General features: G+C 38.6%; 52 protein-coding genes, 6 tRNA genes, 1 rRNA gene, 3 pseudogenes and 1 other annotated feature. Of the genes and pseudogenes, 52 read left to right on the forward strand and 10 right to left on the reverse strand.

The genetic code is table 11. From position 1 onward, the window contains the following. The 23 genes from rrf to LMB56_RS03600 all read left to right on the forward strand — a co-directional run. A 5S ribosomal RNA gene (rrf, locus tag LMB56_RS03490) occupies positions 1–103 on the forward strand; the annotation flags it as partial. 5 nt (positions 104–108) lie between these two features. Further along, positions 109–181 (forward strand) — tRNA-Asn (locus LMB56_RS03495). Positions 182–227: 46 nt separating this feature from the next. Next, a tRNA-Thr gene (locus tag LMB56_RS03500) sits at positions 228–300 on the forward strand. A gap of 856 nt (positions 301–1,156) precedes the next feature. Next, positions 1,157–1,229 (forward strand) — tRNA-Asn (locus tag LMB56_RS03505). Positions 1,230–1,431: 202 nt separating this feature from the next. Further along, complete coding sequence (locus LMB56_RS03510) at positions 1,432–2,130, forward strand: lipocalin/fatty acid-binding family protein (RefSeq protein ID WP_229283680.1); 699 nt, start codon at positions 1,432–1,434, stop codon at positions 2,128–2,130. Positions 2,131–2,342: 212 nt separating this feature from the next. After that, the gene (locus tag LMB56_RS03515; RefSeq protein WP_003667295.1) at positions 2,343–3,842 is read left to right on the forward strand and encodes a peptide MFS transporter; all 1,500 of its coding nucleotides are present in this window, start codon (positions 2,343–2,345) and stop codon (positions 3,840–3,842) included. A gap of 56 nt (positions 3,843–3,898) precedes the next feature. Next, complete coding sequence (locus tag LMB56_RS03520; protein WP_229283681.1) at positions 3,899–4,729, forward strand: metallophosphoesterase; 831 nt, start codon at positions 3,899–3,901, stop codon at positions 4,727–4,729. A gap of 100 nt (positions 4,730–4,829) precedes the next feature. After that, a tRNA-Tyr gene (locus LMB56_RS03525) sits at positions 4,830–4,912 on the forward strand. A gap of 10 nt (positions 4,913–4,922) precedes the next feature. Further along, a tRNA-Gln gene (locus tag LMB56_RS03530) sits at positions 4,923–4,994 on the forward strand. 93 nt (positions 4,995–5,087) lie between these two features. Further along, entirely contained in the window at positions 5,088–5,732 is a 645-nt protein-coding gene (locus LMB56_RS03535; protein WP_229283682.1) for a hypothetical protein, read from the forward strand. Positions 5,733–5,849: 117 nt separating this feature from the next. Then, entirely contained in the window at positions 5,850–7,250 is a 1,401-nt protein-coding gene (locus LMB56_RS03540; RefSeq protein ID WP_229283683.1) for an MFS transporter, read from the forward strand. Between the two features lie 90 nt (positions 7,251–7,340). Next, complete coding sequence (locus LMB56_RS03545; protein ID WP_229283684.1) at positions 7,341–8,990, forward strand: aspartate-alanine antiporter-like transporter; 1,650 nt, start codon at positions 7,341–7,343, stop codon at positions 8,988–8,990. Between the two features lie 32 nt (positions 8,991–9,022). Beyond that, positions 9,023–9,742, forward strand: coding sequence for an aspartate/glutamate racemase family protein (locus LMB56_RS03550; protein WP_229283685.1), 720 nt, complete (start codon positions 9,023–9,025; stop codon positions 9,740–9,742). 112 nt (positions 9,743–9,854) lie between these two features. Continuing rightward, complete coding sequence (locus LMB56_RS03555) at positions 9,855–10,556, forward strand: GntR family transcriptional regulator (RefSeq protein ID WP_113896796.1); 702 nt, start codon at positions 9,855–9,857, stop codon at positions 10,554–10,556. 61 nt (positions 10,557–10,617) lie between these two features. Next, entirely contained in the window at positions 10,618–12,084 is a 1,467-nt protein-coding gene (locus LMB56_RS03560) for a nicotinate phosphoribosyltransferase (RefSeq protein ID WP_229283686.1), read from the forward strand. A gap of 12 nt (positions 12,085–12,096) precedes the next feature. Further along, on the forward strand, positions 12,097–12,924 hold the full coding sequence (nadE, locus tag LMB56_RS03565; RefSeq protein WP_229283687.1) for an ammonia-dependent NAD(+) synthetase: 828 nt from the start codon (positions 12,097–12,099) through the stop codon (positions 12,922–12,924). A 65-nt stretch (positions 12,925–12,989) separates the two neighbouring features. Next, the gene (locus tag LMB56_RS03570; protein WP_229283688.1) at positions 12,990–15,167 is read left to right on the forward strand and encodes a Tex family protein; all 2,178 of its coding nucleotides are present in this window, start codon (positions 12,990–12,992) and stop codon (positions 15,165–15,167) included. After that, positions 15,160–15,612 (forward strand): SprT family protein, encoded by a 453-nt coding sequence (locus tag LMB56_RS03575; protein WP_229283690.1) that lies wholly within the window; start codon positions 15,160–15,162, stop codon positions 15,610–15,612. Before LMB56_RS03570 ends, LMB56_RS03575 begins: the two co-directional genes overlap by 8 nt. A 57-nt stretch (positions 15,613–15,669) precedes the next feature. Next, positions 15,670–15,755: transfer RNA gene (locus tag LMB56_RS03580), tRNA-Leu, on the forward strand. Positions 15,756–15,923: 168 nt separating this feature from the next. Next, positions 15,924–19,151, forward strand: a complete 3,228-nt coding sequence (gene hsdR / locus LMB56_RS03585; protein WP_229283691.1) for a type I restriction-modification system endonuclease — start codon at positions 15,924–15,926, stop codon at positions 19,149–19,151. A 30-nt stretch (positions 19,152–19,181) separates the two neighbouring features. Continuing rightward, the gene (locus tag LMB56_RS03590; RefSeq protein ID WP_229283714.1) at positions 19,182–20,630 is read left to right on the forward strand and encodes a class I SAM-dependent DNA methyltransferase; all 1,449 of its coding nucleotides are present in this window, start codon (positions 19,182–19,184) and stop codon (positions 20,628–20,630) included. Further along, the gene (locus LMB56_RS03595) at positions 20,620–21,351 is read left to right on the forward strand and encodes a restriction endonuclease subunit S (protein ID WP_229283692.1); all 732 of its coding nucleotides are present in this window, start codon (positions 20,620–20,622) and stop codon (positions 21,349–21,351) included. The genes LMB56_RS03590 and LMB56_RS03595 overlap by 11 nt, the downstream gene beginning before the upstream one ends. 95 nt (positions 21,352–21,446) lie before the next feature. Continuing rightward, positions 21,447–22,121 carry a restriction endonuclease subunit S gene (locus LMB56_RS03600; RefSeq protein ID WP_229283693.1) on the forward strand — a complete coding sequence of 225 codons (675 nt, stop codon included), beginning with the start codon at positions 21,447–21,449 and terminating at the stop codon, positions 22,119–22,121. An 82-nt stretch (positions 22,122–22,203) separates the two neighbouring features. On the opposite strand, the pseudogene tnpA reads toward LMB56_RS03600, so the two are convergent. Further along, positions 22,204–22,449, reverse strand: a pseudogene (gene tnpA / locus LMB56_RS03605) (IS200/IS605 family transposase); the annotation flags it as partial. A gap of 273 nt (positions 22,450–22,722) precedes the next feature. On the opposite strand from tnpA, the gene LMB56_RS03610 reads away from it, so the two are divergent. Together LMB56_RS03610 and LMB56_RS03615 are read left to right on the forward strand one after the other, a co-directional pair. After that, on the forward strand, positions 22,723–24,609 hold the full coding sequence (locus LMB56_RS03610) for a glycoside hydrolase family 2 TIM barrel-domain containing protein (RefSeq protein WP_229283694.1): 1,887 nt from the start codon (positions 22,723–22,725) through the stop codon (positions 24,607–24,609). Continuing rightward, positions 24,593–25,552: a beta-galactosidase small subunit gene (locus LMB56_RS03615; RefSeq protein WP_229283697.1), complete on the forward strand. Its 960-nt coding sequence runs from the start codon at positions 24,593–24,595 to the stop codon at positions 25,550–25,552. The genes LMB56_RS03610 and LMB56_RS03615 overlap by 17 nt, the downstream gene beginning before the upstream one ends. A 94-nt stretch (positions 25,553–25,646) precedes the next feature. Here LMB56_RS03615 and LMB56_RS03620 read toward each other — a convergent pair whose 3' ends face one another. Continuing rightward, on the reverse strand, positions 25,647–27,416 hold the full coding sequence (locus tag LMB56_RS03620; RefSeq protein ID WP_229283700.1) for a 6-pyruvoyl-tetrahydropterin synthase-related protein: 1,770 nt from the start codon (positions 27,414–27,416) through the stop codon (positions 25,647–25,649). A gap of 130 nt (positions 27,417–27,546) precedes the next feature. On the opposite strand from LMB56_RS03620, the gene LMB56_RS03625 reads away from it, so the two are divergent. From LMB56_RS03625 to LMB56_RS03650, 6 genes are all read left to right on the forward strand, one after another. Beyond that, positions 27,547–28,296, forward strand: coding sequence for a 2,3-bisphosphoglycerate-dependent phosphoglycerate mutase (locus tag LMB56_RS03625; RefSeq protein ID WP_003667318.1), 750 nt, complete (start codon positions 27,547–27,549; stop codon positions 28,294–28,296). Further along, the gene (locus tag LMB56_RS03630) at positions 28,271–29,137 is read left to right on the forward strand and encodes an alpha/beta hydrolase (protein ID WP_229283701.1); all 867 of its coding nucleotides are present in this window, start codon (positions 28,271–28,273) and stop codon (positions 29,135–29,137) included. The genes LMB56_RS03625 and LMB56_RS03630 overlap by 26 nt, the downstream gene beginning before the upstream one ends. Before the next feature lie 277 nt (positions 29,138–29,414). Continuing rightward, positions 29,415–30,557 (forward strand): trans-sulfuration enzyme family protein, encoded by a 1,143-nt coding sequence (locus LMB56_RS03635; RefSeq protein WP_229283705.1) that lies wholly within the window; start codon positions 29,415–29,417, stop codon positions 30,555–30,557. Between the two features lie 26 nt (positions 30,558–30,583). Next, positions 30,584–31,285 (forward strand): amino acid ABC transporter permease, encoded by a 702-nt coding sequence (locus tag LMB56_RS03640; RefSeq protein WP_019252233.1) that lies wholly within the window; start codon positions 30,584–30,586, stop codon positions 31,283–31,285. A gap of 5 nt (positions 31,286–31,290) precedes the next feature. Beyond that, entirely contained in the window at positions 31,291–32,040 is a 750-nt protein-coding gene (locus LMB56_RS03645) for an amino acid ABC transporter ATP-binding protein (RefSeq protein ID WP_229283707.1), read from the forward strand. A gap of 15 nt (positions 32,041–32,055) precedes the next feature. After that, positions 32,056–32,847, forward strand: a complete 792-nt coding sequence (locus LMB56_RS03650) for a transporter substrate-binding domain-containing protein (protein WP_219285206.1) — start codon at positions 32,056–32,058, stop codon at positions 32,845–32,847. Between the two features lie 55 nt (positions 32,848–32,902). Here the strand turns inward: LMB56_RS03650 and LMB56_RS10470 are convergent. The 5 genes and pseudogenes from LMB56_RS10470 to LMB56_RS03670 all read right to left on the reverse strand — a co-directional run. Continuing rightward, positions 32,903–33,064: pseudogene (locus LMB56_RS10470) on the reverse strand (EamA family transporter); the annotation flags it as partial. A gap of 12 nt (positions 33,065–33,076) precedes the next feature. Then, a complete protein-coding gene (locus LMB56_RS03655) occupies positions 33,077–33,784 on the reverse strand; it encodes a DMT family transporter (protein WP_324294732.1) in 708 nt (235 codons plus the stop codon). 191 nt (positions 33,785–33,975) lie between these two features. After that, positions 33,976–35,316, reverse strand: coding sequence for a C1 family peptidase (locus LMB56_RS03660; RefSeq protein ID WP_153703220.1), 1,341 nt, complete (start codon positions 35,314–35,316; stop codon positions 33,976–33,978). A 28-nt stretch (positions 35,317–35,344) separates the two neighbouring features. Next, positions 35,345–36,028 carry a ribose-5-phosphate isomerase RpiA gene (gene rpiA, locus LMB56_RS03665; protein ID WP_003666281.1) on the reverse strand — a complete coding sequence of 228 codons (684 nt, stop codon included), beginning with the start codon at positions 36,026–36,028 and terminating at the stop codon, positions 35,345–35,347. An 11-nt stretch (positions 36,029–36,039) separates the two neighbouring features. Further along, a complete protein-coding gene (locus tag LMB56_RS03670; protein WP_229283709.1) occupies positions 36,040–36,336 on the reverse strand; it encodes a GNAT family N-acetyltransferase in 297 nt (98 codons plus the stop codon). 138 nt (positions 36,337–36,474) lie between these two features. Here LMB56_RS03670 and LMB56_RS03675 point away from each other — a divergent pair, with 138 nt between their 5' ends. The 17 genes from LMB56_RS03675 to rplL all read left to right on the forward strand — a co-directional run bounded on the left by LMB56_RS03675 (position 36,475) and on the right by rplL (position 50,276). After that, positions 36,475–37,011 carry a dCTP deaminase/dUTPase family protein gene (locus tag LMB56_RS03675; RefSeq protein WP_035154966.1) on the forward strand — a complete coding sequence of 179 codons (537 nt, stop codon included), beginning with the start codon at positions 36,475–36,477 and terminating at the stop codon, positions 37,009–37,011. A 25-nt stretch (positions 37,012–37,036) separates the two neighbouring features. After that, positions 37,037–38,410, forward strand: coding sequence for a DNA repair protein RadA (gene radA, locus LMB56_RS03680; protein WP_229283712.1), 1,374 nt, complete (start codon positions 37,037–37,039; stop codon positions 38,408–38,410). Between the two features lie 18 nt (positions 38,411–38,428). Further along, complete coding sequence (locus LMB56_RS03685) at positions 38,429–39,580, forward strand: PIN/TRAM domain-containing protein (protein WP_003675937.1); 1,152 nt, start codon at positions 38,429–38,431, stop codon at positions 39,578–39,580. Positions 39,581–39,955: 375 nt separating this feature from the next. Then, entirely contained in the window at positions 39,956–41,368 is a 1,413-nt protein-coding gene (gene cysS / locus LMB56_RS03690; protein ID WP_122480727.1) for a cysteine--tRNA ligase, read from the forward strand. 11 nt (positions 41,369–41,379) lie between these two features. Continuing rightward, the gene (locus tag LMB56_RS03695) at positions 41,380–41,793 is read left to right on the forward strand and encodes a Mini-ribonuclease 3 (protein WP_003667341.1); all 414 of its coding nucleotides are present in this window, start codon (positions 41,380–41,382) and stop codon (positions 41,791–41,793) included. Continuing rightward, the gene (gene rlmB, locus LMB56_RS03700; RefSeq protein WP_003667343.1) at positions 41,783–42,532 is read left to right on the forward strand and encodes a 23S rRNA (guanosine(2251)-2'-O)-methyltransferase RlmB; all 750 of its coding nucleotides are present in this window, start codon (positions 41,783–41,785) and stop codon (positions 42,530–42,532) included. Before LMB56_RS03695 ends, rlmB begins: the two co-directional genes overlap by 11 nt. 65 nt (positions 42,533–42,597) lie before the next feature. After that, on the forward strand, positions 42,598–42,747 hold the full coding sequence (rpmG, locus tag LMB56_RS03705; RefSeq protein WP_003666293.1) for a 50S ribosomal protein L33: 150 nt from the start codon (positions 42,598–42,600) through the stop codon (positions 42,745–42,747). An 11-nt stretch (positions 42,748–42,758) separates the two neighbouring features. Next, the gene (gene secE / locus LMB56_RS03710) at positions 42,759–42,935 is read left to right on the forward strand and encodes a preprotein translocase subunit SecE (protein WP_003666294.1); all 177 of its coding nucleotides are present in this window, start codon (positions 42,759–42,761) and stop codon (positions 42,933–42,935) included. Positions 42,936–43,052: 117 nt separating this feature from the next. Further along, positions 43,053–43,595, forward strand: a complete 543-nt coding sequence (gene nusG / locus LMB56_RS03715) for a transcription termination/antitermination protein NusG (protein ID WP_003666296.1) — start codon at positions 43,053–43,055, stop codon at positions 43,593–43,595. Between the two features lie 139 nt (positions 43,596–43,734). Then, a complete protein-coding gene (gene rplK, locus LMB56_RS03720) occupies positions 43,735–44,160 on the forward strand; it encodes a 50S ribosomal protein L11 (RefSeq protein WP_003666299.1) in 426 nt (141 codons plus the stop codon). A gap of 91 nt (positions 44,161–44,251) precedes the next feature. After that, on the forward strand, positions 44,252–44,944 hold the full coding sequence (gene rplA / locus LMB56_RS03725) for a 50S ribosomal protein L1 (protein WP_003666300.1): 693 nt from the start codon (positions 44,252–44,254) through the stop codon (positions 44,942–44,944). A gap of 175 nt (positions 44,945–45,119) precedes the next feature. Further along, positions 45,120–46,313: an aminotransferase-like domain-containing protein gene (locus tag LMB56_RS03730; protein ID WP_122480728.1), complete on the forward strand. Its 1,194-nt coding sequence runs from the start codon at positions 45,120–45,122 to the stop codon at positions 46,311–46,313. A gap of 256 nt (positions 46,314–46,569) precedes the next feature. After that, complete coding sequence (locus LMB56_RS10390) at positions 46,570–46,704, forward strand: hypothetical protein (RefSeq protein ID WP_003675926.1); 135 nt, start codon at positions 46,570–46,572, stop codon at positions 46,702–46,704. 6 nt (positions 46,705–46,710) lie between these two features. Further along, complete coding sequence (locus LMB56_RS03735; protein WP_122480729.1) at positions 46,711–48,012, forward strand: glycosyltransferase; 1,302 nt, start codon at positions 46,711–46,713, stop codon at positions 48,010–48,012. Between the two features lie 16 nt (positions 48,013–48,028). After that, entirely contained in the window at positions 48,029–49,150 is a 1,122-nt protein-coding gene (gene wecB / locus LMB56_RS03740; RefSeq protein WP_122480730.1) for a non-hydrolyzing UDP-N-acetylglucosamine 2-epimerase, read from the forward strand. Positions 49,151–49,196: 46 nt separating this feature from the next. After that, positions 49,197–49,315: a sequence feature (ribosomal protein L10 leader region), on the forward strand. A gap of 32 nt (positions 49,316–49,347) precedes the next feature. After that, entirely contained in the window at positions 49,348–49,848 is a 501-nt protein-coding gene (gene rplJ / locus LMB56_RS03745) for a 50S ribosomal protein L10 (RefSeq protein WP_003666309.1), read from the forward strand. Between the two features lie 62 nt (positions 49,849–49,910). After that, complete coding sequence (gene rplL / locus LMB56_RS03750) at positions 49,911–50,276, forward strand: 50S ribosomal protein L7/L12 (RefSeq protein ID WP_003666310.1); 366 nt, start codon at positions 49,911–49,913, stop codon at positions 50,274–50,276. 185 nt (positions 50,277–50,461) lie between these two features. On the opposite strand, the gene LMB56_RS03755 is transcribed toward rplL, so the two are convergent. The 3 genes from LMB56_RS03755 to mscL all read right to left on the reverse strand — a co-directional run bounded on the left by LMB56_RS03755 (position 50,462) and on the right by mscL (position 51,610). Beyond that, positions 50,462–50,746 carry a hypothetical protein gene (locus tag LMB56_RS03755; protein ID WP_035154984.1) on the reverse strand — a complete coding sequence of 95 codons (285 nt, stop codon included), beginning with the start codon at positions 50,744–50,746 and terminating at the stop codon, positions 50,462–50,464. Between the two features lie 128 nt (positions 50,747–50,874). After that, positions 50,875–51,105 carry a hypothetical protein gene (locus LMB56_RS03760; protein ID WP_122480731.1) on the reverse strand — a complete coding sequence of 77 codons (231 nt, stop codon included), beginning with the start codon at positions 51,103–51,105 and terminating at the stop codon, positions 50,875–50,877. Between the two features lie 133 nt (positions 51,106–51,238). Further along, on the reverse strand, positions 51,239–51,610 hold the full coding sequence (gene mscL / locus LMB56_RS03765) for a large-conductance mechanosensitive channel protein MscL (protein WP_019253639.1): 372 nt from the start codon (positions 51,608–51,610) through the stop codon (positions 51,239–51,241). Between the two features lie 189 nt (positions 51,611–51,799). Here mscL and LMB56_RS03770 point away from each other — a divergent pair, with 189 nt between their 5' ends. The 4 genes and pseudogenes from LMB56_RS03770 to LMB56_RS03785 form a co-directional block, all read left to right on the forward strand. Then, on the forward strand, positions 51,800–52,132 hold the full coding sequence (locus LMB56_RS03770; protein ID WP_122480732.1) for a PadR family transcriptional regulator: 333 nt from the start codon (positions 51,800–51,802) through the stop codon (positions 52,130–52,132). After that, a complete protein-coding gene (locus LMB56_RS03775; RefSeq protein WP_122480733.1) occupies positions 52,125–52,736 on the forward strand; it encodes a DUF1700 domain-containing protein in 612 nt (203 codons plus the stop codon). Before LMB56_RS03770 ends, LMB56_RS03775 begins: the two co-directional genes overlap by 8 nt. Then, the gene (locus LMB56_RS03780) at positions 52,737–53,492 is read left to right on the forward strand and encodes a DUF4097 family beta strand repeat-containing protein (RefSeq protein WP_122480734.1); all 756 of its coding nucleotides are present in this window, start codon (positions 52,737–52,739) and stop codon (positions 53,490–53,492) included. A 203-nt stretch (positions 53,493–53,695) separates the two neighbouring features. Then, positions 53,696–55,216 (forward strand): annotated as a pseudogene (locus LMB56_RS03785) (IS1182 family transposase); the annotation flags it as partial. Positions 55,217–55,292 lie beyond the last annotated feature (76 nt).

A 55,292-nucleotide genomic window follows, 5' to 3' on the forward strand; every position in this document is an offset into this window, starting at 1 on the left:
CTTGAAGGATACACCTGTTCCCATGCCGAACACAGAAGTTAAGCTTCAACACGCCGAAAGTAGTTGGGGGATCGCTCCCTGCGAGGATAGGACGTTGCCATGCGTTATTCCGGCATAGCTCAGTTGGTAGAGCACCTGACTGTTAATCAGGTTGTCGTCAGTTCGAGTCTGACTGCCGGAGTCGATGAAGATGTTGACTACCTTCGGTTAGTTAACATCTTTTTTTTGCCAACTTAGCTCAGCTGGTAGAGCATCTCCCTCGTAAAGAGAAGGTCGGAGGTTCGACTCCTCTAGTTGGCATTATAAAGAGTTTATGACCAATTAGAAGTCTACAGATTAAGCTGATAAAGTTTATTATGTGGGCTTTTTTGTATGCTTAAGAAGTTAAGTGAATTGTTCCGAAGTTTTATGAATTATTATTCTAAACACAATTTTAACCACACAAAAATAATACACATTTAGAGAAGGTTCTGACCATTGATATATCAACATTTTGGTTTTAAATTGTGTGATAGTGGAAAACTCCATGTTCATTTACTGATATTGATTAATGCAGTAAAAGCAAATGATAAAACCGTACTAACAAGTCACTTTTTTGTATATCGAACAGGGAAAATGATCTAATTCCGTTAATGAAGCCAGCCCACGTAAAGATGCTAAGACGATAATTACGCGATCAAGTTAGGAAGTACAACAAAAACAGTGAATTCAATTACAAAAATAAGAAAAAGAGAGCGAAAAACAATCAGTCTAATAATGAGCGTTATCAAGTAAAAAACAAAAAGATGATTTGCTATTTGGTTTCAAGAAGCTCTAATATTATTTTACTCAAATACTCTGTTTTAGATGTACCAAGAGCAGTTGCCAATCTTAAAAGGGTAGTTGAATTAACATCATCTGAACCACCACGCTCAAGGCGAGAAATAAAATTATATGATTATATACTAGAGTTGCTAAGCGGATCGAGCTAAAAGCGCATGCGATTCATTGAAACTTAATTTCAGTTAAAAAATCAGCACTTACCTTTCATGTTATTCTTTTATGATTAAGTAGAGCAGAAAATGAACAAACTCCTACTTGAAAATATTTCTAGACAAATTTTAAATTAGCTTGACGGGTATAAGGAGATAATATATAATTATATCCGTTGAGTTATTCCGGCATAGCTCAGTTGGTAGAGCACCTGACTGTTAATCAGGTTGTCGTCAGTTCGAGTCTGACTGCCGGAGTTGATCGAGATGTTAGCTGTTTGGCTAGCATCTTTTTTTATACCTTCTAAATATCTTTTTAATAATCTTAATTGCATATTTACGGTTTTTGACAATGAATTATTAATTTTTATATCAAAAAAATTGTAGATGTTTTAACATGAGAATATACTAAAACTGTAACTAGTTTCATATGTAGTTTAGGAGAATGGAGGTATTTATAATGCGATTTAGTAAAGCGATCCTTGTTGCAACAAGCATAATTGCAATTGGGCTATGTACAAGTGGCTGTAGTAGTTCTAGCACGAGTTCCAACAGTAGCAAGAGCAGTGCCCAAGTCTCATCAGCCAAAAAAGAGGAGTCACATATTGTGGGCTCATATCGTGATGATGCCGATGGAGCTGCTATTACCCTTAATTCAGATGGAACTGGGACATATGTAATGGCAAATCCGACGCAGGCTGATATTCATGATCAATTAACCTGGAAAAAGGAAAAGAATAATTACATTATTAACTTAAATGATAGTAATTATGATACACCGATTGATGCGCGGCTAAATGAAGATAATTTGAGCCTTGTAGGTAACGATGAGTGGCCTAATCAGTCATTTAAACGAGTTCACGGTGACTTTGACGTTGATAATTTCTTAAAAGAACAACATGCGAAAACCAGCAGTTCTACAACTAAGGATACTCATTCTAAGGAATCATCGACTCATGCCCGTGCAGCACTTAAGAAATGGGCGAGTGACCACCACAAAGACACTAACAAGATTGATAATTTGAAGGCTACGACTGACCTATCTGAGCCAGATGAGGGTTGGGCCTTTGTTGACGATAATGGAACTGAATATGCCATTGTTCGAAATGGAAAAGTTTACCCACGTCCGGTTATTGATGGAGATACTTCATCTAATTAATAATCTTAGCGACAAACTTAATAAAATAAACAATTATAACTCATACATGCGGTTGCGTTCTCATCAAAAACTTATTTTTCAATTGACGATGTTTTGAAACACGTTTATAATAGTACTATTCTGAATTTTATTGTTAAAGTTTTTTAATGTTTAGAATACGTATTCAATTAACATTGTGTTAATTGAAAAGTGAAATTATTTGGAGGAATTGTATGAGTAAACAAAAGAATTTGGATACCTCCTTCTTTGGACAACCGCGTGGATTGTCGACATTGTTCTTCACTGAAATGTGGGAACGGTTTAGTTACTACGGAATGCGGGCTATCCTTCTATTCTATATGTACTACGCTGTTACCAAGGGTGGTTTGGGCATGGACCAAGCTACCGCAGCATCAATTATGTCAATTTATGGTTCATTAGTTTACCTGGCCAGTGTTGTCGGAGGATGGTTATCTGACCGTGTATGGGGATCGCGGCGAACGGTCTTCATCGGTGGTGTCCTTATTATGTTTGGACATATCGCTCTGTCATTGCCATTTGGTGTGTCAGCACTTTATGTATCAATCGCTTTGATTGTTATTGGTACCGGGTTATTAAAGCCAAATGTTTCAGAAATGGTTGGGGGCTTATACAGTCCTGAAGATCGTCGTCGAGACTCTGGTTTTAGTATGTTTGTCTTCGGGATTAACTTAGGGGCCGCTGTTGCTCCTTGGGCTGTTCCTTGGGCTGCTAATGGTTTTGGCCTAAACCTTTTCCATGGTGAAATGAACTTCCACGCTGGTTTCTCACTAGCTGCTATCGGAATGTTCTTTGGGTTAGTACAATATGTAGTTGACGGTCGGAAGTATCTTTCAAAAGATAGCTTGTATCCTGATGATCCGATCGATAAGGAAAGTTTACGTCCAGTAATTATTTGGTCAATTGTTGGTGTTGTTGCATTAGTGATCATTCTTGGATTGCTTGCGGCAATGGGTCAATTAAACATCAATAATATCATTACGATCATTACGGTTATTGCTATTGCTTTACCAATCTACTACTTTGTAATGATGTTGAATTCCAAGAAGGTTACAAAAGATGAAAAGTCACGGGTTGTTGCTTACATTCCACTTTTCATTGCTGCTGCTATCTTCTGGGCAATTGAAGAATCAGGTTCAGTTGTTTTAGCCCTCTTTGCTGAACAACGGACTGTTTTACACATTGGTGGCTGGCACTTTGCTGCTGCTAACTTCCAGACATTGAACCCATTATTCATTATGATCCTAACACCATTCTTCGTTGCACTTTGGGATCACTGGAAAAAACAACCAAGTGCTCCTGGTAAGTTTGCTGCTGGTTTAGTAATTGCAGGTCTTTCATATGTTTGGATGGCACTTCCAGCAATGATTCACGGTACAACCGCCGGACGGGTTAGCCCATTCTGGTTAGTTGGTTCATGGTTCATCGTTGAAATCGCCGAAATGTTGATTTCACCAATTGGTCTTTCAGTAACTACTAAACTTGCACCAAAAGCATTTAAGTCTCAAATGATGAGTATGTGGTTCTTGGCGGATGCTGCTGGACAAGCGGTTAACGCTCAAGTTGTTAAGTACTACTCATCAGCTACAGAAGTTCCATACTTCTTAATTATCGGGGCAGTAAGTATCGTCTTCGGATTGATCCTTTGCTTATTCGTTAAGAAGATTCATGGCTTAATGGATGGTGTAGACTAAAAATTATATTAAGAGATCGAGAATAATTCTTGGTCTCTTTTTTTATGAGGTGAGTTATGAAAATCACAGTAAGTAGTGACCTTCATTTAGATTTAAATCATGCAGATGTTGCAGAATTTATTACTCAACAGGCGCATTATTTAACCCGTCAAGAAATTGACCATTACTTTTTTGCGGGGGATGCCTTTAATGACTTTAAGCAAACCAGCGCTTATTTTGCGGAACTACAATCGCAATTACCTACCACAAAGGTCCATTATCTCGCCGGTAACCACGATATGTTAAAAGGAGTCACTTATGAGCAATTAGAAAATTTAGATGATGATCTATATTTTCATAACCGATTTATCGATATTCCCCAAACAAACTGGCGGATTATCGGTAACAATGGTTGGTATGATTATTCGTTTTCAACGTATGAAAATAATGTAGAAGAGGTCGCAAAATGGAAGCGGGCATATTGGGTAGATCGTCCAATTGTACAGTCAATGAATGATCCAGAACGAATGGCGATCGTTTTATACCAAGTTGAAGAAGCCCTAAAACAGGCTCACAATCAACAAAAACAGGTTATCTTTATGACCCACTTCGCACCAATTAGAGAAGCTCTCCCGCATCCACTTATTGAGTCTGCACGGCGACAACGGATGTGGGAGATGACGACAGCGATGTTGGGCAGTAAACACTTAGGAGCGTTACTAGCTAGATTCCTGGAAGTAAAAGCAGTTTTCTATGGGCATCTTCATTATGCTCAACCATTAATTACCGTTGGAAATATTGAATACCGTAATCAAGCAGTTGGCGTAAGACGCAAAAATAGTGAGGACTGGAAGGGGGAAAGCCTATTAGATCAATGGATTAGCCACCTTTATACTAAAAAAATCTAGTTTTTTCAAAAAAATAAGAAAAAACACTTGCAATGAGGTTGGAAATTAGGTATTATAATAAACGTTGATTGATACGAAATATTTAATCAAGCAACTTCTTGGAGGAGTAGCGAAGTCTGGTTAAACGCGACGGTCTGTAAAACCGTTCCTTCGGGTTCGGCGGTTCGAATCCACCCTCCTCCATCTTTATTATTGGGCTATAGCCAAGCGGTAAGGCAACGGTTTTTGGTACCGTCATGCGCTGGTTCGAATCCAGCTAGCCCAACTGTTATTGAAAGGCTAAGAAAAACATCTGTTTTTCTTAGCCTTTTCTAGTTCAAGATTTTATTGAGTTATATAAAAAAAGGAATGACAGCTAATGCCTAAACAAGGTCATTTTGCAAAAAGCATGCGAATTAAACAAATAAATGATTTTAAAGTGAAACGCAATGCGACTGGTGCGACCATTGATGATGAACAGTTAACAGATTTCCTAGTGGTTCGCTTTGCTTTAACAGCTAAGAAGAGGGTTCAATCTGGGGCTCGAGAAACTGCTCAACGGTTCTTAATTGAAATTGGTGATTCTTTACAAGAAAATGATGGGGATTTACAAGCGATCATTCCAAATTTACTAGTGAGTCTTAATGCCCGGGTACCTTGGGAATTCTATCCAGAAATTTTGGAAGAGTGGGATTTACTTCAAAAGTTTTTACAAAAAGAACTTCCAGCAGTCCCGTTAGAAAAACGGCTACGAATTAAGCACTCAATCACAACACAGGAAATGGAGACGTTAATTGCAAAGTTATTGGCTAGAAAGATTACTGCAATTACGTTTATTAATCAGCCAGGAGTTGATCAAAATAAGAAAGATCAGATGGCGACAATGATGCTAACGACGATCTATCATGATCAAACGATTGAATGGGCTAAAGTGCGGTTGTTACTGGCGCCATTTAAATTTGAAATTGCCCCTGACCTAGATGAAGAAACAAAAGACTGGTTAAAGAAACTAGCAGAAAAATAATAACGTTGACTTTCGTTCTGCTTCCTTGGTAGAATTAAATCGTTATTGTAGAGCTGTGGTGGAGTTTTTATCACCGTGGCTCTTTTTATTTTGATTTAAAGGAGGAAGCGGAAAGCAATGGCAGAAAAAAACTATTCACGGATTTATCTCGCAATTGGTTCCCTTGCATTACTAACGTTTATCGGAATTTTGAATGAAACATCGATGAACGTCACATATCCAGAACTATCTGCTCAGTTTAATGTATCACTCGATGTTATTCAGTGGATTACAACTGGCTATTTATTGATGGTAACAATTACAATGGGGACTACTGCCTATCTATTGCGCCAGTATCAAGCACGTTGGTTGCACTTATTTGCAGTATCATTTTTCATTATTGGTGACTTGATGTGTGCTTTGACTGGTAATTTTCCTATTTTGTTAACGGGGAGATTGATTCAAGCAATGGCAACTGGGTTAGCAACCCCAATCATGTTCCATTTAATTTTTACGGAGATTCCGCGTGAAAGAATTGGCATGATGACCGGAATGGCTGCAATGGTTATTTCGTTTGCACCAGCACTGGGACCAACATATGGTGGGGTCGTTTCAGAAATGCTGTCATGGCGGATGATCTTTTGGATTTTACTACCAATTGTTTTGATTAGTCTTGTATGTGGTCAGCTTTTTATTCGTAATAAACCGCTTGGAAATGATAAAGCATTTAGTTATGGAAGCTTAATTACACTGGCAATTGCCCTTATTAGTATCATTAGTGCAGTTTCTTCAATTGGGAAACAAGGATTCGGAAAACAGTTTTGGCTTTTATTATTGGTAGCAATTGTTTTCTTTAGCGCCTTTATCTATATCAATAATCACGGTAAATCAGAATTGTTTGACTTAAAGGTGTTTAAGGTTGTCCCATTACGGCTATCAACTGTCACTTATTTTAATTTACAGTTTATTAATATTGGGATTTCGCTTGTTATTCCTATTTACGTTCAATATGTTTTGCACTCTTCGGCAATTGTAGCGGGTCTTATTTTATTTCCCGGGTCATTAATCGGTGCTTTTATCTCGCCATTTGCTGGAACTTTGGCTGATCGTTATGGTTTTGCTACGCCAGTTATTTCCGGGGGAATTCTTTTGGTTATTGGGACAAGCTGCTTCAGTGTTTTCCAATGTCATTTAACGCCATTATTAATAACAATCTTCTTCGTTATTTTACGAATTGGGTTTAACTTTGCCTTTTCTAATACGATTTCCAATGCTTCAATGTTGGTTCAACCGCAAAACGCCCCCGATGTAAACTCAATCTTTAATATGGTCCAGCAATTTGCCGGCTCACTGGGGACTAGTCTTCTGGCCTCCACAATTGCTTTATTCCAAATGGGCAACAGCGGTTCATTGATGGGACGTACGTATGCCGGAGGACGATTTGATTTTATCTTATTAGGCGTTTTGGCAGTTATTACTTTATTAACAATGGTTACTAATTATCGCATGCAACAAAAGAAGGAAAGTGTTTCTCAATAAGTGGTTGAATTAGCCTGACAAGAATGTAATAATGTGGCTTGATTAATACAAGTTATTACAGGTTTTTGAAGAAAGTGACTATAAGTTAAAATGATACATTCTATCGTTCACTTTATGGTGAGCAATCAGGTTTTTACGCTGTTTATTTGTCTTGCAATTGGCTTCTTGATTGGAAACTATAAAATTGCGGGTAAATTTAATATTGGGGCAACGGTGGGAACGTTAATTGTGACCTTAATCGTGGGGCAGATTGGGAGTTTCCCCCGGGATGAAATGTTGGGAACGATTTTCTTTGGCGCCTTCATGTTCTCTGTTGGTTATCGGATCGGGCCCCAGTTATTAGTTAGTTTGAAATTATTTGGAGTTCGTATTTTAATCGCTAGTATTTTCTGGATGGTTGTTGCGTTCTTAGTTGGGTGGAGTCTCTTTTCTGCCTTTAAGATTGGCCCGGGGATCGCTGCTGGAGTTATTTCCGGGGCCCTCACCCAGTCAGCTACCGTGGCCAGTTCGTTGCAAACGATTGGATCATTGCCAGTTAGTCAAAGCGTTAGGGCAACTTATGAGGCGCAGCTCCCGGTTGCTTATGCTTTAACATACGTTTTTGGGACATTAGGGGTAATTATCTTTTTACGTGACCTAGCACCTAAAATTTTGGGGATTTCAATTGCTGAACAGGGTCCTAAAATGGCTGAACATTATCACTTTCATGCTAAAAACCCGAACCCAACGTGGCGACGAACATATCGCATTGCAGATGATTCACCGCTTGTCGGCAAAACGCTTGAGGAATTTAATCGACGGTCTAATTACCGGATTATTGGGTTAGCTGCTTTTCATGATGGCAAAATGACTGACCACCTTGAATATCAATTGCAGGCTGGCGACTTGCTAACTGTTATTGGTTACGCCGTTCATTTCGATCGGTTAATGCGAGTGCCAGGTTTAACAGAAGTATTGACGCCAACCAATGCGCCGCGTGAACGAGCTTTTGTTCTGGGGAAAAACTTTAAACCAGGTGAATTAGCCCTTCTGCGTCAACACGGGGTTTTTGTGAACATTCAAGATCCAATCAGTGGAAACCAACAATTGATTAACCAGTTGCGACCAGGGGATGTGATTTCATTGACTGGGAATACATCACGAACCAAAGCAATCTTAAAAAAGATGGGACGCTGGAAAGCTGCAGATACAGCGATGAATTATTCTTTATTCTCTTTAGGAATCGGTTGTGCTTCCCTTTTAGGAATTATCGGGCTAAAATTAAATAGTATTCCGTTGCAACTAGGGAATGGAACGGCGGCTTTGATCATGGGACTAATCCTGAGTTCATGGATTGAGCGTCACCGTGACCGTAAATCAATCCCTGTAACGGTAACCAGCTTTCTTCAGAGTTTTGGACTAACGCTTTTTGTGGGGACAGTTGGTTTACAATCAGCTCAAGCATTTACAAGTGCAATTAAGTCGTTAGGTATCGGGGTCTTATTTATTGGGGCGATGATTTCAATAATGCCACATTTGCTAACGCTGTTCTTTGGACGCTATGTATTGAAAATGGAACCTCTTGCTTTAATTGGAGCAATGACAGGTTCGGGAACGATCGCAGCGGCAATGAATGAGATTTCGCAAAAAGCAGGTCCGGAAGGTGGCGCATATTATGCGGCTGCCTTTACTCCGGCGTTTGTAGTTGGTAATATTGGAATTACATTACTAGGGCCGATTTTTGTGGCGCTACTATCATAATTTATCGCTTAGAAAGGGCGTGCAAAATTATAATGCAACAATTTTTTACAATTTTAGGTGGAATGGGGACACTGGCAACAGAGAGTTATGTACGTCTGTTAGATAAAAGAACGCCAATTCATCGTGATCAAGATTACTTAAACTATTTAGTTGTTAACCATGCAACCGTTCCTGATCGTACTACATGGATTCTCGACCATAGTCAACCAGATCCTAATGAAGCCCTGATTGAAGATATTAAACAGCAAAGTCTTTTGAATCCTGCATTTTTTGTCTTAATTTGTAATACAGCCCATTACTCTTTTGATAAGTTACAGGCAGCAACTGAGATTCCGATTCTCAATATGCTGCAAGAAACGGTTAACGAGATCAAGAAGATTAAGCCGGATGCAAAGCGAGTTGGCCTATTAGCCACTAAGGGAACTTTGGCAGCTAACCTATATGATCCTTATATTGAGAAGGCTGGGTATGAACTTATCAAGCCAACTCCTGAGATTGCCGATATGACAGAAGACTTGATTTACCATGATATCAAAGAGGCTGGTCATTCCGATGGCAAGAAGTATCATGAGCTAGTACGGAAAATGATTGAAGAACAAGGAGCAGATGTAGTAGTTTTGGGTTGTACTGAATTATCTTTTGCAGAAGAGATGAACCCTGAAACTAAGTACCCTGTTGCCGATTCACAATCAATTATTGTTGATCGCTCCCTTGAACGCGCATTGAAACTACGACAAAATAATAAAAATTAATATTAGAGACCGGGGGAAGAAATTAATTTCAACGGTCTCTAATTTTTAGATGGTGTAAAATATATATACATGCGCAATGTTTAGCAAACAATGGCGTAAGGAGGAAAGAAAAATGAGTTCACCTGTTTATATTCAAATTCACAATCAGTTAAGACAAAACATTGAAGATGGTGAGTGGAAAGTTGGCGATAAAATTCCCGCTGAACGCGAACTCGCTAATGATTTTGGCGTCAGTCGAATGACTTTGCGGCAAGCAATTCAAGCATTAGTTGATGAAGGAATTCTTGAGCGAAGAGTTGGCTCTGGAACTTTTGTCGCTAATCGCAAAGTTCAAGAAAAGATGTCAGGAATAACGAGCTTTACTGAATTAATGCATGCGACCGGGAAGAAAGCTGCCAGTAAGACAATTTCTTACCACTTGACGATCCCTTCGCAAACAGAGGTTGAAAAGCTAAAATTAGCCCCCGATGAACAGGTTTTACGAATGGAACGGGTTCGTTATGGAAATGATGTGCCGATTTGTTATGAAATTGCAACCGTTCCTGCTAACCTCGTTCAAAAATTTAGTAAGGAAGAAGTCACCACGTCTTTTTATCGGACGCTAGAAAAAAAGGCGAACCTTTATCCTGGTCATGCAACTCAGCATATTTCAGCAACGAAGGCGACAGAAAAGATTGCTAACTACTTGCAGATTAAGCGTGGGGATGCTCTCTTGCGAATGACCCAACTATCTTACTTGCAAGATGGTCGTCCTTTTGAATATGTCCACACTCAATATGTTGGATCACGGTTTGAATTTGTCTTTGAAAAGTAATCAAGACGAATCCATGTTACAATACTGATTAACGATATTACTTTTGAGAGGAATTATACTAATGAAATTTGATTATCCGGATGATAGCCTTACCCTTCATACTGATGCATATGAATTGAGTATGATGCAGACCTACTGGAAAAAAGGAATGGGTAACCGCCGTGCTGTCTTTGAGGCCTTCTTCCGTAAAATGCCATTTAATAATGGGTACGCTGTTTTTGCCGGGTTAGATCACATTATTCGCTATGTAAAGCAATTGCGTTTTACTGATAGCGACATTGAATACTTAAAGTCTACGAATCAATTTGATGATGACTTTTTAGAATATTTACGTAACTTTAAATTTACGGGATCAATCAGCAGCTTTGAAGAAGGAGATCTGGTATTTAACCATGAGCCTATTATTCAGATTGATGCGCCGATTATTGAAGGTCAATTGATTGAAACAGCAATTTTGAATATTCTTAATTATCAGATTATGATTGCGACAAAGGCTTCACGGATTAAGTCGATTGTCGGTAACCAAACTGTAATGGAATTTGGTTCACGCCGGGCACAGGAACTGGATGCGGCTTTGTGGGGAACGCGAGCAGCATATATTGGTGGCTTTGATGCTACAAGTAACGTCCGTGCAGGTAAATTATTTGGTATCCCGATTTCAGGAACCCATGCCCATGCCCTTGTGCAGGTATACATGAATGATTATGACGCATTTAAAGCATATGCAGAAACGCATCATGATTGTGTCTTTCTTGTGGATACTTTTGATACCTTAAAGAGTGGGGTTCCTAACGCAATTAAGGTCGCTAAGGAATTTGGCGATAAAATTAACTTTATCGGTGTCCGCATTGACAGTGGTGATATGGCCTACCTATCTAAAAAAGTACGCAAAATGTTGGATGATGCTGGTTTCCCAGACGCAAAAATCATCGCATCTAATGGCTTAGATGAAAAGACAATTCAAAACTTGCAAATGCAAGGAGCGAAGATTGATACATGGGGAATCGGGACTAAGCTAATTACTGCCTATGACCAACCAACTTTAGGGGCCGTATACAAATTAGTCGCTATTGAAGATGAAGATGGTCAACTTGTTGATACGATTAAGATCTCTAATAATGTTGGTAAAATGTCAACTCCCGGCAAAAAACAAGTATGGCGGATTAACGATCGTGCAGACGGCAAGAGTGAAGGGGATTATATTACATTAGTTGATGAGGATCCTCGTAATGAAAAGTCACTCAATATGTTCAATCCTAACTTCCCACTCCAGCAAAAAGACGTGGAGGATTTTACTGCCCGGCCAATGCTAAAGCCAATCTGGCAAGATGGTAAGTATGTTTATGATGAACCGACCTTAGAGGAGAGTCGTCAACACCGTTTCGATAGCTTAAATGCTTTATGGGATGAATATAAACGCGATTTAAACCCAGAAGTATACCCAGTCGATTTATCACAGAAATGCTATGATAATAAACTTAAATTAATTCACCAAGTTCATGAATATGTTAAATCATTGAATAAGTAGAGGTAATCTGTAGTGCGAAAGTATCAAGAAGAAATAATTAATGCATTAGGCGTTAACTCGCAAATTGATCCCCAAGCAGAAGTAACTAAACGTGTTCAGTTCATCTGTGATTTTCTCCAAACCACTAAGATGAAGGCCTTAGTATTAGGAATTTCTGGTGGCCAAGATTCAAGTTTGGCAGGGCGGCTTTCACAATTGGCAGTCGAAAAGCTGCGGGAAGAGACTGGCGACAATGAATACCAATTTATCGCAGTTCGGTTGCCATATGGTGAGCAAGCTGATGAATCAGATGCAATGTTTGCGATTAATGACTTTATTAAACCTGACAAAATAATGCGGGTTAATATTAAGGCGGCTACTGATGTGATGGTGGCATCCTTAAACGAAGCAGGCACGCCAATTAGCGATTTTAATAAGGGAAACATTAAAGCCCGGGAACGAATGATTGTTCAATATGCTATTGGTGGAGAAAACAAAGGAGCTGTAGTGGGAACAGACCATGCCGCTGAAGCAGTAACTGGTTTTTACACTAAGTTTGGGGATGGCGGTGCCGATATTGCGCCACTTTCTGGATTGGATAAACGACAAGGAAAGGCCTTATTACAATACTTAGGAGCACCAGCAAAACTTTATGATAAAACACCAACCGCAGACTTGGAAGAAGATAAACCAATGCGTCCCGATGAAGAAGCGCTTGGTGTTCGCTATGATGAAATCGACGACTACTTAGAAGGTCGTGAAGTTTCGCCAGCAGCTGCTGGAAAAATTGAAGGCTGGTATCGTCGAACTCAACATAAGCGCCACTTGCCGATTGCTCCATATGATACTTGGTGGAAGTAAATTGATAATAAAATGGGAGGCTGGGAATCAACTCAGTCTCTTTACTAGTTTTAAGGAGAATGATAATGGAAGAGGAAACACTTCAACTTGTTAGTAAACAATTACCGGATATTCGCTCTCAACAAATTAAAGCGGCCCTCGGATTAATGGATGAAGGAAATACGATTCCTTTTATTGCCCGTTACCGTAAAGAAATGACGGGCACGCTTGATGAAGTTCAATTACAAGCGATCCGGGATGAATATCACCGGGTAACGACATTACGGGAACGTCAAGCAACAGTTATCAATAAAATTAAAGAACTCGGTAAGCTAACACCGGCGCTCGAAAAGCAAATTAACAGTGCAACCGAATTGCAAGAAGTAGAAGACCTTTACTTGCCATATAAGCAAAAGCGGCAGACGAAGGCCCAACAAGCTCGTGAACATGGCTTGGCACCGTTAGCAAATTGGCTGCTATCTTATCCCGATGATGATTTAAGTGCAAAGGCGCAAGAGTTTATTAACGATGATGTTCCTGATGCTGAGAGTGCATTAACAGGCGCACATGAAATTTTGGCTGAAGCAATTAGTGAAATGGCCACGGTACGAAGCTGGTTGCGAAATTATACTGCCCAACATGGTCAATTAGAGACAAGCGTAAAACGTGGTGGCGAAGAAAAGGATGAACTAGGGACTTACAAGCAGTATTATGAGTTCACTAGTCCAGTTCAAAAATTAAATTCTTATCAAATCTTAGCCTTTAATCGCGGAGAAAAAGAAGGAATTATTAACGTCAAAATCACTTTAGATGAAGAACCGGTGATGAATTACCTTCGTTTCCGTTTGATTAAAACTAACAAGAAAAATGATGCGACTGCCTTTATTGAGGAAGCTTACAAGGATGCCTACAAGCGTTTCTTGGGTCCTGCAATTGAACGGGAACTGCGGCGACAATTAACAGAGGGCGCTGATGAACAGGCAATCAAGGTCTTTGGTGAGAATCTCTATCATTTATTGATGCAAGCACCAATTAAGGGAAAAGTTGTGTTAGGATTTGACCCTGCTTACCGAACTGGTTGTAAGTTGGCGGTCCTTGATGAGAATGGGAAATTTTTAACTAAGGCAGTTATTTACCCCCACAAACCGGCACCAGAAAAGCAACGTGCGACAGCAGAAAGTGAGTTTATTGACTTACTAGAAAAGTACCACGTTGAAATGATTGCGATTGGTAACGGGACAGCTAGCCGGGAATCAGAACAATTTGTGGCGGAAGCTCTTAAAAAGATTAAACGGCCAATCTATTATGTCATCGTAAATGAAGCCGGTGCCTCTGTTTACTCTGCAAGTAAGGAAGCGCGTGATGAATTTCCTGACTTGCATGTTGAACAGCGAAGTGCAATTAGCATCGGTCGTCGTTTGCAAGACCCACTTGCCGAATTAGTCAAGATTGATCCACAAGCGGTTGGGGTTGGGCAATACCAGCATGATTTGCCGAAGAAAGAATTAAGCGGGGAACTGGAAACAATTGTTGAACGGGCGGTAAACCGGGTTGGAGTTAACCTCAATACAGCTAGTTACCAATTGTTGACGCGGATTTCCGGGCTTAATAAAACGATTGCTAAAAACATCGTTACTTATCGAGATGAAAATGGACGTTACACGAACCGGACACAGTTAAAGAAAGTGCCACGGTTAGGACCAAAAGCTTATCAACAATCTGTTGGTTTCTTACGGATTATTGGTGGCGAAAATCCATTAGATAATACCGATGTCCACCCAGAAAGTTACCAGGTGGCGGAAAAGATTATTCAAGCGGCAGGGATTAATGTCGACGAGTTGGGAACGCCAAGTGCTGATGATAAGTTAAAGAAAATTGATGTTAAGCAGTTTACGGATGATCAAGTCGGGACTGAAACCGTTACTGATATTATTTCTTCCTTGCAAAAGCCAGGCCGTGACCTGCGTGATTCAATGCCTGCGCCACTATTACGCCATGATGTAATGACGATTGAAGACCTTAAGCCGGGGATGAAACTTCAAGGAACTGTCCGGAACGTTGTCGACTTTGGAGCCTTTGTTGATATCGGTGTCAAACATGATGGGTTAGTTCATGTTTCAAAGATGAGTAAGCAGTTCATTCGTGATCCGCGGGCAATGGTAGCCGTTGGTGATATTGTGGACGTGTGGATTGATGATGTCGACTTGAAGCGTCAGCGGATTCAATTAACGATGCTTGAACCGGAGACAGTCACAAATGACTAATGCTGAATTACAACAATTGACTGAACAGTGGTCAAAAGAATACTTTGGGCGGGAATTTACGCACAAAGTATTTTTTAATAAGCGGTTAAAGACAACCGGTGGCCGTTATCATTTAAGTGACCATCATATTGATATCAACCCGTTAATGTATACTGAGTTTGATCTTCATAATCTGCGCCAAGTGGTTCTTCATGAATTGTGTCATTATCATTTACATCTGCTAGCGATGGATTATCATCATCGCAGTAGGGAATTTAAGACTTTACTAGCACAGGTGGGAGGATCAAGATATGCGCCACCGACTAGTAAAAGAAAGATAAATTCCAAGAAAAAATGGCATTATATATGTACCGGTTGTGGTGTTGAAATCGCGCGACAACGGCGTTTTAACACCCAAAGATACATTTGTCGACGATGTGGTCACAAATTTATTTTAAAAAATTGAAAAAAGTTGTTGCCAACGAATAGGTATCTTGCTATAATAATATTCGTTGGTTGATATGCGGCCGTGGCGGAACTGGCAGACGCGTAAGATTAAGGATCTTATGGTCGATTATGACCGTGGAGGTTCAAGTCCTCTCGGCCGCACTACTTAAAAGGCACTGAGTAATATTTGCTCAGTGTCTTTTTGTTGTGTATAAAGATGATTTCTGACTTTGAAGAGATAAAGCAACTATAGTAAGGCGTTCTATTTCTGCTGTATAATTATTACATACGAAAGAGAAAATAAAATGCTTTAATAGGGGAATGAAAAAGATGGAAACTAATTTTGAAAATTACCCTTCTAAATATGCAGAAATGGGGAAATCAGGTCAACAAGCAGAAAGTATCTTGTATCAAGCTCCAAGGAATGCTGTACAAGGATTTCGTGTACTTGTTGAAACAATAACTAAAGAAGCACTTCACTTAGACGGCTATGGTAATGGTGGTTACGATGAGCGTCAAGTTGATAGAATCGAAATGATGCGGCTCCATCCAGATGATTATCCTGTAAAGGTCGTTCAGGCAATGGATCGAGTACGTAGAGTAGGTAATAAAGCTAGTCATGATGCTAAGCTAGATATTGATACTGAAGAAGCACTTCAAGTTGACCAAGATACTTACATTATTTCTGACTGGTTTTTAGGAACCTACACTCAAGCTGATGAAAAAGATTACATTAAGCCCCAGAATAATACTCAAAATATTGAAGAACTGAAGAAACAATTAGATGATCAAAAATTAAAAATTCAACAGTTACAGCAGGTAAATAATAAAAATAAGATTTCACTTACGGTTGAACAGAAAGTTGAAAGACGGAAAAAGAGTCGCCAATTTGCCATTCAACATCCTCTTAACGAAGCCGAAACGCGTGAACTTATTGATCAGCAGCTGCGCGATGCGGGATGGGAAGCAGATACTAATAAGATCCGTTACAGTAATACCAAACCCGAAAACGGAAAAAATAAAGCAATCGCGGAATGGGAGTTTCCAAATGGCGACCGTGCCGATTATGCACTTTTTATTGGTAAAGAAGCAGTGGGAGTTGTGGAAGCTAAAAAATATGAGGATGATGTTTACAGTTCATTAGATCAAGCTGTTGATTATTCTAAGGAATTCGTATTTACTGATAAGGTAGCTGAACCAATTCGTAACTATGAAGTTTATAAACCATATAATGTACCATTTATTTTTAGTACAAATGGGCGTCCTTATTTAAAGCAACTAGAACAAAAATCAGGAATTTGGTTCTGGGATGCACGAAATCCTGAACACGCTCGACGCCCATTGGAATCTTGGCTTACTCCTGATGATTTAAAACTTAAATTAAGCGCACCACTTGAGAAAGATTCAGATCAAGCATTAAAAGATGATAATGATTTTCCAGAACTAGCTAATCGTGATTATCAACAAGACGCCATCAAAGCTGTAGAAAATGCTATCGGAGAAGGCAAGACAAGAATTCTTCTTGCAATGGCAACTGGTACAGGTAAAACCAGAACCGCCATTTCATTAATGTACCGCTTAATAAAGAATAAACGTGCACGGAGAATCCTATACTTGGTTGACCGGCAATCATTAGCTACCCAAACTGCTAACTCTTTAAAGGATAATAAAGTTGGTTCTCAACCTGTATCGAGTATTTATGATGTTAAAGAATTTACAGACAAAATACCTGCACCAACTACTAGAATTCAAATTTCAACAGTACAAGGAATGGTACAACGTTTATTTAATAGTATAGATAATGAAAACAAACCATCCCCTGGTATGTATGACATTATTATCGTTGATGAAGCTCACCGTGGTTATGGTGAAGATCGTGAAATGTCGAATGATGAAATGAAGTTTTATGATCAGGCTGATTACATTAGCCAGTACAGAAGGGTAATAGATTACTTCGATGCAACTGCAATTGGTATGACAGCTACACCAGCAATCCAAACTGTCCGAATATTCGGCGATCCTGTATACTCTTATAGTTATCAACAAGCAGTTATTGATGGTTATTTGATGGATCATAATGCACCTTATATCATTAAAACTAAACTTTCGAATGAGGGAATTAAGTTTAATAAAGGTCAGGAAGTTGATTCTTATAATTATGATATGGACAAGCATGAGAAGTATCGAATGCCTGAAGATATTAATTTTGATGTAGAAGCATTTAATAAGAAAGTCATTACTGAACCCTTTAATCGTGCAGTTTGCCAAGAACTTGTAAATCGTTTAGATCCTAATGAGCCATCTTTAGGAAAAACCTTAATCTTTGCGGCTACTGATGATCATGCTGATATGATAGTTCGTCTATTAAAAGAAGAATTTGAAAAAAGCGGTAATCCAGTTAGTGATAATGCAATAATGAAAATTACTGGTAAAGATCGTCACCGCGATATTCATATTAAGCAGTTTAAGAACGAACAATATCCTAATATCGTCGTAACTGTTGACCTATTAACAACCGGGATTGATGTCCCATCCATCTGTAATATTGTATTTTTGCGGCGGGTGAAGTCTCGGATATTATACGAACAAATGCTAGGTCGGGCGACGCGAAAATTTGAAGGTATTGATGCGTTTAATATTTTTGATCCAATTGGTCAATATGACAGTATGGAGAAATATACCGATATGAACTCGGTCATCAATGAGAAAAATGTTCAGCGCAAAGTAGAGGAATATTACTCCTTAGCATTAAAGGCTCCTACAGAGGATTCACTTAAAGAGTATCGTAAACAGCTAGTTGCAAAGTTACAAAGAAAGATTCAGCGGTTAGATGATAAGCAAACTGATGAATTGGAGACAGCTATTCAAGAAAAAGACCTGTCTGCCTGGGCACGGAGCTTAGAAAATGCGACTCAAAATAAATTACAATCTGAATCAAGAAAGATTAAGACTATCAGTGAGTTCAGATTAAAGCCACGAACTGCTTTAATTTCTAATCAGAAAGATGAAGTTGTTTCGGTTGATCGTGGATATGGTAATAATAATGAAAAGCCAGCTGATTATTTAGAATCATTTAATCGCTTCATCAAGTCTTCACGAAATGAGATTCCAGCAATAGATATATTAATTAATCGTCCAAGTGATCTCAGCCTCCAAGATTTACGTCAAATTCAGAGTATTCTTAGTTCACATGGTTTTAAGGAGAACGACTTACAATCAGCATGGCGGACAACTAATAAGATAAATGTTGCAGCAAGTATCATTAGTTTTATTCGTCAAGCAGCCTTAGGTACTCCATTGGAATCCGAAAGCGCAATTGTTGATCGTGCAATGGCTAAGGTATATGGAATGGCAGACTGGACAACCGTTCAAATGAAGTGGTTGAAGCGGATTGAAGAACAATTAAAACAAAACCATATTCTTGGGCCGAATGCTTCAAAAGCGTTCAATGATATTGAGGTCTTCAAGGAGCATGGGGGATATAAGCAAATGAAACGCGTCTTTGGTAATCAGACTGATGAAATCATTAGTTTGATTAATCAGAATTTATATGCGTAATTGAGAAAGGAAAATTGATTACTTATGGCAATGTCTAATCAAGAAATTGTACAACAATTATGGAAAGAGTGTGATATATTACGTGATGATGGGGTTACATACCAAGATTATGTAACTGAATTAACCTATATCTTGTTCTTAAAGATGAGTAAGGAACAGGATGAAGAAAGGGAAATTCCAGAAAAGTATCGTTGGGATAACTTACTTCGATATGAAGGCTTAGATTTAATGAACTTCTATCGCCAACTATTACTTGATCTTGGTAATCCGCAAAAAACGAAGAGTACGCGAATTAATGCAATTTATGACAATGCATCGACAAGTATCGATGAGCCGGCCAATCTTGAAAAAATTATCCATGATATTGATGGGTTAGATTGGTTTTCTGCGCGTCAAGAGGGATTAGGGGCTCTCTATGAAGGGTTATTAGAGAAAAACGCCAATGAAACCAAGTCTGGTGCTGGTCAATATTTCACGCCTCGTCCTCTTATCAATATGATGGTAAGAATAACAAAGCCACAAATTGGTGAACGGCTAAATGACCCTGCAGCAGGTACCTTTGGTTTTATGGTTGCGGCCAATGATTATCTAAGTGATCAGACAGATGAATTTTTTGATTTAAGTCAGGCTGATCGTAAATTTGAAAAAGAAGGGGCATTTTCCGGAATGGAACTGGTGCCTAATACCCACCGATTAGCATTGATGAATCAATATTTACATGGAATGGATGGTCGCTTGGACCAAGGGGATTCATTATCTGCTGCTGGTAAATGGATGAAGAATTTTGATGTTATCTTGACTAATCCACCGTTCGGAACAAAGAAAGGTGGAGAGCGAGCAACTCGTGATGACTTGACTTATGAAACATCTAATAAGCAGTTAAACTTCTTACAAATTATCTATAATTCCTTAAAAAAGAATGGTAAGGCAAGAGCAGCTGTGGTTGTCCCAGATAACGTTTTATTTGCTGATGGTGCTGGCGAAGAAATTCGGAAAGACTTACTTAATAAATGTAATGTGCATACCATTCTTAGATTACCTACTGGTATTTTCTATGCTCAGGGTGTTCAAACCAATGTTTTATTCTTTAATCGTGGGATTGATGACTCAGATAATACTAAAGAAACTTGGATCTATGATATGCGTCATCAAATGCGTTCATTCGGTAAGCGTAGTCCCCTTAATGAGAAGGACTTTGCAGAATTTGAAAAGTTATTCTCTGTAGATGATCTTAGCAAGCGAGAAGAAACATGGAGTAAGGATGAGAATCCAAATGGTAGATGGCGTAAATTTACAATTGATGAGATTGAAAAGCGTCCTAATACCAGTTTAGATATTACTTGGATGAGTGAAGAAGAAGACCATGATGAGCGCTCATTACAGGAAATCCTTAGTGAAATGAATAATAAGTCAATGGCAATTAGTGAAGCCATTGCGGAACTCAATAAGGCATTAGAAGGGATCGACGATGAAGACTAATACTTTAGATTTTGATGCGCAGGCTTTAAGAGAAAAAATCCTAGATTTAGCGATGCGAGGTAAACTTGTACCGCAAGATCCTAATGATGAGCCAGCAAGCGTATTGCTAGAAAAAATCAAGGCAGAAAAAGAACAGCTTATTAAAATAAAGAAGATTAAGAAGAGCAAGCCACTCCCTGAAATTACTGATGATGAGAAGCCATTCGAGATTCCTGATAGTTGGGAATGGGTAAGACTAGGAGAGCTGACAAATTTGATTTCAGGTAGAGATATACCGAAAAAATTACATTTAAATAAGCCCACTAAAAATTCGATACCTTACATTACAGGAGCTAGTAATATTAGTGATAATGGTGAAATTTTGATATCAGAGTGGGTTAATAACCCTAGTGTTATTGTCAAGGACAGTACACTTTTATTATCAGTTAAAGGTACTATTGGAAAAATAGCAGTGTTAAACCTTCCAGAAGCTCATATTGCAAGACAGATCATGGGGCTAGAAAACATATACAATTTAAATCTAGAATTTCAAAAATACTTTCTCGAAAATTATGTTGAAGAACTGAGAAGTAAAGCTAAAAGTATGATACCAGGGATTTCTAGAGATGATATGTTATTAGCGATTATTCCACTTCCACCTCTTTCAGAGCAAAGTCGAATCGCTGCTAAAATAGCGCAGCTCTTCGCTTTGCTCCGCAAAGTCGAATCGCTGCTAAAATAGCGCAGCTCTTCGCTTTGCTCCGCAAAGTCGAATCTTCTATTCAACAATATACAAATCTGAAAGATTTGCTAAAGTTTAAACTGTTGGATTTAGCTATGCGAGGAAAACTTATTGATCAAAATCCAAAGGATGAACCAGCTAATGTTCTTTTAGATAAAATTAAAGCTGAAAAAGATCAACTTGTTAAAGAAAAGAAAATTAAGAAAACTAAGTCTCTACCTGAAATTGCTGATGATGAGAAGCCATTCGAGATTCCTAATAGTTGGGAATGGGTGAGATTAGGAGATCTTGTTAGTATTAAGGGTGGTAAAAGAGTCCCCAAAGGTAAAAAATTAGTTGATTATCAAGCTATTAGACCATATATTCGTGTTACAGATATGAAAGGATATACTGTAAGTACAAATGATCTTAAATATGTAACGCAAGATATTTATGATCAAATTAAAAAATATACGATTTCTTCAAATGATATTTATTTCAGTATAGCTGGAACGATTGGTAAAGTAGGAAAAATACCTGATAAAATTAGTGGTGCGTTACTAACTGAAAATGCTGCTAAATTGACACCTTATGATGCTAATAAAGATTTTTTGATACAAGTATTAAGTAGCAATATAGTTAAAAAACAACATAAAAAAATTTTAAGTCAAGTTGCGCAGCCTAAATTATCACTTATAAAACTTAGACAAACTATTATTCCACTTCCTCCTCTTTCGGAACAAAGACGAATTGTTTCAAAATTGGAACAGTTATTTGCTTTAATAGGTTAGGATTTAATATGACAATCATAATCATCTGTCAAACTAGTGGTTTGCACATCAACTATAAGCCGATTAGAAAAGCTGGCGTTCTCAAGGCGCTTTTTCTTTTAAGTATCTCAATAAACTGAAAAACACTTAACTTCGAGGGAATACTAATAAATGAACAGGATCGGGCATCATATGTCCATCAATGATTGTTACATCTTTATACTTACACAATAGTTTTATATAATCTCATAAGTCGCTTCGATATTATTGATTATATAATTTTTCGTCTATACTTTGGAATGAATACAATAAGGTATTTACATAACCACTTTGTATGGGTTAAACTAATTTAATTTATTAGCGATATTTTTATTACCTCTTTTCCCTTATCGATTTTGGATTGAACACCTACATCTTAAGGAAAAAGAGGTCCTTTTTATATAATTTTTATCGCCCACACATAGCAGGTGTTTTTGTTTCGTGCATTCGTTCTGCTCACGCACTTAACTAGGTCTAAAAGCATTAATAAAATTTACGTAAATTTTACCTCTCCTCTTGCTATCTCAATCATGAAAGCGCTATACTTTAGATGTTGTAGATAGTAACGAGGAGGGATTTATCAATGGATGCAGATATCAAATGGCTTGATGAACCGGAAACATTCCGTGTTAATCAATTACCTGCGCATAGTGACCATTATTATTACGGTAACTATGATGAATGGCGGCATAATAATAGTCGTTTTGCGCAAAACTTGGATGGGCAATGGCAATTTAACTTTGCTGAAAACCCGCGTGAACGCGAAGAAGATTTTTATAAGACAGATTACGATAGCAGCAGCTTTGGAACAATCGAAGTCCCTAGTGAGATTGAACTAAATAATTACGCCCAAAATAATTACATTAACACTTTGATTCCGTGGGAAGGTAAGATTTACCGTCGTCCTGCATATGCCCTTAGTCCTGATGATGCGCAAGAGGGATCATTTAGTGATGGGGATGACAATACTGTTGGCGAATACTTAAAACATTTTGACCTTGAACCTTCTTTACGGGGAAAGCAGATCCGCATTCGTTTTGATGGTGTTGAGCGTGCCATGTATGTTTGGCTTAATGGTCACTTTATTGGTTACGCTGAAGACAGTTTTACCCCCTCTGAATTTGACCTGACTCCTTACATTCAAGATGAAGGTAATGTTTTAGCTGTGGAAGTTTTCAAGCATAGTACCGCCTCGTGGATTGAGGATCAAGATATGTTCCGTTTTTCTGGAATTTTCCGGAGTGTAAACCTATTAGCTCAACCACTTGTTCATGTTGAAGACCTTAATATTCGGCCAATTGTTACTGATAATTATCAGGACGGTATTTTTAATGTTAACCTTCAACTTCACGGTGAAAAGACTGGGAATGTTAATGTGCGGGTTATCGACAATGATGGTAATACGCTCGTCAATGAAACACACCCTGTTGATTCCACGGTAAAAGTTCAGGATCAATTTTTAGAAAATATTCACTTATGGGATAACCATGATCCTTACCTCTATCAATTGTTGATTGAAATTCGTGATGACGAAGGTAATCTGGTCGAACTCGTTCCATACCGTTTTGGTTTTCGGCGAATTGAAATTAATAAAGACCATGTTGTCCTATTGAATGGTCAACGGCTAATTATCAATGGTGTTAACCGTCACGAATGGAATGCTAAACGTGGCCGCGCGATCACGATGGATGATATGACGAGTGATATTCACACCTTTAAGGAAAATAATATTAATGCCGTCCGGACGTGTCACTATCCAGATCAAATTCCGTGGTATTACCTTTGTGATGATAACGGAATTTACATGATGGCCGAAAATAATCTGGAATCCCATGCTACCTGGCAGAAGATGGGAGCAATTGAACCATCATATAACGTCCCCGGTTCAGTTCCTCAATGGCGTGACGTAGTAGTAGATCGGGCACGGACTAACTATGAAACATTTAAGAACCACCCGTCGATTTTATTCTGGTCTTTAGGTAATGAATCATATGCTGGCGATAATATTGTCAAAATGAATGAATTCTATAAGAAGCATGATGACAGTCGGCTTGTTCACTATGAGGGTGTTTGTCATACTCCCGAATACCGTGATCGGATCTCAGACGTTGAAAGCTGGATGTACTTACCACCTAAAGAAGTTGAGGAGTACTTGAAGAATAATCCAGACAAGCCATTTATGGAATGTGAGTACATGCATGATATGGGGAATTCTGATGGTGGAATGGGTTCGTACATTTCCTTACTTGATAAATACCCACAATACTTTGGCGGCTTCATTTGGGACTTTATTGACCAAGCCCTCCTTGTTAAGGATCCAGTAAGTGGGCAAGAAGTGATGCGCTATGGTGGTGATTTCGATGATCGTCACTCAGATTACGAATTCTCGGGAGATGGCTTGATGTTTGCTGATCGGACACCGAAGCCAGCAATGCAGGAGGTAAGATACTACTATGGCTTACACAAATAAATTACGCGTGATATATGGTGATGCGACATTAGGACTTAGTGGTGACGGCTTTCATTATATTTTTAGCTATGAGCGTGGTGGACTAGAATCGCTTAAACTAAACGGTAAAGAATGGCTATATCGTGAACCAATGCCGACATTTTGGCGGGCAACTACTGATAATGACCGAGGAAGTGGCTTTAATATTCGGTCTGCTCAGTGGTTAGCAGCGGACACTTTTCATAAGTGTGTTGGGATTGACCTGACAGTTGATAATCAACACTTTGCTGAATTACCTATTGCGCCGATAACCAATGAATTTAGTGATCCGGTATCTGCTGAAAACGTCAAGATTAAGTATACTTTTGAGACGCTAACAGTTCCGGCCACGCAAGTCACTGTAACTTATGAGGTTAACGGACAAGGTGAGATTAAAGTGACCATGCACTATTATGGTCATGAAGACTTACCTGGTCTACCAGTAGTAGGAATGCGTTTTATCATGCCGACCGTTGCTACCGGCTTTGACTATCAAGGATTGTCTGGTGAAACTTACCCTGACCGGATGGCAGGAGCGACTGAGGGTACCTTCCATGTTGACGGTTTACCGGTTACTAAGTATTTAGTTCCCCAGGAAAATGGAATGCACATGGATACTCATGCATTAACAATTACCCGCGATTCCACCCAAAATAATGCTGATCATTCTCGTGAACCATTTAACTTAACTGTTAAGCAAGACGAGCAACCATTTGCCTTTAGTTGTTTACCATATACAGCGGAGGAATTAGAAAATGCAACACACATCGAAGAGCTCCCACTCGCACGACGAACTGTTCTCGTTGTTGCGGGGGCCGTTCGAGGTGTTGGAGGAATTGATAGCTGGGGTGCAGATGTTGAAGAACAGTATCATATTCCTGCTGACCGTGATGTTGAGTTTTCGTTTGTAGTGAATGCAAAATAAGAGGTTGGATTATATTCCATGCCGCTATGTTCATAAAAAATTAAAACAAAGCCTCTAACGTTCGGCTTTACCGAGCGATAGAGGCTTTGTTGTTTTAATCAATTTGTCCAGCTGCAATTCCTTGGAAGTATTTCTTAATATGAGTACAGAAATAATAAAGACCATAAATTGCAAGAATGCTAAGACCAACTAACGAGATCACTAATAAAGCGGTGAACCATTTTACTTGCTTAAAGTAGAGGGTAACAGTATTTTTCCCTTTACGTTGCTGAATGTAGGGAGCACCAACCGAGGATCGCTGATAGTGGCGAAGTAGGTGACCATTAACCGTTAGTTGTGATTCGTGATACGTAATAATTGGTAACCGAACTTTTCCCGCTTTTCCTGCTTCCCATGATAATTGCAATCCTCCATGCGGCAAGACAGTATGAGTATATTTATGGGCTTCATTAATGATTTGTCCTTCGTAAGCGTAAGAACGAACATATTTTTGATTCATGTACTTCTTAGGAATTGGCAAATAGTCAGGACTTCTCTTTTCGACCATTGTTAACAATTGACCAGGGTAAAGGTCGTGGACGGAATGTCGCAGGGCGGTCTTATTTTCACTTACGCGGGTAATCGCGCTAAAACTATTAAGAACAATTTCTGAGTCATAGCGGGCTGCGCGTTTATAAACATCAATTGTCGTAGGAGTAAAGACCAGAAAAACCATTAACAAGAGGATACCGGTGATTAATTGATTTCGTAAGTCAATCTCTTGCGCTTTTTTATCAAGGGTTGTAGCGCTGATCCCAACTCCTGCGAGTAAGAGGGGAAAGGCAATGATTGTTAACCGGTTAGGGAACTGCAAAGTGTGGCCAAGTGCGGGGATCACATCTTGGAAAAAGGACCAAGGAGTAAGGGAAGAACTAAGCAGGAGGACCAAAGAACCAAGTAACGTCAGGACTGTATTAGTAAGCGATTTTTTGAAGGTGAATAATACGTAAATGAGTTGAAGGATAAAGAGAATCCACATTGCGTAGATTAAATAATCGCGTGTACTGCTAAACATTGAAGGCAGTAGCACATTATCGGCGAGACTGAAATCGGCAGGATTGGCAATATTATTATGGAGGTTAAGCATTAATAAGGCTCCCCAGACATTGGCTGTTAAAATAACGGTTCCGCCGACTGCCTTTAGCGTTTCGAGCCACATTTGCGTACGATTAGTCGTTATAATTAAACCAATAATAAAGAACGGTGTTAGGGTAATCACGAAAAATAAAGAACTTAGCATGTGGATCTGAATGATGATCGTCATCAGGGTCATTAATTGTAGCCAGTTGACTGGTCGTTGGCGGTCCTGGATCATGCGTACTCCACAAATTACCATATAAGGGGCCAGAGCAGCTCCCCAGGCATTCATGTTCTGTGCTAATTCCCATCGTGGAAGCCACCCAATATTCATGTAAATTAGGGCACAGATAATTGCAAATGTCCGTTTACTATGAACACGGATGCCAAGTCGATACATACCGATTCCACCTAGTAGATAGACGATAAAGGTAGTAACAATCTGATATTGATACCAGGTTCCTACTATTCCAAGAATGGCCCCATTTAAATATGCAAAGAGGGGTCCATAAACGGCATTGATGATGCGGCCGCTTTGTTGAAAACCATAATTACTTTGAAAATAACTAAAATTGAACTGTTGAATTTGCTTAGCGGCATCATAAAAACGGTTAAAGTGAAAAATGGAGTCCGTTCCTAAAATAACTCCGTGTGATACAAGTTGGGGGAACATGATTAAATAGGCCATTGCAGCGATGGCACAGTATGGGAGCCCCCAATTAATTAGATTAGCAATTTTAGATTTCATAAAATTGAGAATTAAACTAAACCAGTTTAATTTTTCCTTTCCTCAAATACTTGTCTTAATAATTATACGGCAGAAAAGTTGGCTGTAAAATAACCTTCTGCAGCTAGTTTGATTGTTAAGCAGTAGTAAAATGCGCTATTATAAGATAGTGGCAAAGGGGAGTGAAAAAATGGCAGAATTAGTAATTGTACGTCATGGGCAAAGTCAAGCTAATCGTGATAATATTTTTACTGGCTGGACTGATGTTCCGTTGACTCCTAAAGGAATTGAACAGGGTGAATTAGTAGGTAAAGAATTGCTAAGACTAGGTATCCAATTTAGTGATGCGTATACGTCCTACATGGAACGGGCAATCATGACAACTAATATTATCCTAGAAGAAATTAATCAGTTATATATTCCAGTCCATAAAACGTGGCGACTAAATGAACGTCATTATGGGGCATTGAGTGGTCGGAACAAAGATGAAGTGAAGAAAGAAATTGGTGCCGAACAGCTTCATAAATGGCGACGCGGTTTTAAAGACTTACCGCCACAATTAAAAGAGCGCCAGCATGATCGCCGCTATGATCGCTTAGGAGTTAAGATTCCGCTTAGTGAAAGTTTAGAAATGACGCTCCAACGACTCCTCCCATATTGGCAAGACCATATTGCGCCTCGTTTAATTGACGGACATAATCAGTTAATTGTTGCCCATGGTAGTTCTTTGCGGGCACTAATTAAATATTTAGATGGTATTTCAGATGATGATATTGATAAAGTGGAAGTTCCAAATGGCAAGCCCATCTTATATCGCTTTGATGATCATCTTAATGTCATTAAAAAGACTTTTATAACAATGGATGGTGAAATTGATGACAATACACGAATTAGCAAATAACCCAACGTTAAGCGGTCAAGTACGCTTGATTGAAAATATTGTTTATGGTGCAATGGATGGGGAGGCATTACATATGTCTCTTTTAGCACCGTGGACGCAACGTTTTCCGAAACAATATCAAACTGAACCGCGACCATTGATTGTCTTTGTTCAAGGAAGCTCGTGGCGAACACCAAAAATGGGCGAAGAAATTCCACAACTAGTTCAATTTGTTCGGGCCGGTTATATTGTAGCGACTGTTCAACACCGTAGTTCAATTGATGGCCACCCATTTCCTGCCTTTTTGCAAGATGTTAAGACTGCCATTCGTTTCTTACGGGCCAATGCGCAAAAATATGCAATTGATCCGCAACAGGTTGCAGTTTGGGGAACTTCCTCTGGGGCCAATGCGGCAATGCTAGTCGGCTTAACGGGTGATGATCCGCGCTACAAGGTTGACCTTTATCAAGATGAATCGGATGCAGTAGACGCTGTGGTTAGTTGTTTTGCCCCAATGGACGTGGAAAAGACGTTTGAGTATGATGCTAACGTTCCGGGAAATAAGCTACTGCAATATTGCTTATTAGGCTCTGATGTATCAAAGTGGCCAGAAATTGAAAAACAAATGAGTCCCTTATATCAAGTCAAAGATGGTCAAAACTATCCACCATTCTTATTGTTCCATGGCGATGCTGATAAAGTTGTTCCATATGAACAAATGGAAAAAATGTATATGCGGTTGAAGGATAATGGAAATTCTGTTGAAGCGTACCGGGTTAAGGGTGCGAACCATGAACGAGATTTCTGGAGTCCAACAATTTATAACATTGTGCAGAAGTTTCTTGACGATCAATTTAAATAAATTTTAGAAATTGTATTGACAACTTATTTTTTATAAGTTATGATTTTGACATACTAAGTTAGGAGGAACACGTCATGTTTAACAAACAATTAATTAACGCTACTGTTTGTTGTTGTGGATCGCGTCTTATGCGACCCACAGTTTGGCGTGCTTACTTTTAGTTGAGTAACTGCTAACGTAATCGGGAATAAATGCATAAGGCGCAAATTCAAGTGAGAAGTTCTTGAGTTTGCGCCTTTTTTGTATTCGTTTTTGCATTCTAAAGGAGATAGATATTATGAAATTCAACACACAATTAATTCATGGCGGTAATAGTGAAGATCCAACAACTGGTGCTGTTTCAACACCGATCTACCGCTCATCAACATTCCATCAACACGTTCTTGGCGGTGAACCTAAATGGGAATATTCTCGGACAGGAAACCCAACACGTGCATCTCTTGAAAAATTAATCGCAGAGCTTGAGCATGGAACAGCTGGCTTTGCATTTGCTTCCGGATCTGCTGCTATTCATGCTACTTTTTCTTTATTCTCTCAAGGCGATCATTTTGTAGTTGGTAGTGATGTATACGGGGGAACATTCCGGTTAATCAATAAGGTATTAAAACGCTTTGGCCTTGAATTTACTGTTGTTGACATGCAAGACCTTGAAGCAGTAGAAAATGCAATTCAAGATAATACCGTTGCAGTTTACTTTGAAACACCGACTAATCCGCTCTTACAAATCGCTGATATTAAAGCAATTGCTGACATCGCAAAGAAGCATGGAATAAAGACAATTGTTGATAATACCTTTGCTACCCCTTATAACCAACAACCATTAACCCTTGGAGCAGACATTGTTGTTCACTCCGCAACCAAATATTTAGGCGGCCATAGTGATGTTGTTGCCGGATTAGCAGTTACTAACGATGATGAGATTGCTGACCAATTAGCATTCCTGCAAAACTCAATCGGTAGTACACTTGGCCCTGACGATAGTTGGCTATTACAACGGGGGATGAAAACTCTTGGTGCCCGGATGCGCGTTCACCAAGAAAATGCGAATGAAGTTATTAACTTCCTCCAAAACGATGACCATATTGGAAAAATTTATTATCCAGGCTTAAAAGATTTTCCTGGTCATGAGATTGCGGCTAAGCAAATGCGGAACTTTGGAGCAATGATCTCCTTTGAACTTAAGGATGGTTTAGATGCGAAGAAGTTTGTTGAAAGTCTACAATTAATTGATCTTGCCGAAAGCTTAGGGGGAATTGAAAGTTTGATTGAAGTTCCAGCTGTCATGACCCATGGATCTATTCCCCGGGAAATACGATTAGAAAACGGAATTAAAGATGAGTTGATTCGTCTTTCAGTGGGAATTGAGGACCCTGAAGATATTATTGCTGACTTGCAACAAGCACTTAAAAAATTAGACTAATTATAGAAGAAGGGAAACTGTGACTTATGTGGGAAATTATCAAGACATCTTTACCACAACTCTTAGCAGCGGGATTTAAATATACGATTCCGTTAGCGATTATTTCATTTTTCTTTGGACTGATTATTGCACTAGTAACAGCTTTAATTCGTCTCTCTCGTCAACGTGGCGCATTCATGATTCTTAAATGGATTGCTAGTTTTTATGTCTGGCTTTTTCGGTCAACACCGCTGCTAGTTCAATTATTTATTGTATTCTTTGGGCTGCCATATTTAAGGATCAAGGGCGTTTTACCCCATGGAATAAAACTTGAACCATTTACAGCCGGCATTATTACATTTTCACTAAACACTGGGGCTTATGCTTCCGAAACAATTCGGGCAGCAATCAGCTCTGTTCCAACTGGGCAATGGGAAGCAGGCGCAGCTATCGGAATGACGCGGTTGCAAATCTTATGGCGAATTATTTTACCACAAGCCTTAAGAGTAGCTTTACCGCCCTTATCAAACAGTTTTATAAGTTTGGTCAAGGACACCTCATTGGCTGCTTCAATTACAATTATGGAAATGTTTGCTGTTAGTCAACAGATTGCGGCCGAAAACTATCAACCATTGCTTATGTATACTTTGGTAGCTATGGTTTATGCGGTCTTTACGACAATCTTATCTTATTTCCAAGGATATCTTGAGCGGGTAGTAGACCGTCAAGTAAATGCAAATAATAGGTGAGAAAAATGAAATTAACAAATATTAATAAAAGTTTTGGTAATAAAAATGTCTTGAAAAATACCACGTTAGAGTTTCCTATAGGTAAAACAACAGTAATGGTTGGTCCATCTGGATCGGGTAAATCAACAATTCTTCGCTCACTTAACTTACTAGTAATGCCAGAGAGCGGCCAGTACGATTTTGATGATCATCATTTGGATTTCAGTCAAAAAATAAGCAATAAAGATAAGTTGGCAATTCGTCAAGAAACAGGGATGGTTTTCCAAGACTACAATCTTTTCCCTAATAAAACTGTCCTTGGTAACATTATTGAAGGACCAACACAGGTTTTGAAACAGGCGAAAAAGGAAGCAATTGCAAACGCGCATAATTTACTTGCTAAAGTGGGCTTAGCAGATTACGGAGATGCCTATCCGAATGAATTATCTGGCGGACAGGCACAGCGGGTGGCGATTGCCCGGGCATTGGCAATGTCACCAAAGTATATCTTACTTGATGAACCGACTTCTGCTCTTGATCCAGAATTAGAGCTTAGTGTGTTGAAGGTTCTGTTGCAATTAGCTGAAGAAAAACAATCAATGGTAATTGTTACTCATAACATGGTCTTTGCTAAACATGTTGCGGATAAGATTATTTTTGTGGAAAACGGCGAAATTTTATATGATGGTACTCCAGACGAGTTTTTTGCTCCCGATAATCCAAATAAACGAATTAAAAACTTTATCGCCTCAATGACAATGGAAAATTTAAAATAAAGGAAGTTTAGAATAATGAAATTTTGGAAGAAAGCACTATTAACAATTGCAGCCTTAACAGTCGGTACCTCTGCAGGAATCACAAGTGTTTCTGCTGCTTCATCAGCTGTTAATTCAGAATTAGTTCATAAGGGAGAATTGACAATTGGCCTTGAGGGAACTTACTCCCCGTACTCTTATCGTAAAAATAACAAATTAACTGGTTTTGAAGTAGACCTTGGTAAAGCAGTTGCTAAAAAGATGGGCTTAAAAGCTAAGTTTGTACCAACTAAATGGGATTCGCTAATTGCCGGTCTTGGTTCAGGCAAGTTTGACGTAGTAATGAACAACATTACACAGACACCTGAACGGGCCAAGCAATATAATTTCTCTACTCCATATATCAAGTCACGGTTTGCATTAATTGTTCCTGCTGATAGTAATATTAAGAGCTTGAAGGATATTAAAGGCAAGAAGATTATTGCTGGTACAGGAACTAATAATGCGAATGTGGTTAAAAAATATAAAGGTAGCCTTACACCAAATGGCGATTTTGCTAGTTCCTTAGATATGATCAAGCAGGGGCGGGCTGCCGGAACAGTTAACTCCCGTGAAGCATGGTACGCTTACAGCAAGAATAATAGTACTAAGGGTCTCAAGATGATTGACGTTTCTAGTGAACAAGATCCAGCCAAAATTTCAGCGCTTTTTAACAAGAAAGATACTGCTATTCAATCTTCTTACAACAAGGCGCTTAAGGAACTTCAACAAGATGGAACAGTTAAGAAGCTATCTGAAAAGTACTTCGGTGCAGATATTACTGAATAATTAAAAAAGATCTCCAACGTCTGTGTGTTACAGTGTTAGAGATCTTTTAATTATGTTAAGAAAATCTGATTGAATACCAAATACTTCCAGCAATTAGAAACGCGCCAATCAAAAAGCCCCAGGTTATTTGCTCATGAAGTAATAACCAACCGAGTAAAGTTCCTACAACCGGTTGGAACAAGAAGAATAGTCCAGAACTAGCGGCATTAAGGTACTTTAACCCTTGATTCTACATTACAAAAGCAGTTGCTGTAGAAATAACGCCTAAATAAATAAGTGATCCCCAGATGTTAAAAGCTAAGAAATTAACATGGCTGAGTGTCCCTGACCAATTATGGATGACAAAGGGAGTCAGACAGCAGATAGCAACCAAAACAGAAATAGTAGTAATCTCTAAGACATCATATTGTGGATCAATCATTTTATTGATAACTGACATGAGTGCCCAAGTAAGTGCCGCAATGATAAGCATCATGATTCCTAGTAGACCATGACCTCCTGTAGGATGAATCCCCACGATTGAAATGACACCGACTGTTGCCAATATTAAAGATATTACTTTAACTTTGGTAATCTGTTCATGAAGCAAAAGCCATGCAAAAATTACCATAAAAGTTGGGGTAGCGGTCGTAATAACCGAACCCAATTGTGCTGACGAAAGCCATGTTCCTGTTTCCTGCGTTACTATTGAAATTGTATTGCCAATGATTCCGGCAATAATAATTAAACTGCAATTCTTCCAATCCCAATGCCACTTAAGCTTTTTTAAGCAACAGTAAAATAGTAGGGCCCAAAATGCGATCACATATCGTAGCCATACTAGTTCAATCGGTGGGATGACTGTCACAATACTTTTTACCACCACAAACATCCCGCCCCAAATACTTGCTGCGAGGCTTAAGAGAATACTTCCTAGAACTTTATTTGATTTTTTCATTTATTAATCCCTCCATTAAAATTTTTTTAATGGAGAGCTGGCACATCACATTCACGTAATGGTGCAAAAATCATTAGGAATGACTCCCTTCTTAAAATAGTAATAATAAGTATAACATTATTATCTGTAAATAAAAAAGCTGTGATAAATATAAATCTATCACAACTTTTTCACAAATTAATGTTAAATTATTATGCTAAAGTTCCCATTGGATCCCAAGGCTTAAGAACAACGGGGCTCTTAGCGTAATCACGTTTAAGATCTTCGCTAAGGTACTTCTTATTAATAACGACTTGGTAGCAGTACTTGTCCATCCAATCATCACTCATAACAAAGTAACCTTTATGGCCGACCTTGTTACCCCATGAGTTTTCAACTTTCCACTTTGTTGGCTTACCATCGACAAGGTCAACACCAGTGATAACCATTGCGTGATCCATCATGCTTTCACCATAATCAAGTGCTTCAGCTTTAGTCATTTCAAGATCAATGTCAAATAGTTTGTCGTAGTCATAGGTGTTAAGGGCCATAATCCCAAGTTTAGTTTCTGAATATTTAATAACATCTGAACCAAACCAAACACTTTCGCCATTCTTTAATTGTTCAATCGCGAGTTGCTTAAATTCATCCATTGGCAGGTTTAAGTGCTTGATTTCACGACCGCCAACGACATTACCAAGCATATCGATGGTGTAAGTTTGGTGGTACTTTTTATCAGCAGTCGGTGCTTGGATGATTGAGATATAGTCATCGAGGTTCCAACCAACATACTTCTTAAAGAATTCTTGAGGAGTAAGGTTAGTATCGCGGTGGAATTCGTTATCCTTCTTTGTCCGATATTCGAAGTCAAAGTGACTAACTGGTTCACCAAACGTGTAAGCAAGCATCCGGTAATTTTCATTCAACATCTTCCGGCGTGTTTCATCGATTGCTTCTTCATTTGCATGATCTTCGTTAATCATCTTCCGTAAAATAACGGCATCGTGACGAAGCTTGTTGTTTAAAACTTCATCAATTCCCCGTGAGTTAGAAGAGTTGAATGATTCGGGCATTGCGGCTTTTGGCATAACTCCATACTTGCTGATAAGGGCGCAAAGCATATCCCATTGGCCACCATCGTTTTGTGGTTCGTTCATTAACCATGAAACTTTTCGGCTGTCGGTAGGCTTTTTAGCAGTCTTAATTACGTTTTGGTAGAAGTAATTAGATTTCTCAAACTTATCCCAGAAGAACTGATAGGCTTGGGAAAGTTCAAAATTATCAGGTAAGTTAAATTTTTGCTGCATATCATGACGCATTGTGTTCAGTGCCGCAAACATCCAACAACGACCGGATTGCTTTTGATCAGCAACGTCCCCCGTCTTGAGGTCAATAGAGAAATGAGGAGTATTATCAGCAATTGAATGCCAATTAAAGCTTGCATTCCGTACCCCGTTTTTTGTAACAGTATTTTCTAAGACACTGCTGTTAGGGTGATGACGGTAGTTTTTATGAAAACTAGCGATATCTTCTTTATTAATTGAAAAGCTCATTTGCAATATCTCCTTTGAATAGATTGAATTAACGAGCGTGCAATACCTTTGGACCTTCTGGAGTACCAACAATTACGTCGTTAACTCGATTTAAGAATAAACCAGTTTCAACAATTCCAACCATGTGGATCAATTCGTCGGCTAAGGCCTTAGGATCATCAATTTCGCCAAGGTGAAGGTCAATGATATAGTTATTTTCATCGGTACGGAACTTTTTATCTCCATCCATCCGCCAAGTTGGCTTGTAACCTTTCTTTTCAAGACGGTCAAAGACATGTTGAGAACCGAATGGAATTACTTCAACAGGAAGAGGGAAAGCACCAAGTTTGTGGACAAGTTTACTTTCGTCGACAATCCACATTACTTTATTTGAAGCATTGGCAACGATCTTTTCCCAAAGGAGGGCACCACCGCCACCTTTGATTCCTTGGAAGTCATCACTGATTTCATCGGCCCCGTCAATAGTTAAATCGATGTGGTCAACGTCATCAATATCTTTAATTGTAATTCCAAGATCGCGTGCTTGCTTAGCAGTTCGGTTTGAAGTTGTTACACCGATAATGTCTTTAATCTTACCTTCTTGGACTTGTTTACCAAGTTCATCAACCATATATTTAACAGTTGATCCAGTTCCGAGACCGACAATCATCCCGGATTTAATGTACTTAACTGATTCCTTACCTGTTTGTTCTTTTAATGCATTTTGATCCATTAATATTCCTCCTAATTAAAGCGATCTGCAACTGGCAATAGTTGCTGATATTCTGGATGTAGTTTGAATTGCGCTACCGCATATGGGCACATGAGCTTGACAGTGTATTGTTCTTTTGTTGCATAATCCACAAATTGACGCACTAGTTCAGCTGCAATTCCTTGTCCACGGTAAGTTGGTTGCACAAAAACTCGTTCAACGACAACGTGATCATTTGTATCTGGGACTTTTGGAAAACTAATCTCGCCAACTAAAGGTTCTTGAGCGTCAAAAGCAATGATACGCTGACCATCAACTCGATATTGCATATAAACACATCCTTTCATAATAATTTTCGATAAACTGCTTTTAAAAGTCAAGTTATCAAAGCGATACCATTAACTTATTATCTAGCATATAATAGTATACTGGAATTATTAAGAATAAAACACTATGAGGTGAACGTAATGAAACGTGGATTTAAGATTGTTTCTAGTAAGAAAGACCAAGATATACATTTACCCCAACGCCAAACAACGCGGGCAGCCGGATATGATTTTGAGGCATCAGAAGATTTTGTTCTGCCATCAATTTGGAAAGGCAATTTCTTAAAGGCGCTTTGGCAAATTCATCAACAAAAAAAGCTGACTGATGAAGAGTTTAAGGCTGCTGATTCCTGCTTAAAGCCATACTTAGTACCAACTGGCATCAAAGCCTACATGCAACCTGATGAATTTCTCTTATTAGCTAACCGGTCAAGTGGTCCTTTTAAACGCCGCCTGATTTTACCAAATGGAATCGGCATTGTGGATGCAGACTATTATGATAATGATAGTAATGAAGGGGAAATTTTCTTCCAGCTTATTAACTATGGGTTACGAGATTATCATATAAAAAAGGGAGAACGGATCGGTCAGGGGATTTTTATGCCTTATTTAACTGCTGATAGTGAAGAACAACCAACCGCTAAACGGACTGGCGGCTTTGGTTCAACAAAAGAATAAATAAACTTAGAGAGGAATTAAAGCGATGGCAAAAGTTCGAACACAATATGTTTGCCAAAACTGTGGTTACAACTCACCACGCTACTTAGGCCGGTGTCCAAATTGTGGTGAGTGGAATACTTTAGTAGAAGAACAGGTAGAAGCCAGTTCTGCACCAACAAAAAAAGCAACTACCACCTTAACCGGCTTAGTTGCTAAACCACAGAAAATTAATGAGATTAATAGTACAGAGACTCCCCGCGTTAAAACAAAATTGAATGAGTTAAATCGCGTTTTAGGTGGGGGAATCGTTCCCGGATCACTAATTCTAATTGGTGGGGATCCCGGAATTGGGAAATCCACCCTCCTTTTACAAGTTTCTGGACAATTAAGCGATGAGCATCACCGAGTTTTATATGTGTCTGGAGAAGAAAGCGGGACACAGATTAAAATGCGGGCGGAACGGTTGAAGGTTGCTGGGGATGACTTTTATGTGTATCCAGAAACGAATATGGATAGTATTCGGGATACTATTCGTGACCTCAAGCCAGAGTATGTCGTTATTGATTCCGTGCAAACGATGCAGGCAACTGATGTAAGTTCAGCGATTGGTAGTGTATCGCAAATTCGTGAAGTTACCGCCCAGTTAATGCAGATTGCTAAAAGTAATAACATTACGATTTTTGTTGTTGGTCATGTGACAAAGGGTGGTGCAATCGCCGGTCCAAAGATTTTAGAGCACATGGTTGATACGGTTTTATATTTTGAAGGAGATCTGCACCATACATATCGTATTTTGCGGTCAGTGAAAAATCGATTTGGTTCAACCAACGAGCTTGGTATTTTTGAGATGCATACAAATGGGCTGACGGAAGTAAAAAATCCATCAGAAATCTTTTTAGAGGAACGATTACATGATGCAACTGGTTCAGCGGTGGTTGTTTCATTAGAAGGAACGCGACCGATTTTAGTGGAAATTCAGGCGCTGGTAACACCGACCGTTTATGGAAATGCACAGCGAACTGCTACCGGTTTGAGTCGAAACCGAGTATCATTGATAATGGCAGTATTAGAGAAACGTGCTAACTTAATGCTTCAAAATCAAGATGCTTACTTAAAAGCAGCTGGGGGCGTTAAATTAGATGAGCCAGCGATTGATTTAGCACTTGCGGTAAGCATTGCCTCTAGTTACCGGGATAAAGGTACCCAACCAACTGACGCATTTGTCGGTGAAGTAGGTTTAACTGGGGAAATTCGCCGGGTAAACCGCATTGAACAGCGGGTTGCTGAAGCAGAAAAACTTGGCTTTAAACGGATCTTTATTCCCAAAAATAATTTAAAGGGTTGGAAACCGTCAACTAATATTCAAGTAATTGGTGTCTCAACCCTGAAAGAAGCGTTATATTTAGCGTTGGGGTAAAAATAAATAATTGAAAGGATGAAGCAAATGCGGCGTAGAATGATTACTCTCATTTATATTCTAGTTGGCGCGGCAGTGGGATTTTATTATTTGCCATTATTATGGGGGATTTTGAACATCGCCCTTAATCCGGCATTATTAGTATTTATCGACATTATTATTGGTGCACTTATTTTCTGGCTATTATCACTCCCATTGGCTAGCGGCACTGAAAAGTTGATCCAGCGAATCGAAAAAGAACTAACCAAGCGTAGTCCCGTATACCTTTTCTTTGGGACCTTATTAACGATTATTGGCTTAGTTTTAGCAATTCTTATTTCGATTCCATTGTGGAGAACGAGGATTCCGGTAATTAATAATATTTTGCCGATCCTCTTGATGATTGTCTTTAGTTATTTTGGTTTTCGAATTGGTACGACGCGGTTAGATGATTGGCGCAAAGCATTTACCCATGCCAAAAGTAGTAAAAACGATGGTGGAAATGTAATTGAACGCCAGGATGATAATTACCATCATTATAAAATCTTAGATACGAATATTTTGATTGATGGGCGTATTTATGATTTGGTCAAAACAGGTTTTTTAGAAGGGACATTACTGGTTCCTAACTTTGTTTTATATGAATTGCAATATATCGCTGACTCTGGCGAAAGTATTAAGCGTGTTCGTGGACGCCGTGGCCTTGATATTTTAAATAAGTTACGGAATGAGAAAATTGTCCCAATCGAAATGTATGATGGGGACTTTGAAGATATTCCAGAGGTTGATAGTAAATTAATTGCCCTCGCTAAAAAAGTCGATGGGGTAATTGTGACAAATGATTATAACCTTAATAAAGTAATTCAATTCCAAAACGTTCAAGTACTGAATATTAATAACTTGGCGAAATCATTGCGGCCACGAGTTATCCCGGGCGAAACGATGACGGTTGTTGTTGTGAAAAAAGGGACTGAACGACAACAGGGTGTTGCTTACCTTGATGATGGAACGATGGTGGTTGTTGAAGATGGTCGTTACTTCATGGATAAACAAATTGAAGTTGAAGTAACCAGTGCGCTTCAGACAGACGCTGGTCGAATGATATTTGCCCGTCCGCTTCATTCACAACGAGGAATTGATGAGCACACAGACCATAAAGAAAATCGGAATAATAAAGACAAGAAAAAATAATAAAGAATGGCTGCGAAGAGAGTTTTCTTACTTCCAGCTATTTTTTTAAACAAAAAAAGAAGCAGCTCGGGAAAAAGCTGCTTCTTAGGGAGTATTACGATAATCTTGGGGGAGATTTCGTAAAAAAAGAAAATATTTTTTTCGGTTACTATTGGGAGGAGTAATTGAAAAATAATAGGTTTCATTGATGTAGTAAAGTTCATCTTTACTACGCTATATATAATAACAGTAGAATGTGAAGAAAGTATGACCAAATGGTAAATAATTTTTTGGATACAAATTAATATCATCAGAAATGCTATTCTAATACGGAATGTGGTAAGATTAACTGTACAAATTAATTCTTTATTAATGATTTTTAAGGAGCGGATAGACATGCTAACAATTTACAATACGTTAACAAGAAAAAAAGAAGAATTTAAGCCATTGCATCCAGGCGTTGTTAACATGTATGTCTGTGGTCCGACGGTTTATAATTACATTCATATTGGAAATGCGCGCAGTGCGATCGCCTTTGATACAGTCCGGCGTTATCTTGAATTTAAGGGATATAAAGTAAATTACGTTTCAAACTTTACGGACGTTGACGATAAGATGATTAAGGCGGCAGCCGAGCAAGAGATTACCGTTCCACAATTAGCGGAGAAGTATATCAATGCTTTTATGGAAGATACCGCAGCGATTAATATTGAACCAGCTACTCTTCATCCCCGGGCAACAGAAAACATTACGGAGATCATTAAATTCGTGCAAGGATTAGTGGAGAAAGGATATGCCTACCCTAAAGATGGGGATGTTTATTATCGGGCACGAAAGTTTAACCACTATGGACAGCTTTCTGGGCAATCACTTGATGACCTTGAAGTTGGGGCAAGTGAACATGTTAGTGCGGATGAGGTTAATAAGAAGGAAGATCCGCTTGATTTTGCTTTATGGAAAGCAGCTAAGCCCGGCGAAATTAGTTGGGATTCACCATGGGGAAAAGGTCGTCCGGGATGGCATATCGAATGTTCAGTGATGTCTACTAAGTACTTGGGAAAGACAATTGATATTCATGCGGGGGGACAAGACCTTGAATTCCCTCACCATGAAAATGAGATTGCCCAAAGTGAAGCAGAAACGGGCCAAAAATTTGTTCGTTACTGGATGCATAATGGCTTCGTAACAATTGGAAAAGACAACGAGAAGATGAGTAAGTCTCTCCATAATTTCATTACTGTTCATGAAATTATCAAGGAAGTAGATCCTCAGGTTTTACGTTTCTTTATGGCGACTACTCAATATCGGCGTCCAATTCAATATAGCCAGGCAAACCTAACTGATGCGCAAAATAATCTTAATCACATTCAAACAGCCTTTGATAACTTGACTTATCGTGAACAAGATGCCGATGAGGGAGATGTTCAAGAAGTCACTGATCGGCTTGAGCAATTCCATCACCAATTTGTTACAGCAATGGATGATGACATCAATGTTCAAAACGGGATTGCCACAGTCTACGAATTAGTTAAATATGCAAATGTTTATGCTCAACAAGATAATGTTAGCTTAGGTGCCATTCAAGCAATCAAAAAAGAGCTTGTTGAATTGATGAGTATTTTTGGCGTTAAGCTTGAAGCAAGTGACAATCAAATCAATGATGAAAAGATTAAGCAATTGATTGAAGAACGAAATATAGCACGGAAGAATAAAGATTTTGCGCGAAGTGATGAAATTCGAGACAATCTTAAAAAACAAGGGATTATTCTTGAAGATACTCCTCAAGGAACGCGTTACAAAAAGGAATAGAAAGGATCCTTATGGTACAAGCAGACTATCGACAACTTAATGGAATTGCTTTGGCTTATTTAGGGGATGCAGCTTATGAGGTTTACATTCGTCAGCATCTTTTAACCAAGGGAATTAGCAAACCAACGAAATTGCAGCATATTGCTACCCACTATGTTTCAGCAAAAGCACAGGCGGCTCTCATTGACCTGATGAAAGAAGACAAGTTATTGTCAGATGAAGAATGGTCGTATTTCAAACGTGGCCGAAATGCTAATAGTCATACCCATGCTAAAAATACATCAGTCATGACTTATCGGATTTCCACCGGATTTGAAGCGGTGATGGGTTACCTTAAATTAGCTGGGAAAGAAGAGCGGTTGGCCGAATTGGCGCAATGGTGTATTAAACAAGTAGAAGCGGGGCGAACAGCGCATGAAAAATGAGAATACAGATTTTATTATTGGTCGGCATCCGGCTGTGATGGCACTAAAATCTGACCAAGAAATTAATAAGGTTTTTATTCAGTCGGGGTTAAAGGCCGATGCTATTTCCCAGATTGTTAAACTAGCAAAGGAACGTCACCTAGTAGTGTCAAATGTTCCTAAGAATAAATTGGACTTGATGACTGACCGGCAAAATCACCAGGGGGTTGTGTTAGCTGTAGCTGCCTACCAATATGCAACTATTGATGACCTCTTTGATAACGCGGCTAAGCATGACGAAGATCCATTTTTCCTTATTCTTGATGAACTAGAGGATCCGCATAATTTGGGTTCAATCATGCGAACAGCTGATGCCGCTGGTGTTCATGGTATTATTATTCCACGGCGACGAGCAGTAGGATTGACTTCAGTGGTTGCTAAAACATCTACGGGAGCAATTGAACACGTCCCAGTTGCCCGAGTAACAAACCTGGTTCAAACTGCTAAAGAATTGCAGGAACGAGGCGTTTGGCTGTTTGGTACTGATATGAAAGGAAAAGATTACCGAACATGGGATGCGCATGGTGCCGTCGCTTTGGTTATTGGCAATGAAGGTAAAGGAATTTCATCCTTGTTAAAGAAAACTTGTGATGAAATGCTAACAATTCCAATGGTTGGTCATGTTCAAAGTTTAAATGCGAGTGTGGCGGCAAGTTTATTGATCTACCAAGGCTTCAACTCTCGTCATCCTTTAAAATAATTTTGATTTTATTGCTTTTAAACCTTGATTCGTGCTAACCTAAGTACTGTGTGGAGGTGATAAGTATGTCCCAGAAAAAAGTAGCATTGGAATGTACAAAGTGCGGTGCGCGTAATTATACGATTACCGCTAACCCTCAACGACAAGAACGATTAGAATTACGTAAGTTCTGTAAACATTGCGGTGAATATACTATTCATCGTGAAAGCAGATAGTGGAGGAAAATATGCACTTAATTCGATTTATTAAGAGTGTTAACCACGAAATGAAGCTAGTTGTATGGCCAACAGCTAAAGAGAATCGTCGTGATACGACTATTGTTGTTTCATTGACTCTGTTCTTCGTACTATTCTTTGCTCTGTTTGATTGGTTAATTCAATTAATGATGAAACTCTTTGTTTAACATTAGTAGTCAAATAGAAATTAGTTTGTTATACTAAGTCTAAGGGAACTTCGTAGCTATTACGAAGTTTTTTATTTTACTGAAAAAATGATTTGAATTATGATAGGAGGATTCATCGTGGAATCACATGAAAAACGTTGGTATGTGCTCCATACCTACTCTGGTTACGAAAACCGGGTTAAGAGCAACTTGGAATCACGGGCTCAATCAATGGGAATGGAAGACTACATTTTTCGCGTAGTTGTTCCTGAAGAAGAAGTTCGCCAGGTTAAGGACGGTCAAGCAAAAGAAACAATTGAAAAGACATTCCCAGGCTATGTTTTAGTTGAAATGGTAATGACTGATCAGGCTTGGTACATTGCTCGTAATACTCCCGGCGTAACTGGTTTCTTAGGATCTCACGGTGGTGGTTCCAAGCCAACCCCATTGCTTCCTGAAGAAGTTGATCGGATTATGAAACGGATGGGAACTGAAACAACTGTTAGTGACATTGATGTTAAGGAAGGCGATACTGTAAAAGTTATTGCAGGATCCTTTGCAAATATGACTGCCAAGGTTGTAGAAGTTGATCACGAAAAGCAAAAGATTAAGGCGACCGTTGAAATGTTCGGCCGTGAAACTGCTGCTGAATTAGGCTTTGATCAGATCGATACATTTTAGTTAGTTTAATATTTTGAAAATTATTGAAATAAGTTTAGAATTGTGGTATGTTTTCTAAGTATGCTATTAACATACTGTGGGAGAGGTAAAACTTACTGCCTCATCATGACCACAACACGGACTAAGGAGGTTTTGTCTCGTGGCAAAGAAAGTAGCTAACATTGTCAAGTTGCAAATTCCTGCCGGTGCCGCTACACCAGCTCCACCAGTAGGTCCTGCACTTGGACAAGCAGGTATTAACATTATGGGCTTCACTAAGGAATTCAACGCACGGACTGCAGACCAAAAGGGTATGTTGATCCCAGTTGTAATTACTGTATATGAGGACCGTTCATTCGACTTCATTACTAAGACGCCACCTGCTGCTGTCTTACTAAAGAAGGCCGCTGGTGTTGAACATGGTTCCGGTGAACCTAACACAAACAAGGTTGCTTCAGTAACGAAGGACCAAGTTAAGGAAATCGCTGAAACTAAGATGCAAGATCTAAACGCAGCTGACGTAGAAGCAGCTATGCGCATGATTGAAGGTACTGCTCGTAGCATGGGCTTCACTGTTGAAGACTAATTACTAGCAGTCGGGATGCGCTATGAAAATAGTGCACCCACGTGGGAGGTATAACTCCGTTAGACCACATTTGCAAGGAGGAAAACACAAGATGGCTAAAAAACGTGGTAAGAAGTACCAAGACGCGCTCAAGAAAGTTGACAGCAAGAAAGAATACGCTGTTAAAGACGCTGTCCAATTAGTAAAAGATATTGCCTACGCTAACTTCGACTCTACTATCGAAGTAGCATTTAACTTAAACGTTGATACAAAGCAAGCTGACCAACAATTACGTGGTGCCGTTGTTTTACCAAACGGTACTGGTAAGGATCAAACAGTTATTGTTTTCGCTAATGGTGAAAATGCTAAGGCTGCTCAAGAAGCTGGTGCTGACTTTGTTGGCGACGATGATTTAGTAGAAAAGATTCAAGACGGTTGGCTTGACTTTGATGTTGCAATCGCAACACCAGACATGATGCCTAAGGTAGGTCGTTTAGGACGTGTCCTTGGACCTAAGGGCTTAATGCCAAACCCTAAGACTGGTACTGTTACAATGGACGTAGCTAAGGCTGTTTCTGATGCCAAAGCTGGTCAAGTAACTTACCGGACTGACCGTGATGGTAACGTTGCTGTACCATTCGGTAAGGTTTCATTTGATACTGACAAGTTAGTTGAAAACTTAGCTACCTTAGAAGATATTGTGGCTAAGGCTCGTCCAGCTTCAGTACGTGGAACATACATCAAGCACGCTTCCATTTCTTCAACATTTGGACCAAGTGTTACGCTTGATTTAACTACATTTTAATTTGAATTAATTAAAATTAACAAGACTTTGAGTTTTTTTGCTCAAAGTCTTTTTTATCTTAATTTTTACTTCACAATAGGGATTCCTTGTGCTATATTATTAACCAATGATAAAATGATTAAAAAATAATTAGATTTTATCATTTAAGTTTAAAACTAATTAAGGAGTGACGACAATGACACAATTTAAATATTCAAAGCGTGTTCCAGCAGATGGTACGGATGCGGTTGGTGCAATTTTACAAGCAGCGGCGGATCCTAAGATTATTTCATTTGCTGGGGGATTGCCGGCACCCGAATTGTTTCCTGTTAAAGAAATGAAAGCAGCTGTTGATAAAGTTTTTGAAGAACACGGTCAAGAAGCCATGCAGTATGGGGCAGCGAAGGGAGTCACAGCTTTACGTGAGGTTATCCAACAACATGTAAAGGAAAAGGAAGATGTGGATTCCGAATTAGACAATGTTTTAGTAACAACGGGATCAGAACAAGCCTTAGATTTAGTGGGCAAGGCATTTGTTGACCCGGGTGATACTGTATTAGTTGAACAGCCAACGTACCTCTGTGCTTTAGATGTTTTTCGTTCTTACGGTGCTAATTTTGCGAGTGTTGAGATGGACGAAGATGGGATGAAGATGGATGCTTTAGAAGAAGCACTAAAGGCTAATCCAAATACCAAACTCATCTATACTGTGCCAAATTTCCAAAATCCAACTGGACGAACAATGACTGAAGAACGACGAAAGCAGTTAGCTGAATTAGCAGAAAAATACGATGTATATGTACTAGAAGATAATCCATATGGTGAAATTCGTTTTGCTGGCCAACATGTACCAGCAGTTAAGTCATTTGATAAATCAGGTCATGTCCTTTACATGAGTACATTTTCAAAGACGTTAGCCCCAGGATTTCGTTTAGGATGGTTGGTTGCTGATAAAAATGTAGTTAATAAATTAACGGTTCTTAAGCAATCAGCTGACCTCCATACAGATAACTTAGCTCAATTCGCGGTTGCCCAATTCTTTGCCGATAACGATGTGGATGCCCACGTTAAAGAAATTAGTGCTTTATACGGCAAACGTAAAGATTTGATGCTTGAGGGAATTAAAAAGTATTTCCCAGAAGGAGTTAAATATACGGATCCTGAAGGTGGCATGTTCTTGTGGGTAGAAGTTCCTGGTGTTGATGATACAGTAGAGTTATTTAAGGAATGTCTTGAACATGATGTAGCCTTTGTTCCAGGTGATCCGTTCTTTGCTGGTGAAGTTCAACCTGGTGCTTTCCGTTTGAACTATTCAAATATGAAAGAAGACCAGATCGAAGTTGGTTTGAAACGTTTAGGAGCGGCCTTAACAGCTGCAGTTAATAAGTAATTATTTCAGCCATTAATAAATACAATCCTAATAAAAAACAAAATTAAATGATTGGGAGACTATGGAGCATTTTCCGTAGTCTCTTTTTTATTACCGAAAATGAATTGTGTTAATAAACTTCCTCTGTACTTTGAGTTAATTGTGATTATAATTATATTAATTGCTGAAAAGTTTTAAATATTCGGGTTTCTGGCTATCTAATTGGGATAGTAATAAGCATTATCAAAAATTTTTAAGGGAAAAGGAGTTTTTGATAATGTCAATGATAGATTTCAATAATACAGAAATGGCAGTAGCCGTTATCTTTACTTTAATAATAATGTTTGTAATATCCTTTGCAGTTAGTTTTTTATTTTGGCTGATTTATCACCAAAATATGAAAAAGGGATAATTCTCGATGCTAATCATAATTTTTACGCTTATTTGGGGGATCGCGCTGTTTATATTTTTGGTTTATTCATTGATTAGTCTGCTATTTCGGATGATTTCGTATCCTCGGGACTTTTATCACTTTGCAGGAAACCAGCAACCAGCTAAAATTGACCGTAATTTACAATATTATGTTATTGTTCCATGTTTTAATGAAGCAGCAGTTATTCAACGAACAATCAAATGTTTATTGCGATTTAAGCAATTTGAAATAGTGGTAGTAGACGATGCTAGTAGTGACGATTCAATTAGTCAGATTAAGCAGATTACTAACTCACGGGTCCACCTTTTGCGACGGCATCTTCCTAATGCTCATACAGGCAAGGGGGATGTATTGAATTTTGCCCTAGATTATATTTGTCAGATCACTATCCGACAGCGGGTTCCCTTTGAAAAGGTTATTATTGGCGTAGTGGATGCGGATGCTCAATTAGCTGATAATGCTCTGCAACGATTAAATGCCTATTTTTCCTCGCCAAGGACGAATATTACTCAGATGCGAGTTAAAATGTATCCACATTTTAAAAATTGGCTGCAGATTTTACAAGATATTGAGTTTTTTAGTGTTAATCATATGGCTCAGATCATGCGAATGTATACTAAAACAGTTGGTTTGAGTGGAAATGGCCAGTTCTTCCGGCTTGCACCAATTATTGATAAAATCGGCGCACATCCATGGGGCAATGCGCTCTTAGATGATTACGAACTAACGATAAAAATGATGCTGAAAAAATTGCATGTTGATTATATGACAGATACATATGTTTACCAGGAAGCGTTAACGTCCCCTAAAAGATTTGTTCGACAACGAAGCCGGTGGGTGCAAGGTGATTTAAATTGTCTTAAGTATCTTCCGCAAATTATTAAAAGCCGAGTTTTAAGCAGGACACAGAAACTTGGCATATATTATTTCCTGCTTCAACCATGGCTCGATTTTCTGGCAGATGTTGCGATTATTATTTTAACGACGATTACCCTTACTCACTGGCATAATCTTTATGGTCACTTGACTCTTATGACTTTTTCATTAGTGATGGCTGGCTTGGTAGTCTTTTCGTTATTTTGGGGAATAATATTTGGGATATTTTACTATCGTGATTTAGCCCACTATCATGAACCACCTTTAAAAAAGCATCAATTAGCCTTATTACCGCTTGGACTTTCCTATATGTATGTTATCTTATTTTTTAGTATTATAATGGCTTATTGGCGGTGGAGTTTTCGCCAAAATTCGTGGATAAAAACGGAACATGGAAAAAATGTTTCTTGAATAGCGGGGAGATATGATGAGAAAGATTAAAGTAATGACGGTATTTGGAACTCGTCCAGAGGGAATCAAAATGGGGCCAGTAGTCAAGGCCTTGGAGCAAGATGAGCGCTTTTCATCGGTAGTTGTTTCGACCGGTCAGCATGCTGAAATGCTTCAACAGGTTTTAGCTGTTTTTAAAATAACCCCTGATTATGATTTGAAAATAATGCGTCCTGGACAAACACTAACGGAAATTACAATTGAAACGATGACGAAGCTTGAACCGATTATTCAAAAAGAGCAACCAGATATTGTGCTAGTTCATGGTGATACTAGTTCAGCCTACGCATCAGCTTTGGTTGCCTTTTATAATCGGGTTGCTATTGGTCATGTCGAAGCAGGTTTACGAACATGGGATAAATATTCGCCTTATCCAGAAGAGATGAACCGGCAAATGATTGATGATCTTGCTGATTTATATTTTGCTCCCACTCAAACAAGTGCTAACAATCTCAAAATGGGAAATCATCTGCATGGAATTATAGTGACGGGAAATACTGCCATCGATGCTTTGCGGTATACGATTGATTATTCGTATCATCACCAAGTATTAGACGAAATTGATCCCGACAAGAAGATTATTTTACTTACTATGCATCGGCGAGAAAATTGGGGTAAACCGATGGAAGAAACCTTTAAGGCGATTAAAGAGATTGTGGATCAACGGAATGATATTGACGTTATTTATCCGGTTCATCTGAATCCTAAAGTTCAAGCGGTTGCTAATAAAATTTTTGGAAACGATAATCATTTTCATTTGATTTCGCCATTAGATGTTGTTGATTTTCATAATATTATGAGTAAGTCTTTACTTGTGATGAGTGATTCGGGCGGGGTTCAAGAGGAAGCACCAGCACTTCATAAACCAGTTCTAGTTTTGCGTGATACTACAGAGCGGCCGGAAGGGGTAACTGCTGGAACTCTTAAATTGATCGGTACGCAATTTAATAATGTAACGAAAGAGTTATCGTCCCTATTAAATAGTCCTGAAGAGTATAATAAGATGAGTGAGGCGCAGAATCCTTATGGGGATGGGCATGCAAGTGAACGAATTTTAGATGCTATTGCTAAATGGGTAGCAACTCAAAAAGAATTATAAAAAGTCCCTTTACAGAACTTCAGAGAATATGTTAAACTGTAACAGTTGATTAAATATGACTCTGCCTAAGACTCAGGTGGCGAAAGCCTTAATCAAATGCCTGCCGAGGAAGAAATGAAAGTTCCTTCTCTATGTCTGCGGTCATAGGGATTTTTTTATAAATCCGATCAAAAAAACATTGCAGGAGGTGAAAATTCATGAGTGAAGCAGCTATTGCTAAGAAAGCTGAAATCGTTAAACAAACTACTGATATGCTTAATGCAGCTCAAAGTGCTATCGTTGTAGATTACCGTGGTTTAACTGTTGCGGAAGTTACTGACTTACGTAAGCAACTTCGTGATGCTGGTATCCAAATGTCAGTTATCAAGAACAAGATTCTTGATCGTGCTGTTGAAGGTACTGACTACGAAGATCTTCGTTCTACTTTTGTTGGACCAACTGCTGTTGCCTTCTCTGACGAAGACCCAATTGCTCCAGCTAAGATCTTGAAGAAGTTCGCTGATGACCACGACGCTCTTGAAATCAAGGGTGGTTTCATCGAAAAGAGTGTTAAGACTCTTGACGAAATCAACGAATACGCAAATATGCCAGGTCGCGAAGAACTGTTGTCAATGCTTGCATCTGCATTGCAAGATCCAATGCGGAAGATTGCTCGCGCAGTCAAGGCTATTGCCGACAAGGAAGACGAAGCCGCATAATTGCCGTATATCAATACAATATAAAATTAAAATTAATTACCTAAATATTGGAGGAAATAAACATGGCTTTTGATAAGGATGCTATCATTGCTTCATTAAAGGAAGCATCAATCTCTGACCTTAACGACTTAGTTAAGGCTATCGAAGAAGAATTCGACGTTTCTGCTGCTGCTCCAGTTGCAGTTGCAGGTGCTGCTGGTGGCGACGCTGCTGCTAAGGACAGCTTCACTGTAGAATTAACTGAACCAGGTTCAGCTAAGGTTAAGGTTATTAAGGCTGTTAAGGACATTACTGGTCTTGGTCTTAAGGACGCTAAGGACCTTGTTGATGGTGCTCCATCAGCTATCAAGGAAGACGTTAAGGAAGACGAAGCTAACGACATCAAGGAAAAGCTTGAAGCCGCTGGTGCTACTGTTACCCTTAAGTAGTCTTAAATTATTAAATAAAAAAGAGTTACGAGAAGCAATTTTTCGTAACTCTTTTTTGTTTGGGATCCCCTATAAGATATTCCTTTATAATACGAAAATAGCCCCTACTATTTAATAATGAGGAGCTATTTTATAATGTGTGCAAAAAATCTTAAAAATAGGAAAGTTCAAAAAAGTCAATAGTACTACTTTGCAGGGTGAGTAGTACTATCGTCACTTGTGCGGTAACCAAAGTAGAATTGAATAGCGGCAATCGCAATGTTAACCCAGTTCATAGCAATAAACCAACCGTTGATTGCGCTTGCATCGTGTGATACACCATAATAAACCCAGAAACCGATAACAATTGCACAAACATTGATCCAAGCGAAAGTCTTTTGTAGTATTTGATTATTAAGTTGGAACCACATCCAAATAACATTAATAACAAACCAAATAGCTAAGATCCAAAAAATAACATTAAATAACATGAGATATCCCTCCTTAGGGCCTAGGTAAACGGTAATAAACGCGGAACTGATGAATAGCAACATTCGAAAAAAGTATTACACGGTATGGTTAGCAATTGAAGTTATTTACAATAATTGGCAATGCTTTACTAGTTTTGGGAAAGTTGTTGCTTAGCATCTTCATATCCGTCAACATAGTCACGAAGAGCATGCATCTTACCTTTAATAAACTTATTGGTGACATTAATAATGCGTTGTGGATACTTCCGGAAAGGTTCTAGTGCCTTATAATCCTTAACTGCCTGATCATAACCTTTTTGGTATGCGTTTGTTGCATCTTTTTGGCTATTTGACGTAGGACAATTTTTCTTTTTAAACATAATTATCACCTCTTTTGTTGTCCTACCATGATAGTAACAAGTATATAAATTCAATTCCAATAATATGGTATAAAAATAAAAATATTATACAATAATAAAAATGCTGATTAAAAACTTTTAACCAGCATTTTTATTATTCTTTATTCTTTTTCAGAAGTTCAGTAATTTCTTTAAGGTACATAACTTCTTCACTTGGAGTTTCTGTTTTTTTATCTTCTTTTTTACGGAAAGTGTTGATTGCTTTTACCATTAAGAAAACGACGAAGGAAATAATTAGGAAATTAATGACCGCATTTAGGAAACTTCCGTATTTGAATTGAGCGTCACCGACTGTTAAGACAAGGTTAGATAAGTCAATTCGACCAATAAATAGGCCAATGAGGGGGTTAATAAGGTTATTAACTAAGGATTTTACGATTGATGTAAAAGCTGCACCAACAATTATCCCAACTGCCATGTCAATAACGTTACCGCGGGCAATGAATGTTTTGAATTCTTTTAACATAAAATAGGCCTCCTTCTAGCTCTAGAGGGGAACAACTTCAATTATGATTATATCAAACATAATTATATGCTTAGGGCCTTTATGAGATGACATAAGGAGATTTAATTTATTTTTAAATAATAATTGCATATTATATCAAACCATTATATTATATGACATATAATATTACAGCTAAAAAGGAGGGATAGAATGAAGATTCAAATTACAGCTGACTTACTCGATGGGATGGTCTTAGCAATTCTTGAACACAAAGATTACTATGGGTATGCTTTAACCCAGCGAATGCAATCAGCTATTACCATTTCCGAATCAACAATGTATCCCGTTTTACGCCGGTTAAAAAAAGAAGGTTATTTAATAACTTATGATCAGCCTTACCAGGGGCGAAATCGCCGTTATTATCAAATTACGGAAGCCGGCAAGGAGCATTTACAACGTATTCGTAAGTTATGGACTGATTATAAAAATAGTTTAGATGGTATTTTTTATGGGTTAGGTGAGGGAGAAGATAAAGATGAATGAACGTCAAAAATACATTAATGATTTATCAATATATTTAAGACAATTAACTGATGAAGAACGAAATGATGCCTTAGAATTTTATGACGAATATATTGCCGACGCTGGGCTGGAGACCCGAACAGCGATTGAAGAAAGGTTAGGAACGCCACGACAGTTAAGTCATAAGATATTAGCCGATTATTCAATTAAAGCTAATAATGAGTCGATCAAAGAAGGACATCCTGCTTCGCCTCATTCTAGTTGGCGTGTCTTTTGGTGGGTGCTAGTAGCAATTATTACTTCTCCAATAACGTTTGGGCTAGGAATTGCCGTATTAGCACTATTGTTGGCAGCAGGGGGAGTCGCATTAGGTTTAATCGCTGGAATAATTGTCTTGATCTTTGGAGTTGTTGCTATGGCAATTGTATCTCTTTATGTGGGAATTGGTTTAATTGCGACAAACTTGTTCAGTGGACTATTTTATCTTGGACTAGGAGTGACCCTTATTGGCTTATTCCTTGTTTGTTTGCCTTTAATCTACTGGTTAATTAGAGTTATTGTTCAAGGGATTGCCAACTTTGCTAAGTTCATTTATGCAAAAGTGCAGGCAAGGAGGAAAAAGTAAATGAAAAGAATATTTAAGATAGGAGTAATTGTTTTAATCTTAGGAGTAATCCTCCTCGGAATAGGCTTCTTTAATAATGGTAACAAGGCTGTTTATTTTGAAAACAATCGTCCAGCAATTTTTCATTCTCACACTAAAACAATAAGTACTAATAAAGCTTTTGAACGGATTGATATCTCAGCATCGACAGCTAATGTAATAGTTCGTGAAGGCAAAAAATATCAGATTACTTATTCTGGTATAAGCAAGCATACTCCGGCTGTAACTGTTCATAATAACGTTGCTTCAATTCGCCAAACTGGTGGCTTTCCGCTTGTCTTTAACTTTAATGATTATCAGCCCCACCAAGATTTAATCATTGTGACTATCCCACATGATCAAGCCTTAGCTGGTCGTATTCATTTAGAGAGTGGTGGTCTAACAGTTTCTCAAGTTAAGATGGACAATATTGATGTTAACAGTGGCGCAGGCGAGGTTGAATACCGTCAAGTTACATTACGTGGAGGAAGTACAAAACTCTCGTCAGGTAACTTTACAGGGCATGATTTAACAGTTCAGGGACAATATACTGTTAATAATCATTCTGGTAATAATACGGTCACAAATACAACTGTTGATGGTTATTTCCTAAAGACTGATGCAGGTGATAATGAACTTAATGGTGAAGATAAGGGTGAAGAACCCTTACATCAAAATGATGATGCAGAAAATGTGCTCCGCTTAATAACGCAATCTGGTGATAATGAAGTAAATTAATAAAAGGGGCTGTGACATAAGTCCCTAATAATAAACGGAGTTGGATGAAATCTTCGGATTTCATTCAGCTCCGTTTTCCTTTAAAATATAGATATATTGACAAAAGAAAAAGACATCGACTGACCCTCGATGCCTTCAATACCCTCGAAAGGATATACATAATAATGCAGAATAATTATAACATTAATCAACTTACTTTGGCTATGGCAACTGACTATCAACCTGAAGAAAATCATCCAGCTTATTATATCCATCAACTGGTCGAAAGCTTGGCAATTTCTAAGCCTAATATTATGGGACGACCACGTGAATATGATCCGAGAATGCTTTTGAAATTAGTCCTACTGGCCTATAGTTACGGCATTGTTTCTTGTCGAAAAATCGAAAGATTTGCTCGAGAAAACATTGTCGCAATGTGGTTAAACCAAGAACAACGCCCCACTTATCGAACAATTGCTAGATTTATCGTTTCCAAAGAACTGACAGAAATGATTCAAGCTAGTTTTAAAGATTTCCATGATTATCTTCAAAAGGCTGGATTGATTGATGAGGCTTCTTTTATTGACGGTACTAAAATTCTTGCTAATGCTAATAAGTATTCCTTCGTATGGAAGAAGCGTACTATCAAATATAGTGATTTGAATGTTGTCAAAGCACGAAAGTTAATTAGTGAGATGCATGAGGAAGTCAAAGTAGATGCTAACTTGGACGATTTTCAAATCGATGAATTAGATACTACGATTGCACTGTTAGAACAACGAATTGAAGAACTAAATAAGCGGGTAGAAGAAACCGCTAGGGTTTCGCCTAATCCCGCAAAGCAAGAGCGCCGCCATGCTAAAAAATACCTTCGTGCATTAGATCATTGTCGTCAGAAAAATATCGAGTACAAAGCTCAAGTAGCCACCGCTGGTAAACGTAATAGCTATTCTAAAACTGATCATGATGCAACCTTCATGCGCTTAAAGGAAGATCCAATGCGTAACGGTCAAACAAAACCTGCATATAATCTTCAGATCATGACTAACTCACAGTTCGTACTTGGCTATGATCTCCTACAAAATCCAACTGACACTCGAACACTAATCCCATTTCTTAAACATCTTGATCAAAACGGCGTTTTGGGTAAAGAAATAGTAGCTGATGCTGGCTATGGTTCTGAACGTAATTATAAATATATTGAAGATGAGTTACCTGATTGTACGGCTCTCATTCCCTACAGCACAATGCTTAGAGAGAACAGTCGTAAGTGGAAGTCTGATGATCACAAAGTGATGAATTGGGAATATCATGCTAAGGATGATTATTATATCAATCCGGTTGGTGTTCGCTTTAACTTTAAACGTTACGCTTACCGCAATGATAAGTATGGATTTCACCGTGACTTCAAAGTATATCAAGCAGAAAAATACGATGAAAATCATCAAATTAATCCTAAAGCATTAACGCCACATGGCAATACCAAGTACATCATGGTAAATCCACAATGGGAGTATTTTAAAGCCAAAGCACGAAAGTCGCTTTCAAGTTCCAATACTTATTCACGTCGTAAGTACGATGTTGAAACAGTTTTTGGTAATTTGAAGGCTTATTTGGGATTCACGAGATTCACGGTACGTGGCCTCAAGAAAGTCAAAAAGCAAATTGGAGTCGCCTTAATGGCATTAAATATGAAGAAATTGGCCGGAAGGCCGTCCAATTTCCTAGGTAAAAAATCAAAAAGGAAAGAGCCATTCGAAAATTTTTTCAATTTCCGAATGGCTCTTCTTAATTTAGAGACTTATGTCACAGTCCCTTTTT

Origin of the sequence: Limosilactobacillus reuteri (genome assembly GCF_020785355.1) — a bacterium.
GTDB classification, from domain to species: Bacteria; Bacillota; Bacilli; order Lactobacillales; family Lactobacillaceae; genus Limosilactobacillus; species Limosilactobacillus reuteri_I.

Bases quoted from the DNA above. Each gene is read 5' to 3' on its own strand.
- LMB56_RS03540 (WP_229283683.1), top strand. From the start codon at position 5,850: ATGGCAGAAAAAAACTATTCACGGATTTATCTCGCAATTGGTTCCCTT.
- rpmG (WP_003666293.1), top strand. From the start codon at position 42,598: ATGTCCCAGAAAAAAGTAGCATTGGAATGTACAAAGTGCGGTGCGCGT.
- LMB56_RS03685 (WP_003675937.1), top strand. From the start codon at position 38,429: ATGAAGCAAATGCGGCGTAGAATGATTACTCTCATTTATATTCTAGTT.
- LMB56_RS03620 (WP_229283700.1), bottom strand. From the start codon at position 27,416: ATGAAATCTAAAATTGCTAATCTAATTAATTGGGGGCTCCCATACTGT.
- hsdR (WP_229283691.1), top strand. From the start codon at position 15,924: ATGGAAACTAATTTTGAAAATTACCCTTCTAAATATGCAGAAATGGGG.
- rplJ (WP_003666309.1), top strand. From the start codon at position 49,348: ATGAGTGAAGCAGCTATTGCTAAGAAAGCTGAAATCGTTAAACAAACT.
- LMB56_RS03610 (WP_229283694.1), top strand. From the start codon at position 22,723: ATGGATGCAGATATCAAATGGCTTGATGAACCGGAAACATTCCGTGTT.
- LMB56_RS03520 (WP_229283681.1), top strand. From the start codon at position 3,899: ATGAAAATCACAGTAAGTAGTGACCTTCATTTAGATTTAAATCATGCA.
- LMB56_RS03735 (WP_122480729.1), top strand. From the start codon at position 46,711: ATGCTAATCATAATTTTTACGCTTATTTGGGGGATCGCGCTGTTTATA.
- radA (WP_229283712.1), top strand. From the start codon at position 37,037: ATGGCAAAAGTTCGAACACAATATGTTTGCCAAAACTGTGGTTACAAC.
- LMB56_RS03590 (WP_229283714.1), top strand. From the start codon at position 19,182: ATGTCTAATCAAGAAATTGTACAACAATTATGGAAAGAGTGTGATATA.
- LMB56_RS03650 (WP_219285206.1), top strand. From the start codon at position 32,056: ATGAAATTTTGGAAGAAAGCACTATTAACAATTGCAGCCTTAACAGTC.
- LMB56_RS03770 (WP_122480732.1), top strand. From the start codon at position 51,800: ATGAAGATTCAAATTACAGCTGACTTACTCGATGGGATGGTCTTAGCA.
- LMB56_RS03630 (WP_229283701.1), top strand. From the start codon at position 28,271: ATGACAATACACGAATTAGCAAATAACCCAACGTTAAGCGGTCAAGTA.
- LMB56_RS03695 (WP_003667341.1), top strand. From the start codon at position 41,380: ATGGTACAAGCAGACTATCGACAACTTAATGGAATTGCTTTGGCTTAT.
- LMB56_RS03640 (WP_019252233.1), top strand. From the start codon at position 30,584: ATGTGGGAAATTATCAAGACATCTTTACCACAACTCTTAGCAGCGGGA.
- LMB56_RS03625 (WP_003667318.1), top strand. From the start codon at position 27,547: ATGCGCTATTATAAGATAGTGGCAAAGGGGAGTGAAAAAATGGCAGAA.
- LMB56_RS03660 (WP_153703220.1), bottom strand. From the start codon at position 35,316: ATGAGCTTTTCAATTAATAAAGAAGATATCGCTAGTTTTCATAAAAAC.
- LMB56_RS03510 (WP_229283680.1), top strand. From the start codon at position 1,432: ATGCGATTTAGTAAAGCGATCCTTGTTGCAACAAGCATAATTGCAATT.
- LMB56_RS03635 (WP_229283705.1), top strand. From the start codon at position 29,415: ATGAAATTCAACACACAATTAATTCATGGCGGTAATAGTGAAGATCCA.
- LMB56_RS03550 (WP_229283685.1), top strand. From the start codon at position 9,023: ATGCAACAATTTTTTACAATTTTAGGTGGAATGGGGACACTGGCAACA.
- LMB56_RS03595 (WP_229283692.1), top strand. From the start codon at position 20,620: ATGAAGACTAATACTTTAGATTTTGATGCGCAGGCTTTAAGAGAAAAA.
- mscL (WP_019253639.1), bottom strand. From the start codon at position 51,610: ATGTTAAAAGAATTCAAAACATTCATTGCCCGCGGTAACGTTATTGAC.
- LMB56_RS03535 (WP_229283682.1), top strand. From the start codon at position 5,088: ATGCCTAAACAAGGTCATTTTGCAAAAAGCATGCGAATTAAACAAATA.
- LMB56_RS03760 (WP_122480731.1), bottom strand. From the start codon at position 51,105: ATGTTTAAAAAGAAAAATTGTCCTACGTCAAATAGCCAAAAAGATGCA.
- rpiA (WP_003666281.1), bottom strand. From the start codon at position 36,028: ATGGATCAAAATGCATTAAAAGAACAAACAGGTAAGGAATCAGTTAAG.
- LMB56_RS03575 (WP_229283690.1), top strand. From the start codon at position 15,160: ATGACTAATGCTGAATTACAACAATTGACTGAACAGTGGTCAAAAGAA.
- LMB56_RS03780 (WP_122480734.1), top strand. From the start codon at position 52,737: ATGAAAAGAATATTTAAGATAGGAGTAATTGTTTTAATCTTAGGAGTA.
- LMB56_RS03645 (WP_229283707.1), top strand. From the start codon at position 31,291: ATGAAATTAACAAATATTAATAAAAGTTTTGGTAATAAAAATGTCTTG.
- LMB56_RS03730 (WP_122480728.1), top strand. From the start codon at position 45,120: ATGACACAATTTAAATATTCAAAGCGTGTTCCAGCAGATGGTACGGAT.
- LMB56_RS03515 (WP_003667295.1), top strand. From the start codon at position 2,343: ATGAGTAAACAAAAGAATTTGGATACCTCCTTCTTTGGACAACCGCGT.
- LMB56_RS03655 (WP_324294732.1), bottom strand. From the start codon at position 33,784: ATGAAAAAATCAAATAAAGTTCTAGGAAGTATTCTCTTAAGCCTCGCA.
- LMB56_RS03545 (WP_229283684.1), top strand. From the start codon at position 7,341: ATGATACATTCTATCGTTCACTTTATGGTGAGCAATCAGGTTTTTACG.
- LMB56_RS03600 (WP_229283693.1), top strand. From the start codon at position 21,447: ATGCGAGGAAAACTTATTGATCAAAATCCAAAGGATGAACCAGCTAAT.
- LMB56_RS03670 (WP_229283709.1), bottom strand. From the start codon at position 36,336: ATGCAATATCGAGTTGATGGTCAGCGTATCATTGCTTTTGACGCTCAA.
- rplA (WP_003666300.1), top strand. From the start codon at position 44,252: ATGGCTAAAAAACGTGGTAAGAAGTACCAAGACGCGCTCAAGAAAGTT.
- cysS (WP_122480727.1), top strand. From the start codon at position 39,956: ATGCTAACAATTTACAATACGTTAACAAGAAAAAAAGAAGAATTTAAG.
- LMB56_RS03615 (WP_229283697.1), top strand. From the start codon at position 24,593: ATGGCTTACACAAATAAATTACGCGTGATATATGGTGATGCGACATTA.
- LMB56_RS10390 (WP_003675926.1), top strand. From the start codon at position 46,570: ATGTCAATGATAGATTTCAATAATACAGAAATGGCAGTAGCCGTTATC.
- wecB (WP_122480730.1), top strand. From the start codon at position 48,029: ATGAGAAAGATTAAAGTAATGACGGTATTTGGAACTCGTCCAGAGGGA.
- LMB56_RS03755 (WP_035154984.1), bottom strand. From the start codon at position 50,746: ATGTTATTTAATGTTATTTTTTGGATCTTAGCTATTTGGTTTGTTATT.
- secE (WP_003666294.1), top strand. From the start codon at position 42,759: ATGCACTTAATTCGATTTATTAAGAGTGTTAACCACGAAATGAAGCTA.
- LMB56_RS03675 (WP_035154966.1), top strand. From the start codon at position 36,475: ATGAAACGTGGATTTAAGATTGTTTCTAGTAAGAAAGACCAAGATATA.
- LMB56_RS03570 (WP_229283688.1), top strand. From the start codon at position 12,990: ATGGAAGAGGAAACACTTCAACTTGTTAGTAAACAATTACCGGATATT.
- LMB56_RS03775 (WP_122480733.1), top strand. From the start codon at position 52,125: ATGAATGAACGTCAAAAATACATTAATGATTTATCAATATATTTAAGA.
- LMB56_RS03555 (WP_113896796.1), top strand. From the start codon at position 9,855: ATGAGTTCACCTGTTTATATTCAAATTCACAATCAGTTAAGACAAAAC.
- LMB56_RS03560 (WP_229283686.1), top strand. From the start codon at position 10,618: ATGAAATTTGATTATCCGGATGATAGCCTTACCCTTCATACTGATGCA.
- rplL (WP_003666310.1), top strand. From the start codon at position 49,911: ATGGCTTTTGATAAGGATGCTATCATTGCTTCATTAAAGGAAGCATCA.
- rlmB (WP_003667343.1), top strand. From the start codon at position 41,783: ATGAAAAATGAGAATACAGATTTTATTATTGGTCGGCATCCGGCTGTG.